The organism is Rhizobium sp. WYCCWR 11146 (genome assembly GCF_013591995.1).
Taxonomy (GTDB): Bacteria; Pseudomonadota; Alphaproteobacteria; order Rhizobiales; family Rhizobiaceae; genus Rhizobium; species Rhizobium indicum.
Genome location: NZ_JACCEY010000023.1, coordinates 334049 through 391203 on the forward strand (window position 1 = coordinate 334049; position 57155 = coordinate 391203).

53 protein-coding genes are annotated in these 57155 nt (G+C 61.7%); 22 read left to right on the top strand and 31 right to left on the bottom strand.

Translation table 11 applies throughout. From position 1 onward, the window contains the following. On the bottom strand, positions 1-1774 hold a 1774-nt coding region (locus HX899_RS19140; protein WP_181293081.1), incomplete at its 3' end, for an APC family permease. Between the two features lie 250 nt (positions 1775-2024). On the opposite strand from HX899_RS19140, the gene HX899_RS19145 reads away from it, so the two are divergent. The 4 genes from HX899_RS19145 to HX899_RS19160 all read left to right on the top strand — a co-directional run bounded on the left by HX899_RS19145 (position 2025) and on the right by HX899_RS19160 (position 5755). Next, on the top strand, positions 2025-4394 hold the full coding sequence (locus tag HX899_RS19145; protein ID WP_181293082.1) for a DUF1989 domain-containing protein: 2370 nt from the start codon (positions 2025-2027) through the stop codon (positions 4392-4394). A gap of 282 nt (positions 4395-4676) precedes the next feature. Further along, the gene (locus HX899_RS19150) at positions 4677-4886 is read left to right on the top strand and encodes a cold-shock protein (RefSeq protein ID WP_003548109.1); all 210 of its coding nucleotides are present in this window, start codon (positions 4677-4679) and stop codon (positions 4884-4886) included. A gap of 128 nt (positions 4887-5014) precedes the next feature. After that, positions 5015-5239 carry a hypothetical protein gene (locus HX899_RS19155; protein WP_062940231.1) on the top strand — a complete coding sequence of 75 codons (225 nt, stop codon included), beginning with the start codon at positions 5015-5017 and terminating at the stop codon, positions 5237-5239. Between the two features lie 135 nt (positions 5240-5374). Continuing rightward, positions 5375-5755, top strand: a complete 381-nt coding sequence (locus HX899_RS19160; RefSeq protein ID WP_017957701.1) for a DUF6481 family protein — start codon at positions 5375-5377, stop codon at positions 5753-5755. Between the two features lie 41 nt (positions 5756-5796). Here the strand turns inward: HX899_RS19160 and minE are convergent, their stop codons facing one another. From minE to HX899_RS19240, 16 genes are all read right to left on the bottom strand, one after another. Beyond that, positions 5797-6057, bottom strand: a complete 261-nt coding sequence (gene minE / locus HX899_RS19165) for a cell division topological specificity factor MinE (protein ID WP_003574994.1) — start codon at positions 6055-6057, stop codon at positions 5797-5799. Beyond that, a complete protein-coding gene (gene minD, locus HX899_RS19170; protein ID WP_025397600.1) occupies positions 6054-6869 on the bottom strand; it encodes a septum site-determining protein MinD in 816 nt (271 codons plus the stop codon). The genes minE and minD overlap by 4 nt, the downstream gene beginning before the upstream one ends. A gap of 85 nt (positions 6870-6954) precedes the next feature. Continuing rightward, positions 6955-7674: a septum site-determining protein MinC gene (minC, locus tag HX899_RS19175; RefSeq protein WP_025397601.1), complete on the bottom strand. Its 720-nt coding sequence runs from the start codon at positions 7672-7674 to the stop codon at positions 6955-6957. Between the two features lie 209 nt (positions 7675-7883). Next, positions 7884-8486 (bottom strand): PAS domain-containing protein, encoded by a 603-nt coding sequence (locus HX899_RS19180; protein WP_138389590.1) that lies wholly within the window; start codon positions 8484-8486, stop codon positions 7884-7886. A gap of 102 nt (positions 8487-8588) precedes the next feature. Next, a complete protein-coding gene (locus tag HX899_RS19185) occupies positions 8589-9926 on the bottom strand; it encodes an NAD(P)-binding domain-containing protein (RefSeq protein WP_181293083.1) in 1338 nt (445 codons plus the stop codon). A gap of 50 nt (positions 9927-9976) precedes the next feature. Then, positions 9977-11017, bottom strand: a complete 1041-nt coding sequence (locus HX899_RS19190) for a DUF3445 domain-containing protein (RefSeq protein ID WP_181293084.1) — start codon at positions 11015-11017, stop codon at positions 9977-9979. Positions 11018-11048: 31 nt separating this feature from the next. Beyond that, positions 11049-12014, bottom strand: coding sequence for a PDR/VanB family oxidoreductase (locus tag HX899_RS19195; protein ID WP_138331467.1), 966 nt, complete (start codon positions 12012-12014; stop codon positions 11049-11051). Beyond that, entirely contained in the window at positions 12011-12616 is a 606-nt protein-coding gene (locus HX899_RS19200; protein ID WP_181293085.1) for a dimethylamine monooxygenase subunit DmmA family protein, read from the bottom strand. The genes HX899_RS19195 and HX899_RS19200 overlap by 4 nt, the downstream gene beginning before the upstream one ends. A gap of 11 nt (positions 12617-12627) precedes the next feature. Next, positions 12628-13761 carry an aminomethyltransferase family protein gene (locus HX899_RS19205; protein WP_181293086.1) on the bottom strand — a complete coding sequence of 378 codons (1134 nt, stop codon included), beginning with the start codon at positions 13759-13761 and terminating at the stop codon, positions 12628-12630. Between the two features lie 174 nt (positions 13762-13935). Then, positions 13936-14820, bottom strand: coding sequence for a formyltetrahydrofolate deformylase (gene purU, locus HX899_RS19210; RefSeq protein WP_173883696.1), 885 nt, complete (start codon positions 14818-14820; stop codon positions 13936-13938). Positions 14821-14919: 99 nt separating this feature from the next. Then, positions 14920-16227 (bottom strand): type III glutamate--ammonia ligase, encoded by a 1308-nt coding sequence (gene glnT / locus HX899_RS19215; protein WP_131628617.1) that lies wholly within the window; start codon positions 16225-16227, stop codon positions 14920-14922. Between the two features lie 83 nt (positions 16228-16310). Continuing rightward, entirely contained in the window at positions 16311-17639 is a 1329-nt protein-coding gene (locus HX899_RS19220) for an FMN-binding glutamate synthase family protein (RefSeq protein ID WP_003548137.1), read from the bottom strand. Between the two features lie 14 nt (positions 17640-17653). Continuing rightward, the gene (locus tag HX899_RS19225) at positions 17654-18340 is read right to left on the bottom strand and encodes a GXGXG domain-containing protein (protein ID WP_003548139.1); all 687 of its coding nucleotides are present in this window, start codon (positions 18338-18340) and stop codon (positions 17654-17656) included. A gap of 38 nt (positions 18341-18378) precedes the next feature. Next, positions 18379-19287: a glutamine amidotransferase family protein gene (locus HX899_RS19230; RefSeq protein WP_011655283.1), complete on the bottom strand. Its 909-nt coding sequence runs from the start codon at positions 19285-19287 to the stop codon at positions 18379-18381. A gap of 88 nt (positions 19288-19375) precedes the next feature. Continuing rightward, positions 19376-20059, bottom strand: coding sequence for a helix-turn-helix domain-containing protein (locus HX899_RS19235; protein ID WP_062944519.1), 684 nt, complete (start codon positions 20057-20059; stop codon positions 19376-19378). An 80-nt stretch (positions 20060-20139) separates the two neighbouring features. Further along, the gene (locus HX899_RS19240) at positions 20140-21099 is read right to left on the bottom strand and encodes a GlxA family transcriptional regulator (RefSeq protein ID WP_181293087.1); all 960 of its coding nucleotides are present in this window, start codon (positions 21097-21099) and stop codon (positions 20140-20142) included. Between the two features lie 87 nt (positions 21100-21186). Here HX899_RS19240 and HX899_RS19245 point away from each other — a divergent pair, with 87 nt between their 5' ends. Genes HX899_RS19245 through HX899_RS19260 form a run of 4 tightly spaced genes read left to right on the top strand, consistent with a single transcriptional unit; the run spans position 21187 to position 26223 of the window. Continuing rightward, positions 21187-22437, top strand: coding sequence for a sarcosine oxidase subunit beta family protein (locus tag HX899_RS19245; RefSeq protein WP_181293088.1), 1251 nt, complete (start codon positions 21187-21189; stop codon positions 22435-22437). A 12-nt stretch (positions 22438-22449) separates the two neighbouring features. Beyond that, on the top strand, positions 22450-22731 hold the full coding sequence (locus tag HX899_RS19250) for a sarcosine oxidase subunit delta (protein WP_181293089.1): 282 nt from the start codon (positions 22450-22452) through the stop codon (positions 22729-22731). After that, positions 22728-25685, top strand: coding sequence for a sarcosine oxidase subunit alpha family protein (locus HX899_RS19255; RefSeq protein WP_181293090.1), 2958 nt, complete (start codon positions 22728-22730; stop codon positions 25683-25685). The genes HX899_RS19250 and HX899_RS19255 overlap by 4 nt, the downstream gene beginning before the upstream one ends. Next, the gene (locus HX899_RS19260) at positions 25678-26223 is read left to right on the top strand and encodes a sarcosine oxidase subunit gamma (protein ID WP_181293091.1); all 546 of its coding nucleotides are present in this window, start codon (positions 25678-25680) and stop codon (positions 26221-26223) included. The genes HX899_RS19255 and HX899_RS19260 overlap by 8 nt, the downstream gene beginning before the upstream one ends. 22 nt (positions 26224-26245) lie before the next feature. Here the strand turns inward: HX899_RS19260 and HX899_RS19265 are convergent, their stop codons facing one another. Both HX899_RS19265 and HX899_RS35455 read right to left on the bottom strand, forming a co-directional pair. Beyond that, a complete protein-coding gene (locus HX899_RS19265) occupies positions 26246-27388 on the bottom strand; it encodes a CpaF family protein (protein ID WP_246697136.1) in 1143 nt (380 codons plus the stop codon). Then, positions 27388-27519, bottom strand: a complete 132-nt coding sequence (locus HX899_RS35455; protein WP_012763633.1) for a hypothetical protein — start codon at positions 27517-27519, stop codon at positions 27388-27390. The genes HX899_RS19265 and HX899_RS35455 overlap by 1 nt, the downstream gene beginning before the upstream one ends. Positions 27520-28027: 508 nt before the next feature. Between HX899_RS35455 and HX899_RS19270 the strand changes: the two genes are divergently transcribed. The 11 genes from HX899_RS19270 (at position 28028) to HX899_RS19320 (ending at position 38415) form a co-directional block, all read left to right on the top strand. After that, positions 28028-28231, top strand: a complete 204-nt coding sequence (locus HX899_RS19270; RefSeq protein ID WP_003548168.1) for a hypothetical protein — start codon at positions 28028-28030, stop codon at positions 28229-28231. Between the two features lie 13 nt (positions 28232-28244). Next, complete coding sequence (locus HX899_RS19275; protein WP_138331480.1) at positions 28245-28808, top strand: prepilin peptidase; 564 nt, start codon at positions 28245-28247, stop codon at positions 28806-28808. Positions 28809-28813: 5 nt separating this feature from the next. Continuing rightward, positions 28814-29611 carry a TadE/TadG family type IV pilus assembly protein gene (locus tag HX899_RS19280; RefSeq protein ID WP_171598221.1) on the top strand — a complete coding sequence of 266 codons (798 nt, stop codon included), beginning with the start codon at positions 28814-28816 and terminating at the stop codon, positions 29609-29611. Then, positions 29608-31245, top strand: coding sequence for a TadE/TadG family type IV pilus assembly protein (locus HX899_RS19285; protein WP_181293093.1), 1638 nt, complete (start codon positions 29608-29610; stop codon positions 31243-31245). Before HX899_RS19280 ends, HX899_RS19285 begins: the two co-directional genes overlap by 4 nt. Then, a complete protein-coding gene (locus HX899_RS19290) occupies positions 31217-31894 on the top strand; it encodes a TadE/TadG family type IV pilus assembly protein (protein ID WP_181293094.1) in 678 nt (225 codons plus the stop codon). Before HX899_RS19285 ends, HX899_RS19290 begins: the two co-directional genes overlap by 29 nt. Before the next feature lies 1 nt (position 31895). Continuing rightward, positions 31896-32822, top strand: a complete 927-nt coding sequence (locus tag HX899_RS19295) for a hypothetical protein (protein WP_181293095.1) — start codon at positions 31896-31898, stop codon at positions 32820-32822. Further along, positions 32819-33757 (top strand): Flp pilus assembly protein CpaB, encoded by a 939-nt coding sequence (locus tag HX899_RS19300; RefSeq protein WP_181293096.1) that lies wholly within the window; start codon positions 32819-32821, stop codon positions 33755-33757. The genes HX899_RS19295 and HX899_RS19300 overlap by 4 nt, the downstream gene beginning before the upstream one ends. Positions 33758-33777: 20 nt before the next feature. Beyond that, positions 33778-35676, top strand: coding sequence for an ATPase, T2SS/T4P/T4SS family (locus HX899_RS19305; protein ID WP_138331486.1), 1899 nt, complete (start codon positions 33778-33780; stop codon positions 35674-35676). A 95-nt stretch (positions 35677-35771) separates the two neighbouring features. After that, the gene (locus HX899_RS19310) at positions 35772-36635 is read left to right on the top strand and encodes a type II secretion system F family protein (protein ID WP_029872054.1); all 864 of its coding nucleotides are present in this window, start codon (positions 35772-35774) and stop codon (positions 36633-36635) included. Further along, positions 36632-37537 carry a type II secretion system F family protein gene (locus tag HX899_RS19315; protein WP_181293097.1) on the top strand — a complete coding sequence of 302 codons (906 nt, stop codon included), beginning with the start codon at positions 36632-36634 and terminating at the stop codon, positions 37535-37537. Before HX899_RS19310 ends, HX899_RS19315 begins: the two co-directional genes overlap by 4 nt. A gap of 2 nt (positions 37538-37539) precedes the next feature. Next, positions 37540-38415, top strand: a complete 876-nt coding sequence (locus HX899_RS19320; protein ID WP_181293098.1) for an FHA domain-containing protein — start codon at positions 37540-37542, stop codon at positions 38413-38415. 201 nt (positions 38416-38616) lie between these two features. Here HX899_RS19320 and HX899_RS19325 read toward each other — a convergent pair whose 3' ends face one another. The 4 genes from HX899_RS19325 to HX899_RS19340 form a co-directional block, all read right to left on the bottom strand. Next, on the bottom strand, positions 38617-38994 hold the full coding sequence (locus tag HX899_RS19325) for a glyoxalase/bleomycin resistance/extradiol dioxygenase family protein (RefSeq protein WP_181293099.1): 378 nt from the start codon (positions 38992-38994) through the stop codon (positions 38617-38619). Positions 38995-39067: 73 nt separating this feature from the next. Next, the gene (locus HX899_RS19330; RefSeq protein WP_181293100.1) at positions 39068-39910 is read right to left on the bottom strand and encodes a dienelactone hydrolase family protein; all 843 of its coding nucleotides are present in this window, start codon (positions 39908-39910) and stop codon (positions 39068-39070) included. A gap of 1076 nt (positions 39911-40986) precedes the next feature. Further along, a complete protein-coding gene (locus tag HX899_RS19335) occupies positions 40987-41358 on the bottom strand; it encodes a hypothetical protein (protein ID WP_181293101.1) in 372 nt (123 codons plus the stop codon). A gap of 120 nt (positions 41359-41478) precedes the next feature. After that, positions 41479-42363 carry a LysR family transcriptional regulator gene (locus tag HX899_RS19340; protein WP_181293102.1) on the bottom strand — a complete coding sequence of 295 codons (885 nt, stop codon included), beginning with the start codon at positions 42361-42363 and terminating at the stop codon, positions 41479-41481. Between the two features lie 125 nt (positions 42364-42488). On the opposite strand from HX899_RS19340, the gene HX899_RS19345 reads away from it, so the two are divergent. Then, positions 42489-42674 carry a 4-oxalocrotonate tautomerase gene (locus tag HX899_RS19345; RefSeq protein ID WP_130653853.1) on the top strand — a complete coding sequence of 62 codons (186 nt, stop codon included), beginning with the start codon at positions 42489-42491 and terminating at the stop codon, positions 42672-42674. A gap of 401 nt (positions 42675-43075) precedes the next feature. Here HX899_RS19345 and HX899_RS19350 read toward each other — a convergent pair whose 3' ends face one another. From HX899_RS19350 to HX899_RS19360, 3 genes are all read right to left on the bottom strand, one after another. Beyond that, entirely contained in the window at positions 43076-44044 is a 969-nt protein-coding gene (locus tag HX899_RS19350) for a DMT family transporter (RefSeq protein WP_181293103.1), read from the bottom strand. A gap of 375 nt (positions 44045-44419) precedes the next feature. Further along, a complete protein-coding gene (locus tag HX899_RS19355; RefSeq protein WP_181293104.1) occupies positions 44420-44839 on the bottom strand; it encodes a hypothetical protein in 420 nt (139 codons plus the stop codon). Between the two features lie 86 nt (positions 44840-44925). Beyond that, positions 44926-45237, bottom strand: coding sequence for a DUF982 domain-containing protein (locus HX899_RS19360; protein ID WP_018482221.1), 312 nt, complete (start codon positions 45235-45237; stop codon positions 44926-44928). Between the two features lie 802 nt (positions 45238-46039). Here HX899_RS19360 and HX899_RS19365 point away from each other — a divergent pair. Together HX899_RS19365 and HX899_RS19370 are read left to right on the top strand one after the other, a co-directional pair. Beyond that, on the top strand, positions 46040-46663 hold the full coding sequence (locus HX899_RS19365; protein ID WP_246697137.1) for an HAD family phosphatase: 624 nt from the start codon (positions 46040-46042) through the stop codon (positions 46661-46663). Between the two features lie 239 nt (positions 46664-46902). After that, positions 46903-47382, top strand: a complete 480-nt coding sequence (locus HX899_RS19370; RefSeq protein WP_181293105.1) for a GNAT family N-acetyltransferase — start codon at positions 46903-46905, stop codon at positions 47380-47382. 244 nt (positions 47383-47626) lie between these two features. Here the strand turns inward: HX899_RS19370 and HX899_RS19375 are convergent, their stop codons facing one another. From HX899_RS19375 to HX899_RS19395, 5 genes are all read right to left on the bottom strand, one after another. Beyond that, positions 47627-50032, bottom strand: a complete 2406-nt coding sequence (locus HX899_RS19375; RefSeq protein ID WP_181293106.1) for a protein kinase domain-containing protein — start codon at positions 50030-50032, stop codon at positions 47627-47629. Positions 50033-50074: 42 nt separating this feature from the next. Then, positions 50075-51259: a serpin family protein gene (locus tag HX899_RS19380; protein ID WP_181293107.1), complete on the bottom strand. Its 1185-nt coding sequence runs from the start codon at positions 51257-51259 to the stop codon at positions 50075-50077. Between the two features lie 13 nt (positions 51260-51272). Continuing rightward, positions 51273-53804, bottom strand: a complete 2532-nt coding sequence (locus HX899_RS19385) for a trypsin-like serine protease (protein ID WP_181293108.1) — start codon at positions 53802-53804, stop codon at positions 51273-51275. Next, positions 53801-55417: a caspase family protein gene (locus HX899_RS19390; protein ID WP_181293109.1), complete on the bottom strand. Its 1617-nt coding sequence runs from the start codon at positions 55415-55417 to the stop codon at positions 53801-53803. The genes HX899_RS19385 and HX899_RS19390 overlap by 4 nt, the downstream gene beginning before the upstream one ends. 22 nt (positions 55418-55439) lie before the next feature. Continuing rightward, positions 55440-57155: OmpA family protein (locus HX899_RS19395; protein WP_246697138.1), on the bottom strand; the 1716-nt coding region annotated here is incomplete at its 5' end.

Genomic DNA, 57155 nt, shown 5'->3' on the forward strand with positions numbered 1-57155 from the left:
GTTGGAAGATCACGTTGGCGATCAGGACGATCGCCAGGCCGCCAGCGAGCGCGAGATAGGGCAGGATGCCGGCTTTCCTGACGCCGAGATCCTGGCCGACGAGGCCGAGATCCTCCATCGCGCCGGCCGGGAATTTGCCGCCGTCGCGCACATAGTGGCGATAGGCGAAGACCGGCAGGATCAGGGCGGCGAAGATGAAGCCGACCCAGAGCGCATTGGAATAACCCCAGACCTTGGCACCGGCGCCGAGAAACAGCGCGTTGACGAAGGCCAGCACGGTGTTGAGGCCGATCAGCCAGGTCGGCGCCTTCCAGGGACGTTCGATATGGCCGGAATCCATCCGGTGGATCCAGCCGGAATTGAGGTTCAGGAAGTTGAAGATGATGTAGCCGACATTCGAAACGGCGAGCACGAAGAAGTAGCCGCCGACATCCGAGGCGATCGCCAGCAGGAAGAGATTGAAGGCGAAATCGGTCCACATCGCCCTGGTTGGCGCGCCGTGTTCGTTGACGTGGTCGAGATATTTCGGCAGCCAGCCGTCCTTCGAGCCCTGGTAGAGCGTGCGCGAGGAACCGGCCATCGCCGTCATGATGGCGAGGAAGAGCGCCATGATCATCAACACGACGAGCAACTGGGTAACGACGCGGCCGGCGCCGATCAGGCCGCCGAGCGCTTCGGCAACACCGGTGCCATCGACGATGCCGGGGGCCAGCATGCCTGCATGGCCGAGAACGCCCTGGAAGGCGAAGGGCACGAGGAAGAAAAACAGGCAGCAGGCAAGGCCTGAATAGAAGATCGCCTTGAAGGTGTCGGTCTTCGGGTTCTTGAGTTCGCGGGTGTAGCAGACCGCCGTCTCGAAGCCGTAGGTCGACCAGGCGGCGATATAGAGGCCGCCGAGGAAGAGCGTCCAGCCGCCGTTGCTCCAGGTGCCGTCGGCCGCGGCATAGGCGGCTGTCGGCGGCACGAGGCCGGTGACGTTGGTGGCAAGGATCTGGCCGCTGACGATCGGGTAAAGGCCGATGATGAGCAGCGGCACCAGCACGATGATGGCCAGCCATTTCTGCACGCTTGCCGTCTCCGAAATGCCGCGATGCTGGATCGCGAAGATGATCAGCATCAGCATGCCGCCGATGAAGAAGGTGGCGTTGATATTGGCGGTGGCGAGGAAGGGAATGTTGAAGCTCAAGAGCGACCAGCTGCGGATCGCCGGCGTCAGAGCGGCGATCCCGTCGGTGCCGAGCAACGCCTTGACGGCGTCATCCGGCGTGGTGCCGGCATGGGCTGCGATATATTCGGCGACGCGGGGGCTGTCGGCCGTGACGGAAGCGGCATGCGCTGAGATCCAGTCGAGGACCATTTGCGAATCCGCCGCCGGAATTGGGTAGAAAGCGTTGAGGATATAACCGGCGGCGATGGCGCAGCCGAGCGACAGCACCGGCGACCAGGCAAACCAGTTGCACCAGACGGACAGCGGCGCGATGAATTTCGAGTAACGCAGCCAGGCAGTGGCGCCGTAGACTGAAGCGCCGCCGGATTTGTTGGCGAACATGCCGGCGATTTCGGCATAGGTGAAGGATTGCAGGAAACCCATCACCATCGAGATGATCCAGACGACGAAGGCGAGCTTGCCCGTCGTGCCTGCGATGCCGCCAATGGAGAAAAGAACGAGCGGCGGCACGCCCGCAGCCACCCAGAATGCGCCCTTCCAGTCGAGCGCGCGTACAAGCTTACCTTCGGTGCCGGATGCAATCCCGGCCTCCACAACGTCTGTCATCGGTGAAATTCCCCATTCTATTTGTTCCGGACGTATCTTCGTACGTCTCCCTGAACGTGTCTCCCTGACAGTCTCAAGCCCGCCCGGATGATTTTGGCGATCCGTGTTCCCGACGGATTCCCCGAGTCTCAACTCTTTATGCATAGTGAAGATATTTTCTTTTTAGTCAACATCACTTTACTTTCCCCGGGCATTTTGTAACCTGCATGGGTGGGTGTCCGAGGACGCCCGATCCTCCCATGAGGGCAGTATGCGAGAACTTCATCCTGCTATGACAGGCCTGCGGCCGGCCGCTCCGAGCGTCGTGCATTATCCCGGCATTCCCACCCTGCCGGAGGGAACGGAGCGCTACAGGGCAAAGGGCGGCGGATCGGTCGTTATGCGCGTCGAGCCGGGCGACCGGGTCAGCGTCATCGACAGCGAGGGCGGCCAGGTCTGCGAGATCTCCTTCCTCGACGAGAAAGGGCGCTTCCTGGCGGCCGGTCTCGGAACGGCATTCAGCAATTCAGCCGAGGGTTTGAAGGCCATTCTTCAAGCGGAGGATGAGAGTGCTGCCCGCACGCGTGCAGCGCTTCAGCGTCGCGGCGCCGATCTTGCAACGGCCGGCGCACTCAGCATTTTCGGGGCGGGATCGATGCTTGGCAGCCGGGCGGATTTCACGATTTCCCTGAAGGGCCTGCTGATCGTCGCGGCACCCGCCAGCGCCATGTCGCCGGAGGCGCAGGATACGGCGACGCCGATCGAGATCAGGATCATGCGCAGCCTGCTGATCCGCGATTACGCTTCCGCTTTGCCGGAACCGGCCGCCGATCCCGTCGAGGATATCCGCATCCGGGCGGCGACCGCCGCGGCCTATTTCGTGCGGGCCGGCGAATTCATCCAGATCATCGACGTCTATGGACGCCAGTGCACCGATTTCCAGGCCTTCGCCGCCCGCAAGGTTGACAAGGGTCTCGACCTCGCGCTCGATTCCACCGTCACCCGCACTCTGCTCGGCCGCAGCTATCCGATGCCGGGTCTCCCCTCCAAGGCCTTCGACCGCGACTTCGAGCCACTGGTCGAAATCGTCCAGGATACGGTCGGGCGCCACGATGCTTTCGCGACCGCCTGCAACTCGCGTTATTACGACGACATGGGTTATCCCGGCCACGTCAATTGCACGGATAATTTCAATGCGGTGCTGGCGCCTTACGGCATTGCCGGCCGCAAGGGCTGGGAAGCGCTGAACTATTTCTACAACACCAATATCGACCACAACAACCAGCTCTATCTCGACGAGCCCTGGTCGCGTCCCGGCGATTACGTGCTGATGCGGGCGCTGACCGATCTCGTCTGTGTCTCCTCGTCCTGCCCTGACGATATCGACGCTGCGAACGGTTGGGATCCGACGGATATCCACGTCCGCACCTTTTCCGGAAAAGAGAAATTCTCACGAGCGGTGGCCTATCGCATGACCCCAGATGCAGACGCCGAACTGACGCGCGAAACCGCCTTCCATCCCCGCCTCTCCGCCTTGACGCGGGACTACACCGAATATCGCGGCTACTGGCTGCCGAACCGCTTTTCCAGCGAAGGGCCGGTCGAGGAATACTGGGCCTGCCGCGAGCGCGCCGCCGTCATCGACCTCTCGCCCTTGCGGAAATTCGAGGTGACGGGGCCGGATGCCGAGGAGCTGCTGCAATATTGCCTGACGCGCGACGTGCGCAAACTGTCGACCGGCCAGGTCGTCTATTCCGCCATGTGCTACGAAAACGGTGGCATGATCGACGATGGCACGCTGTTCCGGCTCGGTGACAGGAACTTCCGCTGGATCGGCGGCGATGATTTCAGCGGCATCTGGTTGCGTCAGCAGGCCGAGAAAAAGGGCTTCAAGGCCTGGGTCCGCTCTTCGACCGATCAGATGCACAACATTGCCCTGCAGGGGCCGAAAAGCCGCGATATCCTCAAGGAGATCATCTGGACGGCGCCGCGCCAGCCTGATATCGGCGAGCTCGAATGGTTCCGCTTCACCGTCGGCCGTATCGGCGGCTTCGAGGGTGCCCCAATCGTCGTCTCGCGCACGGGTTATACGGGTGAGCTCGGTTACGAGATCTTCTGTCATCCGAAGGATGCGCTGACGGTGTTCGACGCCGTCTGGGAGGCGGGCCAGCCGCACGGGTTGAAGCCGATGGGGCTGGAGGCGCTCGATATGGTTCGCATCGAGGCGGGCCTGATCTTTGCCCATCACGAATTCACCGACCAGACGGACCCGTTCGAGGCCGGGATCGGCTTCACGGTGCCGCTGAAATCCAAGCAGGACGAATTCATCGGCCGCGAGGCGCTGATCCGGCGCAAGGAGCATCCGCGCCATCTGCTCGTCGGCCTCGACATCAAGGCCAACGAGGCCGTCGGCCATGGCGATTGCATCCATATCGGCCGGGGCCAGGTGGGCGTTATCACCAGCGCCACGCGCTCGCCGATCCTCGGCAAGACGATCGCGCTCGCCCGCATCGACGTGATGCATGCAAGCCCCGGCACCGAGGTCGAGATCGGTAAGCTCGACGGCCACCAGAAGCGCCTGCCGGCGACGATCGTGCCGCTTTCGCACTACGACCCGCAGAAGACGCGGCCGCGCTCGTAAAGCCTGCTTTCGAGGTCGGGAGACGGCGATCGGCAGTTGATATTGCCGCCGACGCGCACGACCAGCGAGATGCAATCTAATGGCGAATTGGCGAGTCAAAAAAACTAAAAGTTGACATATCCGGCTTTGATGATTATATCTCGGTGGTCGATATTGCTTGTTTGACTTTTGTTATCGCACGCTGGCAACGTGCCCTGGACGAACTTCCCTCTTCAAAATCGAGATCATCATCCGTCGTGCTTCCGCACGTGCGGTCGTTCAATTGCTATGAAAGGGTTTGTTATGACCACTGGCACAGTTAAATGGTTCAATTCCACCAAGGGCTTCGGCTTCATTCAGCCTGATGACGGCGGCGCTGACGCCTTCGTCCACATCTCTGCCGTCGAACGCGCCGGCATGCGCGAAATCGTCGAAGGCCAGAAGATCGGCTACGAGCTTGAGCGCGATAACAAGTCGGGCAAAATGTCCGCTTGCAATCTCCAAGCTGCTTAAACTGAAATCTGCTTTCCTTTGACCGCGGATGTACCGGCACTGTCGAAAGTATGATACTATCAAGGTCAGGCAAGTTGCCTGGCCTTTTTGCTGCTTTCGCCAAGCGGGCTCACAAATCCAGGATTAATATGACAGAGTCACACAGCAAATCACGCAAGCAGGCGGAGATTGCCTTTGGAAACGCGCAATCGCAATTCCTGGCGCGAAGCCGCGCGGTCGAAGAGATCGATTCGACCGTACGTGCCCGCGAGGAAAAAACCTTGCGGTTACGCGAAGCGCGTGAAGCCAAGGAATTGCAGGATCGCTTGACAGGGGTTACTGCTCCCAGCGCGAAGCGAAAAAAGAAAATCTGACCCTACGGCATAATTCCTTAAATCGGTCCGATTTCGGGATAAAGCGATGCAGCAGTTCAAGGTATTACAGCGCCCTTTGCGCGTCTTAAGACGTGCGGCGCCGTAGGGTCGAAGTCAAACAGTCAGGAAACAGATTTGAAAAACGCCAAAAACAACGAGCTTTCCGATCGCCGCAGCGCCGCTGCCGAAGCCAAGGCAGCTCTCCTCAATGCGTATCGTAGCGCCAAGGATTCAGCCGAACCGACAAGGCTGGCAAAGCAGGCGGAGCGTCAAGCCATTGCCGCGGCCAGGGAAGAACGTCGCGCTCAGCGGGAACGGGTCAAGCTCGAGGAGCTGGAGCGGGCTCAGGCGGCCGAGGCCGAACGTCAGGCTGCCGCCGAGGCCGCAGCACGCGCCGATGCCGACGCGCGCGAAGCGGCTGACAAAGACCGGATCGCCCGCGTGATTGCCGACGAAGCTGCCCGAAAGGCCGAACGCGACCTGCGTTACGCCAATCGCAAAGCCAGGAAGTCCTGATCGTCAGCGCCGCCTGTTGTCGCAACAGGCAGCGCTCTTTTTCAAGCGGCCTGCACGGCTGCATTCAGCGGGATTTCGACGTCGATTTCGAGCGTCGAAACGTATTCGTTGCGATCGATCGTCACCTGCACCTTGTCGTGGTCGAGCTGCACATGCTTTGCGATCACCGCAAGGATTTCCTCGCGCAGCAGGGAGACCAGGTCCGACCCCGCCGAGGAACGTTCATGGGCGAGAAGGACCTGCAGCCGTTCGCGGGCGGCCGGTGCGGTTCTCTGCTTGTTGAAAAGACGGAAAATATTCATGCCGCCCTCCGTCCGAAGATCTTACCGAAAATATTCCTCTTTTCCTCTGGGATGGCGATCGGCACAACTTCGCCGGCGAGCCGGCGAGCAGCGTCGAAATAGGCCATCGCAGCCGCGCTGCGGCTGTCTGCCAGCGTGACCGGCGCACCGATGTTGGATGCACGCAGAACATCCATGCTTTCGGGTATGATGCCGAGCAGCGGGATGGACAGGATTTCCAGGACGTCGTCGACCTTGAGCATGTCGCCGCGTTCGGCGCGGTTGGCGTCGTAGCGGGTGAGCAGCAAGTGCTTTTCCATCCGTTCGCCGCGTTCGGCCTTGGCGGTCTTGGCATCCAGCAGGCCGATGATGCGATCGGAATCGCGCACCGACGAGACCTCGGGATTGGTGACGACCACTGCAACATCGGCGTGGCGCATGGCGAGCGTTGCGCCGCGCTCGATCCCGGCGGGGCTGTCGCAGATGATCCAGTCGAAATAGCGCTTCAGGTCGTTGATGACGCGCTCGACGCCCTCGGCCGTCAGATTGTCCTTGTCGCGCGTCTGCGAGGCCGGCAGCAGGAACAGCGTTTCCAGCCGCTTGTCGCGGATCAGCGCCTGGGTGAGCTTGGCGTCGCCTTGGATGACATTGATCAGGTCGTAGACGACCCTGCGTTCGGCGCCCATGACGAGGTCTAGATTGCGCAGGCCGACATCGAAATCGACGACGACGACTTTTTCATTGCGTTGCGCCAGTGCCGCTCCCAATGCGGCGGTCGAGGTCGTCTTGCCAACCCCGCCCTTGCCTGACGTGACGACGATCACTTTCCCCATCATTGTCTCTCCTTTGCCGTGGCCCCAGTAATTCAAAGTGTTGCAGCATTCGTTGCGCCTCTCGAAGAGACGCGCGGCGCTGTCGTCAGATCAGTTTCTCTGCCATGATCGCGTCGTCTTCGAGCCAGAGTTGAACAGCCTGTCCGCGAAGATTGGGCGCCATGTCTTCCGCCATTTTGTAGATGCCGTCGATTGCAACCAGCTCGGCCTCGAGCTTGCGGCAAAAGATCCGCGCCGATGCGTTTCCGATGGATCCCGCCATGGCTCGGCCACGCAAGGCGCCATAGATATGGACGGACCCACCGGCGATGACCTCGGCACCCGAGGCAACCGATCCGATGACGGTGACGTCGCCTTCCGGAAAGATCACCGATTGCCCCGAGCGCACCGGCTCCCTGATGACGATCGATTGCATAGCCGGGCGGGTCTCTGCCACTGCCGGTTTGCCGGGCGGATCGGCAGGCTCCTTTGCCTGAACCTCGATATCGGAAACCGAACGACCGCCTTTGAGTGCTGGCGGCATGCCGGATCCGAGGATCGAAGGCCGCGCGCCCTCGATGCCCATGATGCTGACATTGCGCTTGGCAAGTTCGGCAATCAGGTCCTTCAGCTGCGGCCGGTCGATTTGCAGGTCCGTCAGATCGAGCACGACAGGCCGTCCGAGGAAGAAGCCGGCCGAACGCGCGGCCAGATCGTCCAGCCTGATCAACCAATCATCGATTGGAAGATCCGGGGACAGCATGACCGCGAGGAAAGAGCGGCCCTTGATGCGGATAGAGCGAGCGTCTGTTAGCACTTTGGTCATCTATGTGAAGAAATCGTTGACCATGTCTACCGCTGCTATGGTTAACAAAAAGTTAACGCAGCCTTAACATTAGCCATAATCACAGCAGATTCTTCAAGCGCAGGATTACCGCAAGTCATTGGAAAAGCGTTGCAATCTCTGGAAGCACTGAACGGTTAATAATGCGGCTTTCAACGTGAGCCGCAAATCTGCCGCTGCTTGGGCAACGCTCAGCCTTCCGCCTTGCGTTGTGCGTTGGAAATGGCGCGTGCGGCCTCTTCCGAGGAGTTGGCAAGCGTGCGCATCTCGGCGGCCAGTACGGCAAAGCCTGACCCGGCCGTGCCGGCGCGGGCGGCCTCGATGCCGGCATTGACAGCGAGCAGCTTGAGGTAACGCAGCGATTGCAGGATCTCATTGGTCTTCGAGGCGGTGACGCGCATATCGGCGGTCTGATCATCGATTCGCTGATAGAGTGATTCGATGTTGATGATGCTGCCTTCGAGATAGAGAAGCTCACCCTTTTCGTCCCAGATACCGCCGCCGGTCTCGGTGACCCAGACGAGATGTCCCATGGCGTGGCGGATGCGGTATTCCATCGTCCAGTCGGTGCGCCTTTCGAGCGCCCGTCCGACGATCTCGTCCATCAGAGGCACATCTTCCTCGTACATGATCGAGGTGAAGGTCCGCGTGCGGTTGCCGATGATCTCGTCGGCCGGATAACCGAAGATGCGCTCGATGCCGTTGGTCATCTCCAGCATCGTATAGTTTTCATCGGCGCGGCAGCGATAGAGAAAACCGCTCATGCGCCCGAGAATGCTCGTTTGAAAATCCATGAAGGCCACATCCGAAGAGAAGAGTTGCAGATGGATTTATGTCGTCTCGTTTCCGGAGGAGAGTGCCCGAACAGCCTCCTCCGGCAATGCAGGCCCGCCTCATCAGTTGCGCAGATATTCCTCCATGGAATCGTCGAGCGCCTCGACCCAGGGCGTGTGGTGCGTCGGCGACATGTTGCCGGTCATCAGCGATCGGTAGGCATGGTCGCGGAAGCCCATGATGTTGTGGGCCTTGTGATGTTCCCATTCCATGAAAGTCCGGTTGGTGCCCTCGATGTCGAAGCTGGGATAATCGGTTTCGGCAAGCAGTTCCTTCACATAGTCGCCCTGATACCAGATCATCTGCTCGGCATCTTCGAGCGTCTCCTCGCGGGCGCGCCACATGTCGAAATTCGCCTTCAACTCCTCTTCCGGCGGCAGGGTGATGCGGCCCATCATCACGTCGCGCGCCCACCAGGCCTGCACGTCGAACATGTTGAAGGTGTAGAACTGGTCCTGCATACCGATATAGAAAAGCTGCGGGTTCTTGTCGAAGATCACCCCCTTGTAGAGGCTGTCGGCCCAGAGGCGGTTGGCGGTCTTCAGCCGGAGATCGTCCGGGAGGAAGGGAAAGTGGTGCTGGTATCCGGTGCAGAGGATCACCGCATCGACCTCCTTGGTCGAGCCGTCGAGGAAATGCGCCGTGCGGTTTTCGAGCTTGGTCAGAAGCGGCCGCTCCTCGAAATTCTCCGGCCATTTGAAGCCCATCGGTTTTGAGCGATAGCTCGTCGTCACCGATTTCGCGCCGTATTTCCAGCATTGCGAGCCGATGTCTTCGGCCGAATAGCTTCGGCCGACGAGCAGGATATCCTTGCCCTTGAACTCCAGCGCGTCGCGGAAGTCGTGGGCGTGCAGCACGCGGCCGTTGAAGGTCTTCACACCCTCGAAATAGGGCACGTTCGGCGTCGAGAAATGACCGCTGGCGACGACGACATAGTCGAATTCCTCGTCATACATCCGGTCCTCGATGCGGTTATGCGCCGTCACGGTGAACTTCTTCGTCTCATCGTCGAAGCGGACCATGCGCACGGGCGTGCTGAAGCGCACCCAGTGACGGACGTTCGCCTTCTCGACGCGGCCCTTGATGTAATCCCAGAGCACGGCGCGCGGCGGATAGGAGGCGATCGGCTTGCCGAAATGCTCCTCGAAGGAATAGTCGGCGAATTCGAGGCATTCCTTCGGGCCGTTCGACCAGAGGTAGCGATACATGCTGCCATGGACCGGCTCGCCATATTCGTCGAGGCCGGTGCGCCAGGTATAGTTCCAGAGCCCGCCCCAATCCGACTGCTTTTCGAAGCAGACGATCTCCGGGATCTCGGCGCCCTTCTGGGCCGCCGATTGAAAGGCGCGCAGCTGCGCCAGCCCGGAAGGACCGGCACCGATGACGGCTACTCTTGTCATGAAGCATTCCCCTCTTGATTATATCGCTTTGTCTGGTGCATCGCCGCACCTCAGTCCGGATAGATGCCGGGGCTGGTCGGCGCCCCGTCGTCATATTTGGAAAGCCAGTCGATCGTCGTCTCGCGGAAGCGGGTGAGGCCCTTGTAGTCGATGAGCTCCGGCGGCAGCGTTTTCAGCACGCGCGGAAAGCGGCGCGCCCATTTCGGCACGGTGACGAGCTCTTCCATGTTCATCAGGTAGCAGCGGATGACGAAGAGGATGGCGTTCGAGCGCGGCAGGCGCCAGAGGCTCTGCAGCTCGACGCGCAGATGCACCTTCTCGCCGACATTGTCTGGCGTCACCGTCGTGCGGTCAGGACCCCATTTGTGATAATTCTCCGGGCTGGTGTCGAGCCGCGGATTGATCGTCATCGTCCAGTTGAAGCGTCGTGTCGGCTTGCCCTGCTGCAGGTTCAGCAGGAATTTCAGTGCCCTGTCGAAGACGCCGATCTGGTGGGCGAGCGGCACCGGTCCGTGCCATTCCATGAAGTTCATGCCGATATCGAAATCGAGCGACCAGTCAGCCTGCGTCGTCACCATGCCGGCATCCATCCAGAGATTGCTGTCGCGCTGGTCGACGATGCAGAAGTCGCCCTGGGCCTGGCGGGTGACATATTCGAAGGGCTCATAGGGCAGCGTCGAGGCATCGCCGAAGGTGAAGCTGTCGTCGATGCCGAGTGGGCGGTTGATCCAGCGCCACTGGTCGCCGTTGCGGATCAGCGTGAAATGGTCGGGGTAACCCGCCGCCTGCTCTTCCATCAACAGTTCAAGCGTATCCCATTGCGCGCTCATCATGTGCGGCAGCGCCTGGTAGCGCAGCGGGTCTTCTTTTAGGACGAGGGCCCGGTCGTGCATCTCGGCAACGTAATGCTCGTCGACGTCGATCAGGCTTTCGTAGACGGTTCCCGCCCGGCCATGCACATGCGGCTCCATATTGACCGAATACATGTATTCGTCGCGGTCGAAGGGAAACGGGAAACGCCGAATGTTCTCGGGGCTGTTCCGATAGCTGAAATCGTTCCGGAAGGTTTCCTGCTTGAAGACGATTGCCATGTCCGGTCTCCTTGTTCCGCTTCCGATGCCGCTAGAGATCAAGATGCAGCGTGTTTCCCTCGAAGCGGGAAACGCAGATCATCACCTTGCGGCCGGATGCTTTTTCTTCGCTCGTCAGATAGACGTCATGGTGCAGCAGCTTGCCGTCGCAGGTGACGACCCCGGTCTCGCATTGACCGCAGGCGCCGCCGCGACAGAGGAAGGGCGCGTCGACGCCCGCCGCCTCGATCGCCTCCAGCATGCTTTCGTGATGGCCGACCTTCACGGTCTTGCCGGATCGCAGGAGCTCGATCGCGAAGGGCTTGCCTGGTAGAGACGACAGGAACCGTTCCGAATGCAGGTTCTGTTCCGGCCAGCCGGCGTTGAGGCCGGTTTTCAACACGCCGTCGATCATGCCGGACGGGCCGCAGACATAGAGATGCGTTCCGAGCGGCTGGCTGTCGAGCAGGCGCGTCAGGGGGATGGCGCCGCCTTCGGCATCGCAATAGATCTTGATGCGATGTCCGCCGTAACGCTCCTGGAGTTCCCGCCAATAGGCGCCGCGGTCGCGTGTGCGGATGGCATAATGCAGCTCGAAATTGGCGCCCTCGCGGGAAAACTGCTCCATCATCGCGATGAAGGGGGTAATGCCGATGCCGCCGGCGATCAGAAGATGCTTGCGTCCGCGCCAGTCCGGCTGGAACAGGTTGACGGGATAGCTGACCTTCAGCTCGTCGCCTTCGCGGACCTTCTCATGCATGAAGGTGGAGCCGCCGCGTGAATCCTCGACGTGCAGCACGCTGATTTCATAGGCTGCGCAATCATGCGGCGGCGACATCAGCGAATAGGCATTGCGGCGCATATGGCCGCCATCGTTCATCAAAACGATGACGTGGGCTCCGCCGGAGAAATAAGGCATCGGCTTGCCGTCAAGGCGCTCGAAACGAAAGCGCTTGACGCGCTCGGCGATCGGGGTGATCCGCGCCACGCGGACAGGAATTTCAGTGCCACCGCTCAAAGGAACAACTCCTCCGGATCAGGCGCGCTGCCCGGTTCTTCCGCATCGATATTGACGCCCTGGAAGGCGGCGAGCCGGCGCGAATAATGGTCGCGCACCAGAAGCGGCAGCCCGCAATGGCTGCAGGCAAACGGGCTGGTGGTGACGTCGTCGGTGATGCCCTTGCAATGGACGCATTGCACGCGCCGGGCCAGCGAGCCGCGATGCTCGGTGATGACGGAGGCATGGTCCATGCCGTAATCGAGCGCCACGAGCATTGCCTGGCCGATGAAGCCTTCCGTGCCCGAAAGATAAAGCCGCGTGCCCATATGGGCGGTGGCAAGCGAACCCTTCAATCGGAAGAGCAGCGTTGCGATCGTCGGCGCCGTGAAGAACATGTCGGCGCCGAGGCGGCGCAGCGTCTCGTCCAGGCCGGATCCTTGCGAGCCGCGGGCGACATAGAGGATCTCGCTGCGGGAAAGAGCTGTTTCGTCAAGCGCCGGCAGCTGATCGAGCAGAGCCCTGGCACCCTCCCCTTCGAGCGCGAAAATGTGCCGCCGGGCGTTGGGCTGGATGGTCAGGCCCGTGTAGACTGGTCGGCTCTTGATGCCTGCAACGAGCATTCGCGTGCTCCTTAACCTACGGCAGTCCTCTTCTTCTTCTCCGGATCGTCGAAAGGAAGCGTATGGGCGGTGGCGCTTGCCTTCACGGTCTTGCCGCGGACTTCGAGTTTCGTCCCATGCACCGCCTTGTCAACGTCCAGACGGGCAATCGCCATGGATTTCTTCGTCAGCGCGGAATAGCTCGGGCAGGTGATGACGCCGACTTTTTTGCCGTCGGCAAAGACGTCGTCGCCGAGATCGGCCGGTCCGTCGGCATCGATCAACATGCCGAAGATCTTGAAGCGTTCCTTGCCCTTGAGGCGGGCATGTTCCTCCGCGCCACGGAAACCCGTCTTGCCGGGGCTGACGGTGAAGTCGAGGCCGAGTTCCCAGAGGCTGTCGCCGGGCGGCTGGTCGGCGAAGGGGTACATCTGCGAATTGTCGTAGGGGTAGAACAGCAGGTAGCTTTCGACCCGCAGCATGTCGAGAACGGAGAAGCAGCAGGGGATGATGCCCATCTCCTTGCCTTCCTCGACGATCCGGTCCCAGACCATGACGGCGTCTTGGCCGCGCACGAAGATTTCGTAGCCGCGTTCGCCGGTATAGCCGGTGCGCGAGATCATCACCGGCGCGCCGAACAGCGTCGTCTGCATATGGTGGAAATATTTGAGGTCGCGGATGCCGGGCACATATTTGGCGAGGTAATCGACCGCGAGCGGGCCCTGCAGCGACAGGTCGTGCAGGTCGTCGTCGAAGAGCACGGCGCAATTGCGGCCCGCAGCCTGCTTGACGAGTTCCTCGTGGCCGGAGCCGGAGCCATGCACCAGCATCCAGGAATTCGGGCCGGTGCGATAGACGATGCAGTCGTCGGTGAAATGGCCGCGCTCGTTCAGCATGGTCGCGTAGACCGAGCGGCCGGGATAGATCTTCGTCAGGTCGCGGCTGGTAATGTAGTCGAGCACGGCGATGGCGTGCGGGCCGACCAGATGCACCTTCTTCAGGCCCGAGACATCCATGATCCCGGCCTTGGTGCGGACGGCGACATGTTCTTCCGACATGTCCTTGTCGTAGGTCCAGGCGGTTCCCATGCCGCTCCAGTCCTCGAGCTTCGATCCCAGAGCGCGATGCCGATCCGCCAAGACGGAGAAACGCCATGATAAAGCCATTGTCCGTTCCCTTTTATTTCCTCTACGGAATATTTATTTCCTGACTATATTCGTCTTTCGCGCCGTGGCAAGCCCGCCCGGCATGCATTTCCCAAAACTTTTGGCGCCCCTGCTGCATCCCTCACCAAATGAATGAGGGATGCGGCTGCGCTTTTGCCGTCCCCCAAACCGTCTCTAACCCATGCGTTCGGAGGCGTAGCTGCCGGGGCTTGCCGGGAAGACCACGGTGCGGTTGCCGTTGATGAAGGTGCGGTGATGAATATGGGCGTGGATGGCACGCGCCAGCACCTGGCTTTCGACATCGCGGCCGATCGAGACATAGTCGTCGGGCGACTGCGCATGGGTGATGCGCGCCGTGTCCTGCTCGATGATCGGGCCTTCGTCGAGATCGGCGGTGACGTAATGCGCCGTCGCCCCGATCAGCTTCACGCCGCGGCCGTAGGCCTGCTTGTAAGGATTGGCGCCCTTGAAGCTCGGCAGGAAGGAATGGTGGATGTTGATGATCCGGCCAGACATTTTCTGGCACATCTCGTCCGACAGGATCTGCATGTAGCGGGCGAGCACGATCAGCTCCGTGCCGGTCTGCTCGGCCACTTCCATGATATGGGCCTCGGCCTGCGCCTTGTTGGCCTTGGTGACCGGAATATGGTGGAAGGGAATGTCGTGGTTGACCACGACCTTCTGGTAGTCGAAATGGTTGGAGACGACGCCGACGATATCGATCGGCAGGGCGCCGATCTTCCAGCGGTAGAGCAGGTCGTTCAGGCAATGGCCGAAACGCGACACCATCAGCAGCACCTTCATGCGCTTCTCGCTGTCGTGAAAATCGTAATCCATCGCGAAGGGCGCGGCGACGGCCGCGAAACCGGCGTCGATATCGGCGCCCGAAAGCCCCTCTTCCGAAATGAAGCTGACGCGCATGAAGAACTTGCCGGTATCGAGATCGTCGAACTGCGAGCTGTCGATGATGTTGCAGCCCCTGTCCGCCAGATAGCTCGAAATCGCCGCGACGATGCCGCGCGTCGACTTGCAGGATACGGTGAGTACGAAGTTCTTCATGCCGTCACTTTCTTCGCCATATCAAGTGCAGGGGTCTCGATCACGCCGGAGCTTGTTCGCCCCGGCGCGTTTGCCTGTCATTGGACGCGTCCAGGCCACTCAGATATCGAGCGTGCTGTCGCGTTCCCACTGGGTGAAATGCGAGCAGAAAGCATTCCATTCCTGATGCTTGAGCTTGAGATAGGCGGCGGAAAACTCGGCCCCGATCGCCTGCTTCAAGCCCTCGTCGGCATCATAGGCGCGCAGCGCGTCGAGCAGATTGAGCGGCAGGCGCGGCGCGTCCTTCACCAGATACCCCTCGGCATACATGTCGATATCGTAGTGCCGGCCGGGATCGGCTTGGCTGCGGATGCCGTCGAGGCCGGCGGCGATGATGATCGCCTGCAGCAGGTACGGATTGACCGCACCATCAGGCAGGCGCAGCTCGAAGCGGCCCGGTCCCGGCACGCGCACCATGTGGGTGCGGTTGTTGCCCGTCCAGGTCACGGTGTTCGGCGCCCAGGTCGCGCCCGATGTGGTGCGCGGCGCGTTGATGCGCTTGTAGGAATTGACCGTCGGATTGGTGATCGCGGCAAGTGCGGAGGCGTGCTTCATGATGCCGCCGAGGAAGGTTTTCCCCTGAGCGGAGAGCCCAAATGGCATTTCCTTGTCCGCGAAGGCGTTGACCTTGCCATCGATGTCCCAGACCGAGATGTGGGCATGGCACCCGTTGCCGGTCAGGCCTTTGAAGGGCTTCGGCATGAACGTGGCGCGAAGGCCGTGCTTTTCGGCGACAGACTTGACCATGAACTTGAAGAAGGAGTGCTTGTCGGCCGTCTGAAGAGCGTCGTCATACTCCCAGTTCATCTCGAACTGGCCGTTCGCGTCCTCGTGGTCGTTCTGATAGGGCTTCCAGCCGAGCTCGAGCATGTAATCGCAAATCTCGGCGATGACATCATAGCGACGCATCACGGCCTGCTGATCGTAGCAAGGCTTTTCGGCTGTATCGAACTGGTCTGAAATCACCGAGCCGTCGGCGGAGATGAGAAAGAACTCGGGCTCCACGCCGGTTTTCACCCGGAGCCCCTCCTTCGCAGCTTCAGCGACCAGTCTTTTCAGCACCACACGCGGTGCCTGTTCGACAGGCTGATCGTCCATGACGCAGTCGGCGGCAACCCATGCGACGTCTTTCTTCCAGGGTAGCTGGATCACGGAGGAAGCATCGGGAAGCGCGAACAGGTCGGGATGGGCAGGCGTCAAATCGAGCCAGGTCGCGAAACCCGCGAAGCCGGCGCCATCTTTCTGCATATCGGCGATGGCTTCTGCCGGGACCAGCTTGGCGCGTTGGCCGCCGAACAGGTCGGTATAGCTGATCATGAAATATTTGATGCCTTTGTCTTTGGCAAAAGCAGCAAGGTCCAGTGTCATTCTCGTTCCCCTTTGGATTTCTTGGAGACACTTTGGTTATGGATGCGAGACGGCCGGGACGTTTGCCCGGCCGGTAGTAGAAATCAGTAGCCTCCCTTGCCGGGATACCAGTTTGTGCCGGCGAGCGGGATCTGGGCCATGGCGGCCGCTTCCATCGTCAGCGCGCAAAGATCTTCCGGTTCCAGGTTGTGCAGGTGGTTCTTGCCGCAGGCGCGCGCGATGGTCTGGGCTTCCAGCGTCATGACCTTCAGATAGTTGGCGAGACGGCGGCCAGCGGCGATTGGATCAAGGCGCTTCATCAGTTCCGGGTCCTGCGTCGTGATGCCGGCCGGGTCCTTGCCTTCGTGCCAGTCGTCATAGGCGCCGGCCGTCGTGCCGAGCTTCTGGTATTCTTCTTCCCAATGCGGATCGTTGTCGCCGATCGCAACGAGTGCTGCCGTGCCGATGGCAACGGCATCGGCACCCAGCGCCAGTGCCTTGGCCACGTCGGCGCCCGAACGGATGCCGCCCGAGATGATCAGTTGCACCTTGCGATGCATGCCGAGATCCTGCAGCGCCTGGACGGCGGGGCGGATGCAGGCGAGCGTCGGCATGCCGACATTCTCGATGAAGACATCCTGCGTCGCTGCGGTGCCGCCCTGCATGCCATCGAGCACCACCACGTCGGCACCAGCCTTCACGGCAAGCGCCGTATCGTAATAGGGACGCGCGCCGCCGACCTTCACATAGATCGGCTTTTCCCAGTCGGTAATCTCGCGCAGCTCCAGGATCTTGATTTCGAGGTCGTCCGGGCCGGTCCAATCCGGATGGCGGCAGGCCGAGCGCTGGTCGATGCCCTTCGGCAGATTGCGCATGTTGGCGACGCGATCGGAGATCTTCTGGCCGAGCAGCATGCCGCCGCCGCCGGGCTTGGCGCCTTGACCGACGACCACTTCGATCGCGTCGGCGCGACGCAGGTCCTTGGGATTCATGCCGTATCGCGACGGCAGATACTGGTAGACCAACGTTTGTGAGTGGCCGCGCTCTTCATCGGTCATCCCGCCGTCGCCTGTCGTGGTGGAGGTTCCGGCAATCGTCGCGCCGCGTCCGAGCGCCTCCTTGGCATTGCCGGAGAGCGCGCCGAAGCTCATGCCGGCAATGGTGATCGGCGTCTTCAGGTGAATGGGCTTCTTGGCGAAGCGCGCGCCGAGGACGACCGACGTGTCGCACTTCTCGCGGTAACCTTCGAGCGGATAGCGCGAGATCGATGCGCCGAGAAACAGCAGGTCGTCGAAATGCGGAACCTTCCGTTTGGTGCCGGCGCCGCGGATGTCGTAAATGCCGGTCGCCGCAGCGCGGCGGATTTCCGCCAGCGTGTAATCGTCGAAGGTCGCGGACTTGCGCGGCGGGGTATAGGGGTTGTGATAGCTCATGATGGTCCCTCGCCTTAATATGCGTCAGCGTTGTCGATATTGAAATTGTAAAGCTTGCGGGCGGAGCCGTAACGCTTGAATTCCTCGGGCCTCACTTCGGTCACGCCCGCCTTTTCGAGAAGTTCGGCCAGCTTCGTCAGATGCTCGGGACGCAGCTCCTTTTCGATGCAATCGGCACCCAGGCTCTTGACCGAACCGCGCACGAAGAGCTTCGCCTCGTAGAGCGAATCCCCAAGCGCATCGCCGGCATCGCCGAGCACCACGAGGTGGCCCGACTGGCCCATGAAGGCGGACATGTGGCCGATATTGCCATGAACGACAATGTCGATGCCCTTCATCGAGATGCCGCAGCGCGATGCCGCATTGCCCTTGATGACAAGCAGGCCGCCGCGGCCGGTGGCACCGGCATACTGGCTGGCATCGCCCTCGATGACGACGGTTCCAGACATCATGTTTTCCGCAACACCCGGACCTGCCGAACCGTGAACGGTGACGGTTCCGCCATCGTTCATCCCGGCGCAGTAATAGCCGACGGATCCCTTCACATCGACCGTGACCGGCGCATCGATGCCGACGGCGACCGAATGGCTGCCGCGCGGATTGACGACTTCGAAGGAAAGATCGTTCGAACCGTTCTGGATGTTGTGCAGGGCGCTGTTGAGTTCACGCAACGGCGTAGTGGCAAGATCAATGACAGGCATGTTTCAATAACCCTCGGAGAATACGCATGAGGCGCCGGTCAAGCGACCTTCTGGTGATCCCAGAAATAGACGGTTGCAGGCTCCGGCTCCCAGACCCGGGCATTCTCGATGCCGGGCAGATTGACGAGCGCCCGGTATTCCGAACCGAAGGCGACATACTGGTCCGTTTCGGCCATGACAGCGGGCTTGCAGGCGATCGCATCGCGCACGACGCCGAAGCCGGATTTCGTGCCGACGACGAAGGTGAAGAAGCCGTCGAGGTCATCGACCGCGCCTTCCAGCGCCTGGCCGAGATTCTTGCCCTTGGCCATCTCTGCCGTCAGATAGGCGGCGGCGACCTCGGTGTCGTTTTCCGTTTCGAAGGTCATACCTTCGCGCTTCAGCTCGCGGCGGAGATTGTTGTGGTTGGACAGCGAGCCATTATGCACCAGGCATTGGTCGGAGCCGGTGGAAAAAGGATGGGCGCCGAGCGTCGTGACGGCCGATTCCGTCGCCATGCGGGTATGGCCGATGCCGTGGGTGCCGGCCATTGAATTGACCGCGAAGCGGGAGACGACATCCTTCGGTAGGCCGGTTTCCTTGTAGATCTCGATGGCGTCGCCGCTGCTCATGATGCGGATGTTTGGACGCAATTCGGCAACGGCTGCCTTGCCGGCGTCGAGCAGATCCTTCGCAAGGGTGATGACGGCATGCGTGCTCTTCACCTGGATGGCGACCGATGCGCCAACCGCCTGGCCGAGCTCAGCCTCGAGGCCGGCGAAATCCTTCTTCGGATTGGCCGACTGGATGGTGATCTTGGCATTGTTGCCGCTGGCGTCGCCATAGATCGCGATACCGGCGCTGTCCGGCCCTCGATCCGTCATCGTCACCAGCATCGAGGACAGCAGTGCCCCGAGCTCAGGTTCGAGACTTTTATCCTTGAGGAAGAGACCCACAATTCCGCACATGACCAGACCTCCGTTCGTGTTGAGAAAGGACTAGCAGGTCTGTTTTGGGTTTTCAACTCGGAAGAAAGATTTTTTCTTTTAAGGCAAGTCAGCTTTTCGAGCTCTGCTGTGGATAGCTGATGATCGAGAGGTATTTGCTCGGCAGCTTCACCAGCTGCTCCGGCCCATGCGGCGCATCGGCGTCGAAGAACAGGCTGTCGCCCGGCTGCATCTGGAAAAGCTGGTCGCCGTGGCGGTAAACGACTTCCCCCTCGAGCATGTAGAGAAATTCCATCCCCTCGTGCTGGAAGGTCGGGAAGATGTCGGAGTCGGTCGTCAGGGTGATGAGGTAAGGCTCGACGATGACGCCGCTGGTATTGTTGTCGATATGACCGAGAACATTATACTGGTGACCGGCGCGCGTGCCGCGCCGTTCGAGCTCGATGCCCTGGCCTGCCTTGACGAAGACGGCGTTGCGCGGTTCCTCGAAACGACGGAAGAAGGCCGTCAGCGGCACACCGAGCGCCCGCGACAGCGATTGCAGCGTCGTCAGCGACGGCGAGATGTTGCCGTTCTCGATCTTCGACAGCATGCCGAGCGAAATGCCGGTCGCCGCCGCCAGATCGGTGACCGTGATGCCGAGTTTCTTGCGGTAGGCGCGCACCTCATGGCCGATCGCCATTTCGAGGTTGTTTTCTTTCGGCTCGCGGACGGCGTGCGGGTCCTGGGAAAAGGGAGCGCGTCCACTATGCGCCTGTTCCGGTTGCTCTGCCGCTGCACGCTTGGATTTCATGGATTTTCCCCTGCCGCCTTCTCTTTTGTCCAAAGGCAACCCTATCGTCATAGTGAAAATTTCTCAACCGTGAAGAAAACCTATTCCCGCCGCGCCGCGCGCGGGGCGATGCCGTAGACGGCACGGAACATGCGGGAAAAATGGCTCAGGCTGGAAAAACCGGTGGCCACCGCGATTTCCGAGACGGAAAGCGGGCTCTGCTTCAGCAGGCGATGGGCATGCTGCAGCCTGATCCTTCGGTACTGATCAAGGTAGGTGGTGCCGAGATGCGCCGAAAAGAGCCGGTCGAGATGGCGAGTGGTGACGCCGGCAATGCGCGCCATGGCGGCACGCTCGAGCGGCATCTCGATCGTCTCTTCCATCCGTTCGAGAACGCTGAGCAGGCCGGAATGATGGACGCCATAACGCTGCGCCAGCGAAGCGCGCTGGGGTGCAGCGGGTTCGTTGACCTCTGTATGAAGATACCAGTCGCTGACCCGGCGGGCGAAATCCGGCCCCATGCGCTCGGCGATCAGCACATGCATCATGTCGAGCGGTGCGATGCCGCCGCCGCAGGTAATCCTGTTGCCGTCGATCATGAAGCGTGCCTGGCGCGGCGTGAGGTCAGGGAAGGCTTCGAGAAGGGCTGCGGCATGTTCCCAGTGGATGGTGAAGTCGCGGCCGCCGAGCAGTCCGGCGGCGGCCATCAGATAGGGACCGCCCGAGATGCCGCCGATCCTCACCCCTTCGCGCGACAGCTGCCTCAAGCAGGAAAGCACACCTGGATATCGCCAGTCGCGGGGCGACCCGCCGGCGCAGACGAAGGCCGTTCCGAGCCCCGCGCCCCTGACGGGCAGAGGTTCGGCGGGGACGCTGACGCCCGAGGAGGAGAGCGCCGGTGCGCCATCCGGCGAGAAGATCTGCAGCCGATAGATCTCGCGTCCGGCCAGAAGATTTGCCGCCCGCAGCGGTTCGGTCGCCGAGGCATAGGACATCAGCGCAAATCCCGGGATAAGGATGAAGCCGATCGTCTGGACATTTCTGCTATCAAGCGAGGACATGTCTCTTTCTTAGCGATTTATGTCCCTAACGTGCAAGTCTGTCCGCTTCTTTCTGACATCATGCAGCTGTTCATTTCGGATTGACCCATGCGCTATTCCGCTCTTTCGATTTTCCTGAACGGCCTTCGCGGCAACAAAGGCTGGGCGCCGGCCTGGCGCGATCCGGCGCCGAAGCCACATTACGACGTCATCATCGTCGGTGGCGGCGGTCATGGTCTTGCCACCGCCTATTATCTTGCCAAGGAATTCGGCGTCACCAATGTCGCCGTCCTCGAAAAGGGCTATCTCGGCTCCGGCAATATCGGCAGGAACACGACGATCATCCGTTCGAACTACCTGCTGCCGGGTAATAATCCTTTCTACGAGCTGTCGATGAAACTCTGGGAGGGGCTGGAGCAGGACTTCAACTTCAACGCCATGGTCTCGCAGCGCGGCGTGCTCAACCTCTTCCATTCCGACGCGCAGCGCGACGCCTATACGCGGCGCGGCAACGCCATGCGGCTGCACGGCGTCGACGCCGAGCTTCTCGACCGCCAGGCGGTGCGCCAGAAATTGCCCTTCCTCGATTTCGATAATGCCCGGTTCCCGATCCTGGGCGGGTTGTTCCAGCCGCGCGGCGGCACGGTGCGCCATGATGCGGTCGCCTGGGGTTATGCGCGCGGCGCAGACAGCCGCGGCGTCGACATCATCACCCAGTGCGAGGTGACCGGCATCCGCCGCGAAAACGGTGAGGTGACCGGCGTCGAGACCAGCAAGGGCTTCATCGGCTGCGGCAAGCTGGCGCTTGCTGCGGCCGGCAATTCCACCGTCGTCGCCGATATGGCCGGCCTTCGCCTGCCGATCGAAAGCCATGTGCTGCAGGCCTTCGTTTCGGAAGGGCTGAAACCGTTCATCGACACAGTCGTCACCTTCGGCGCCGGGCATTTCTACGCGTCCCAGTCGGATAAGGGCGGCCTCGTCTTCGGCGGTGACATCGACGGCTATAATTCCTATGCCCAGCGCGGCAATCTCGCTTCGGTCGAGCATGTCGCCGAAGCCGGGTTGGCGCTGATTCCGTCGCTGTCGCGCGTGCGGTATCTGCGCTCCTGGGGCGGCGTCATGGATATGAGCATGGACGGCTCGCCGATCATCGACCGCACCCATATCGACAATCTCTATCTCAACACTGGCTGGTGTTACGGCGGCTTCAAGGCCACGCCCGCCTCCGGCTTCTGCTACGCCCATCTGATCGCCCGCAATACGCCGCATCAGACCGCCCGTGCGTTCCGGCTCGACCGTTTCGCGCGCGGCTATCCGATCGACGAAAAAGGCGTTGGCGCCCAGCCCAATCTGCACTGAGGACATTCGACGATGGCAAGCCTGATTTCCTGTCCGCATTGCGGCGCCCGGCCCAAGGAGGAATTCTCGATCCGCGGCGATGCCGGTCTTGTCAGGCCGGCGCCGGATGCCGGCTCGGATGCCTGGTTCGATTATGTCTATCTGCGCGACAACCCGCGCGGCCGGCACAGCGAATTCTGGCACCATTCCTCGGGATGCCGCCGCTGGCTGATCGTCGAGCGCGATACCGTCACCCATGCGGTCCACGGCGTCAGGGATGCCGCCCTTTCCAAGCTCGGCGGAGAACCGGCATGACGAGCTTCCGTCTTTCCTCCGGCGGCCGCATTGACCGCACCACGACGCTCGGCTTCACCTTCGACGGCAGGCCCCTCGAAGGCCATCCGGGCGACACTCTCGCCTCAGCGCTGCTTGCCAACGGCGTCCAGCTCGTCGGCCGCAGCTTCAAATATCACCGCCCGCGCGGCATCCTGACGGCGGGGGCTGCCGAACCGAACGCGCTGGTGACGACAGGCAGCGGCGGGCGCATCGAACCGAATACGCGCGCGACGATGATCGAGCTTTACCAGGGGCTGGCGGCAAGAAGCCAGAACCGCTGGCCCTCGCTCGGCTTCGATGTCGGCGCGGTCAACGGGCTGCTGTCGCCCTTCCTCAGCGCCGGCTTCTACTACAAGACCTTCATGTGGCCGGCGGCGCTTTGGGAAAAGCTCTACGAGCCGGTGATCCGCAAGGCGGCGGGTCTCGGCAGGGCCTCCTACGAGGCCGATCCCGACACTTACGAGAAATGCTGGGCGCATTGCGATCTGCTGGTGATCGGCGCCGGCCCTGCCGGTCTTGCCGCGGCGCTGACCGCCGGCCGCGCCGGCGCGCGCGTCATCCTCGCCGACGAGGGATCCGTACTCGGCGGCAGCCTGCTTTCCGACAGCGGCACCATTGACGGCAAGCCGGCGGATGCGCTTCTCAGCGAGCTGGTTGCCGAACTGGCGAGCCTGGAGAACGTGCGCCGCCTGCCGCGCATGACCGTGTTCGGCTGGTACGACGACAATGTCTTCGGCGCCGTCGAACGCGTGCAGAAGCATGTGGCGATGCCGGATCCGGAGCGCCCCGTGGAACGGTTGTGGCGCATCGTCGCCCGCCAGGCGATCCTTGCGACCGGCGCCGAAGAGCGGCCGCTCGTCTTCGGCGGCAACGATATTCCCGGTGTGATGATGGCGGGCGCCATGCGCAGCTATCTCAATCGACAAGCGGTCGCGCCAGGCAGAAGCACGGTCATCTTCACCACCAACGATGCCGGATATCGCACCGCTGCCGATCTTGAAGCCGCCGGCCTCGCGGTCGCGGCGATCGTCGACAGCCGCGGGGATGGGGCCGCGAGGTGGCAGGGCCGCGCCGAAGTGCTGAAGGGCGCCAGGGTCATCGATGCGTTTGGCGGCAAGCGCCTGCGCGGTGTCAGCGTCGAAACCGCAACTGGCGCCCGCCGGATCGAAGCGGATGCGCTTGCCATGTCGGGCGGCTGGAGCCCGATCATTCATCTTGCCTGCCATCGCGGCGCGAAACCGCAATGGTCGGACGAGGCCTCGGCGTTTCTGGCGCCTGTCCAGCAGGAAGGTCTGACCGTTGCCGGCTCGGCTGCCGGCCTTGTGCAAACCGCGACCTGCCTCGGGGATGGCGCTGCAAAGGCAGCTGCCGCGTTGAAGGCGATCGGTTTCGCAGCGGCGGAACCGGCTTTTACTGTGGCCTCCGAGACGGCTGCACAGGCAAAGCCGCTCTGGTCGGTCAAGGGCTCGAAGGGCAAGGCTTTCGTCGACTACCAGAACGACGTGCATCTCAAGGACCTCGGCCTCGCCGTCCGCGAAGGCTACGGCCATGTCGAGCTCGCCAAGCGTTACACCACATCAGGCATGGCGACCGATCAGGGCAAACTTTCCAATATCAACGCCATCGGCATCCTTGCCGAGGCGCGCGGTGTGTCGCCCGCCGAGGTGGGAACGACGACCTTCCGGCCCTTCTATACGCCGGTCTCCTTCGGCGCTTTGACCGGGACATCGCGCGGTAAACATTTCCAGCCGGCGCGCAAATCGCCGCTGCATGGCTGGGCCGAGAAGAACGGGGCGGTCTTCGTCGAAACCGGCCTCTGGTACCGTTCCTCCTGGTTTCCGCGCGCCGGTGAGGCGACGTGGCGCGACAGCGTTGACCGCGAGGTGCTGAACATCCGGAAGAGTGCCGGCCTCTGCGACGTCTCGACCCTCGGCAAGATCGAAATATCAGGCAAGGATGCCGCGACCTTCCTCGATCGCATCTACTGCAACGGCTTCGCCAAGCTTGCCGTGGGCAAGGCGCGTTACGGCATCATGCTGCGTGAGGACGGCTTCATCTATGATGACGGCACCACCAGCCGATTCAGTGACGACCATTTCTTCATGACGACGACGACGGCGCTTGCCGCCGGCGTGCTGACCCATCTCGAATTCTGCGCCCAGACGCTCTGGCCGGAACTCGACGTCTGCTTCGCCTCCTCGACCGATCAATGGGCGCAGATGGCCGTCGCCGGGCCGAAGTCGCGCGCCATTCTTCAGGAGATCGTCGACGAGGATTTGTCGGATGCGGCTTTCCCCTTCATGAGCGCCCGCAAGGTCTCTCTCTTCGGTGGCCGCCTCAAGGGCCGGCTCTTCCGGATTTCCTTCTCCGGTGAACTCGCCTACGAGCTGGCAATACCGGCCGGCTACGGCGAAGGCGTTGCCGATGCGGTCATGGCGGCGGGCGAGAGACATGGCATCTGCGCCTATGGCGCCGAAGCGCTCGGCGTCATGCGCATCGAAAAGGGTCATGTCACTCATGCCGAAATCAACGGCACGGTAACGCCCGGCGATCTCGGTTTCGGCCGCATGGTTTCATCAACCAAGCCGGATTTCATCGGCAAGGCAATGCTGGCGCGCGAAGGGCTGCAGGATCCCGACCGGCCGCGCCTCGTCGGCGTCAAGCCGCTTAATCCGGCAACCGGCTTCCGCACCGGCTCGCATATTCTTCCCGACGGCGTTGCGGCGACACTCGAAAACGACCAGGGCTACGTGACATCAAGCGCCTTCTCGCCGACACTCGGCCATACGATCGGCCTGGCGCTCGTCCGGCGCGGGCCGGAACGTATCGGCGAAAAAGTGACGGTCTGGAACGGCCTGCGCAACGAATTCACCGATGCGGTGCTCTGCCATCCCGTCTTCATCGATCCCGAAAACGAGAAGCTCCATGCGTGATCTTCCGCACCACAGACCGGTTCTGGCCGGCATGGCATATCACGGCATCTCAGGGTCGGGCGTCCGGCTGGAGGCCTTGCCGGAGGGCCATCTCCTGCATGTGCTCGGCGCAATCGAGCCAACCGCGCTCGCCGCGGAATTGGTGAAAGCAGGCTTTGCGAAAAGTTCGATCCGTAAGGCGGGTTTCCGGCAATGGTTCGTTGCCGGCGATGAGCCGCTGGTGCCCGCCAGCATTGATTCTCTCGTGGCAGCGCTTGTGGGAAAGGCCTTCGTCATGGACCAGAGCCATGGGCGTGTGCGTATCGGCGTTTCCGGCCGTTCTTCGCGGGCGCTTCTCTCAAGGGGGACTGCCGTCGATCTCGATCTTTTCGTCTTTCCGGAAGGCCATTCGGCGATGACGATGGTCGGTCATCTCTCGGTGCAAATCGTCCGCACCGGCGATGACAGCTTCGAACTCACGGTCCTGCGCAGTTTTGCCGAAAGCCTCTGGGACGATCTCGCGCATATGGCGGCGAGCGCCGAAAAGGATAGCGCCTGATAGAGGCGGGTTTCGATCGTTTTCATGCTGTATGCAGCGCGGCGGCGCCGACCCATTCGGGGCGCTCGGCGCCTTGCAGCTCTTGCACTGCATCGGCGGCAAAGCTCGGCACGACGCCGGTCCACAGCAGTGCGCCGTCCGGATTGGAATGGCCGTCCCCCTCGAGCTTGTAGATGCTTTCGACGATATACTGGCCGTCATTGTTCAGGCCCTTGATCTCGGAAATCTCGATCACCCGGCGCCGGCCGGTGCGCTTGAAGCGGGCGATCTGCACGACGACGTCGACCGCCGAGGCGATCTGGGCGCGCAGCGGCCGAAGCGGCATGTCGATATCGGACATCAGCGCCAGCGTTTCCAGCCGGTGCAGGGAGTCATAGGGCGTGTTCGCGTGGACCGTCGAAAGGCTGCCGCTGTGGCCTGATGTCATCGCCTGGATCATATCGAGCGCCTCGCCGCCGCGGCATTCGCCGACGATGACCCGATCGGGCCGCATGCGCAGCGACGAGCGGAACAGGTCGCGAATGCTGGCGCCGCCGCGGCCGAAACGGTCGGGCTTGGTTACTTCGAGATAGACCACGTGTTCCTTGCGGATCTGCAGTTCGGACGTGTCCTCGATGACGATGATGCGCTCGTGGTCGGCAAAGGCTTCCGACAGCGCGTTCAGCATCGTCGTCTTGCCGGTGCCGGTGCCGCCGGAGATGATGACGTTCTTCTGCAGCCCGACGGCCGTCTGCAGCAATGACAGCGATTGCTCGGTCAGGCTGCCCTGGGTGACGAGATCGTGGATGCTGCGATGTTCTTTCAGAAAGCGGCGGATGGAGATGCAAAGCCCGGTGCGGGACGCGGGCGGCTGGATCATCTGCACGCGCGAACCATCCGGTAGCCGCGCCTCGACGCTCGGTTCCTCCGGCGTCAGCCGCTTGCCTGAGAACTGTGCGATGCTGCGCGCGGCCGATTCCAAATCCTCACGACTGGCGAAACGCGTATCGGCGCGTTCGAGCTTGCCTCGCCTTTCGACGAAGATGTCGGATGTGCCGTTGATCAGGATTTCGGACACGCTCGGATCATCGAGGAGAAAACGGATCGGCCCGAGCAGCTTGTCCAGCGCCCGGGTCAGGACCTGGAAGGTCGCCTGTTCGGCAGCGTCGTCGGAAACGGCCTTCATTAGAGCGGCATCCCGACCAGGACCGTGCTCATGCCGAACAGCGTCGCCATCATCTGAACCGCGGTCGGAAAGAACATCATCAATGGAATGAGGACCAATCCAAGTATTAAGATGCTGCTCATCGTTTCCATCGTTCTCTCTCCGGATCGACTGGCGGGCGATACCCACCATTTGACGAAAGCTTAATCCAGATCGCCAAATAACGCCATGGCCGGCCCCCGCGGAGGCAGTCATTATGATCGCCACACGCCGTTTCTTCTATCGCTTTGAAAGAATTGACCAATTATGGAGCAGTAGACGAGGCCTCGCTGGGTCGTCAAAAACTTCCTATCCGCAGGTAAAAATGCAGCCGCTTCAAAAGCTTAGTTAAAATAATTGGGCGTCAACTGCGACTTTGCAGCCGATGCCTCCAAGACAATTGGAACCCTTCGTTTCGTTTGCTTGACGGAGGGCTGGCCTTAGGCGCACTCTTGGGTCTTAATGGTGTTGCTCAACAAACGTTGGCCGCCGGGGAAGAAAAGCTGAAGCAGAAAATATCATTGGATCGAGCAACATGCTCGTTCGGATCGATAGCGTATGCTTGGTTCATCTTCACCACGGCTTCGAACCGAAACAAACCTGGGAATGAGGAGTAATCACATGTTTGGTAAACTCAAGACTCTCGCAATTGCACTTCACAAGGACGAACGCGGCGACATGGCCCAGATCGTCCTGGCCGTCGCCCTGATCGTCATTCCGCTGATGCTGATCCTGCTCGCATTCGGCAAACAGATCGGCGAATGGTTCAACGAAAAGAACACGGCGCTCTCGGATGCCGAGAGAATTCCTGAGCCGGGTCAATAAGCGGGTCGGGATCATGGATACGACCTATGATCTGACCCTGATGCCTGCGGCGGCGGCTCTTGCCGTCGCCTGCACCATGACCGCGGCGGTGCTCGACCATCGCCACGGTCATATCCCGAACGCCGTCACCTATCCCTGCCTGCTTGGCGGGTTCATGTTGGCGGCAGTCAGCGGCGGTCTCGCAGGGATAGGGCTTGCCTTCGCAGGCCTCCTTGCAGCCGGCCTGATCTTCATCATCGCCTTCGCAGCCGGAAGCTGCGGCGGCGGCGACGTCAAGCTGATGGCGGCGCTCGGCGCCATTCTTGGCCTCTGGCCCGCCATCGACGTCACACTTGCATCGCTGATGGCCGGCGGCGTGATCGCCGTTTTCTCCATGGCGCGGCGTGTTCAGTGGGGCGTGCTGGCCCGAACGGTCGGACTGTTTGCGCTTCTCCTGCCTGCCGGTTTCCGCGATGCCGCTTCGGTGCTGAAGCCGCGTGAAACCCATCATACCGTCCGCTTCGGCGTTGCGGCTGCTCTCGGACTTCTCTGGTGCCTTTTCATGCCCGATTTCACCCCTCTTTCACTCGTGAGGTAACGGCAATGCGCGCGGAACTCGAACGCCCCATCTTCGACGGTGCCTTCTGGAGTTCGATCCTGCATTCGCGGACCTTCTGGGTCCCTCAGGATCACGGCGCGCTCCTCGGTACCTTTACGATCGCCATGATGCTGCTTGCCTCGATGCTGCTACTGCCGCGGCTTTCCGCCCGCCGGCGCCGGATATCGGAGCTGCACGGCGATATCTCCGGGAGCACGACGATGATGGATTTCGTGCTTGTGACACCGGTCTTCGTCTTCTTCATGTTCGTGGTCTTCCAGTTCACGATCCTGGCCAAGAACCACCTCTTCACCCATTATGCCGCCTATGCGGCGGCCCGCAGCGCCCGCGTCTATTTCTGCCCGGCTTTTCCGATCACGCTTAGAAGCATCATCGACGTCAAGACCTGCGATGACGACGCTGCCGCCGGCAAGGCCGATCTTGCCGCCCGCCTGGCGCTGATCCCGGCTGCCCCTTACGACCAGCTGAGATGCGTCGGCGCCTGCCAGCCGCCCGAAGACGCGCTGAAGAGCCTTGCCGATGCCTCGGGCCTTTCGAAGAACTGGCGGGCGATGCGCAACCAGGCCCGCTATATGTTCGATCCGCAGAACGTCACGGTGACCGTCGACCGCGCGCCGATGGCGCTCTATGCCGCCATCAACCGCTCGCCGCATGTGCCGGTCACCGCCAAGGTGGAAGCGCGCTTCCTGCTGCTTGAATATGCCGGCTGGGTCTTTGCCCGCGGCCAGAGGAAGGACGGCCGCTACTACACGATCTCGACGGCGGAGGTGAACCTGCTATGACACCGACCCTTATCAAGCGCCTGCACCGCGACGAACGCGGCTTCCTGTCACCGATCATTCTCTACATGACGATCGCGCTCGCCCTGATGATCGTCTGGATCCTGAATACGGGACAGATGATCTACGACAAGCAGCGCACGCAAGACACGGCCGACGCTGCTGCTCTCGTCCATGCCGACTGGGAAGCCCGCTATCTCAACATCATGGCGATGAACAACGTCGCCTCGTCGCAGGCAACGGTCGTCATGGCGACGTCAGTCGCCTTCCAGCTGACGACGGCGGAGCTGGCCCTGCGCTCTACCGCCATTCTGGCAAAACTCGCCCAATATTCTTTCACCGAAGGCTTGGGCCCGGCGTCGCTGCTGCCGCCGATGCCGCCGATGCCCCATTGCCCGGGCTGGCAGAAGGTCCCGATCGTCGGCGGCATCATCTACGGTGCTTGCCTGGCGTTCCAGGGGGTCCGGGCGATAGGAGCCACCAAAGCGCTTGCGTATACGGTAAAAGCACAGCTCGATTATGATCCATGGGGCCTTATCGAAAAGTCCAGCGACATCATCGACGCGATGAACGACCTCAACGACTACCTTGTCGAGAGCTTTCCGCAGCGGGTCGGCAACGAAGCCCTGCATCTGGTGCGCCTGAACAAGTCGGATCATGTCGTCTTCCATCCGCCGTGCGAGTCCTGCAACAACGCCGGAGAGGGCGCCGGGGGCAACCTGCCGGTCGATCGCGACGGCATCAATCCCGCCTCGGCCTATGCTGAAATGTGCCTCGCCATGACCTATGGCACCCAGGGGCAGGACCCGTTCCTCATGCGCGGCGAGTTTGCCAATCGCGGCTTCCCCAACGGCAAAGGTCCGTTGACCGCAGGTGGGGTCGACGGCAGCCATATCCGCGACTGGGTCAATCACGAGAGCGGCATCGACGATGCTTTAGTGGACTTCTACATCTTTTATGAAGCCTTCGGCCCGGCCTATCTGAGCAAGATCCCGTTCAAGGCGATCATCGAGCAATTTGGCGATCTCAGCTGGTGGCAGGAACTGCTGCTCGATGGCAGCTTCTTTATCGCCGAGGAATTCTTCGGCATCGAATTCGGCATCGTGAACCCCTTTCAGCTGCCGATCGACAAGCCACCGCGCTATTCCGACAAGCAGACAAAGGACGAGAACGATTTCACCCGCAAGTTCGACACGATCTGGAATGGGGTCTGCAGCCCGGCGGGCGCTGCGATTTCGATGGCAGGCGCACTGCCCGTCGTCTCCTTCCCGAAGCCTTACTGGCTGAAGGGACGCACACCTTTCAACTTCACGCCCTTTGGCGGCGAGCAACTCGACGACTACCAGACGCTGGCGATCGTTTCGCGGGCCCCGCGCGCCCGGCTGCAGATCCGCATCTTCAAGGACAAGACGCCGTCCGCCTATGCGCTCGCGCAGAGCTGGGTCCACAATTACACGGCCTTCGACCTCTACACGCAGGACTGGCTCGCATCGCTTGCGCCCGCCACGCTTGCCGACGATATCGGCGAGGTTTCGAACACCATCAAGCAGAGCCCGGCGGCCGACAGTTTTACCGGCTTGACGCGCGTCTTCGATCAAGGAGGAGCCAATGCCTGGGCTGCCGTCAACACACACTGAGCCTATGAGCGGTCCTCCCGGCCGCGGGCTTCTGATGCGGCTGCACCGCGACAAGCGCGGCCTCGCCTCGATCGAATTCGTGCTCGCCGCGCCGGTCATCCTGCTGATCGTGATTTTCGTCATCCACGCGAACAAGATTTCCACCAAGAAGGTCGGAACCATGGTGGCGATGCGCAACGCCGCCTTCGCTGAGGCGAATGGGCTGGACTGCACGTCGGATTTCTCGAACGCCTTCCCGATCCCGGCTTTGCCGGCACTGCCCGGACGCGACGCCATGAGCTGCTCGCGCACGCCATCGCATGAAGGCGGCGGCGACCCTCAGCGCACCTTTGTCTGGGACGACGTACAGAATACCTTAAAGAACGGCCGCGATTTCGGCGATATGGTCGGCGACCTCGCCAATGAAAAGCCGCAGCTCGTCACCGCGACGGCCGACCGGGTCTACAAGTTCAGGGATTCCGACGATCTCGATACGATCAGGAGCCTCCGCTGGAAGGACGCGTTCACGGTCGACGACTCGACGCTGTTTGCCTCCCACAACAACGATACCACGAGCCGCGGCTACGATCCGACGCTGCGCCGGGAAATCCGCGATGTGGCCGACGATTCCGGCGATCTGTTCGACGGCGTCTTTCCGGGAGCGAAATAAGATGAGACAGGGCTCGCGCATTTCCTTTCGTCTCGCCGGCCATATCACTGGTTTACTGTTCGTCATCGGGCTCGCCGCCGCCATGGCCACACCTGTTCGCGCCGAAATCTACAAGGATTTCAAAGTGACGCTGAATTCGATGCTGGCCGGCATCCTCGGTGCGCCGGAACGCGCGCCGCGTGATCTTGTCATCAACGGCCAGCCCCTAGAGTTCACGCCCTACCAGAGTGATCGCAGCATTTCCGATATTACCGACGAGTGGCTGCGGGTGCTGGCCGTTAATACAAGGCCTGCCCTGCCGAAAAGCAACGACAAGGAAGAGCTGACTGCGGTGATCGCCGCCAACATGCTGATCGTCCCGAAGACGAGCCGCATCCGCGACGATCTCGCCGTGGTGGTGCGGTTCTTCGATGGCGACGGCGAGGCTGCCCTCGATTATCTCCGCCGGCAGGATCCGGCCAATCCTTCGGCGAGAGCGCCGATCCCGGGCGTCACGATCATGATCCGCAGGCCCGCCGATGCGCCGAGGACCGAGGTGCTGATGAGCCGCTTCGAGGATGTCGCCTCGACGCTGCCGGCCTTCGCGGCTCCGGCCGATATCAGCAAGCTGCCGATGTCGCTGCGTCCGCCGGCCGGTGTCGAGGTGCTGAGCGATATCGGCGATCGCGACAAGGGCCACACGTCGCGCACGGTCGTGTCGAAAGGCACGCTGTCGGCCTCGCGCTGGTCCGATCAGCGCGCCGATCTGCTTGCCCGCGACGGCTTCACCATCGAGACGCCGCCGGCGCAGCGCGGTGGGGTGACTGCCTTTTACGGCCGGCGCGGCAGCGTCGAGGCCAATGTTCTCTACACACGCAGCAAGACCGACGGCCGGACCGTCGAAGTCATTCAAATCAGGCAACCCTTCGTAGGGGGAATAACACCATGAACTGGAAGCTCATCGCGGCTGTCATCGTCGGGCTCATCACCGGCGTTCTGCTCTATTTCTGGACCGAGAGCGTCAAGAACGAGCAGACGGCCTATGCCTTCATGCGGCTCCAGCCCGACAGGAAGGTTACACGAGGACAGGCGATTACGCCCGACATGCTCGCCGAACCGGTGATGCTGCCGGAAAGCTTCGGGGCGCTCGCCAAGCTCGCGGTTCCCGCTGCCAGCGCCTATCAGGAATGGCTGAAGGACAGGACGGCTGCGAGCGATATTCCGGCCGGCTCGGTGCTGCTCTTCCAGTATTTCGACGATACCGACGGCGGACGCCTGACGACGATGATCGCGCCCGGCAAGCGAGCGCTGACCCTTCCCGTCAACGCGGCCGCGGCCGTCGGCCATTTCGTCGAGCCGGGCAGCTATGTCGATATCCTCGGCACGGTCGACGAACCTGTCGAGCCCGTGGCGCCGGCCGCCGCGACCCAGCCGGGAGCGCCCGGCCAGCCCGCTGCCGTGCCGGGCCAGCCTCCCGCCGTCCCGGGTCAGGCGCCGGCCACAGCCCAGCCGCAGTCGCCGGTCGAGCAGATGCTGAAGAACTATCTCACCCAGTATCCGGGCGCCGACGAGAACGATGTCAACGCCTACCGCAAACAGGCGCAGGATTATAAACTCGGCATAAGCTCGCGCACCCGCGTCGTCACCCGCACTTTCCTGCAGAATGTCAAGGTTCTGGCCGTCGGTGCGGCGACGACGGCGGAGGGTGCGGTCACCAAGGCCAACAGCACCTACAACAATGTGACCGTCGAAGTGACGCCGTCGGAAGCCGAAATGCTGATTTTTGCCATGGGCCAGTCGAACGGCAGCCTGAACCTCGTGCTGCGCAATCCGGCCGACAATACCGTCGAGGACCTGCCGAGCATCAACTGGACGCGCATGTGACCGCCGCGGGGGAATGAGCCATGCTGTTGAAGATTTCCTATGAGGACGGCAGCGGTCGGGAGGTCATCCCGCTCTCGGCGAACGAGACCTATTTCGTTGGCGAAAGCAGCACGCTGACGCTGCCCGCCGGCGCGGGCGTCGTGCGCCTGCGCGGCAGCCACGTCTCGTCGCCGCAATTCGTGCTGCGAAAGTCCGGCCAGGGGTGGTCGGTGCAGCATCACGGACGCAACCCGACGCGGGTCGACGATCAGCCGCTTCGAGCCGGCACGCCGGTTGCGGTCTCGGCCGGCATGTCGATCTGGGTGCCGAACGTCACCATTGAGCTTGTTGAACCAGCCGCGGCCGCCGAAGTGGTCACGCAATTTCCCGATCAGGAACGTGTGCTCGCCCTGCAGATGGAAATTCACGAACGCCTGCTGAAGGACACGCAATATGACCGGCTGGTGAAATCCGCCGATTTCGGCCGCGAGGAGACGCGCGGCCGCATCCGCGAACGCCTCGACATGTTCATTAAGGAGGCGCTCGACGCTGCACCGCAGGATCTCGTCATCCTTGTCATCAAGAACGCCGTCTATCGGTGGCTGGCCAAACGCATTGCCCGCACGGGGCGGCGCGACGCCTCGTCGAATGCCGCAAGCCTGTCGCGCGAGGAGCAGGACAATCGCCGCCTCTTCGACGTCGGCAAGGCGCTGATTTCGGCGCTGCAGCTCAAGCTGAACTTCGAGTCCACCCGCTCGGACTTCGCCCAACTCGACACCCGTTTCAGCGCCGCCTTCCAGTCCCGGCAGGCTCTTTTCAACGCCGGCGACCGCTATGAGATCGCCCATATGCACCTGCGCTCCAGCATCGAGGAGCTGATGTATCGCTGGGGGACGATCTCCGAGCTGATGGATCTCGACGTCATCTCGGAAATCATGGTGACGCGCTATGACGAGATCTACGTCGAAAAATTCGGCCTGCTGGAGCGTTATCCCTTTGCCTTCGCCAATGAACGGCAGCTGATGAAGGTGATCGAGCGCATCGCCGTCGATTCCAACCGCTCGATCAACGAGAGCGAGGCGATGGCCGACTTCCGCATGCCGGATGGTTCGCGCGTCAACGCCGTCATTCCGCCGCTGGCGGTCAAGGGCGCCTGCCTGACCATCCGCAAGTTCGGCGGCAAGTCGCGGCTCGACATCAGCAAGCTGGTCACCGCCGGCGCGCTCAGCGAGCCGATGCGCGCCTTCCTCGAGGCGGCCGTCCGCTCCCGCAAGAACATCGTCGTCTCCGGCGGCACCGGCTCCGGCAAGACGACGCTTTTGAACAGCCTGTCGCAATTCATCCCGATCGGCGAGCGCGTCGTTGCCGTCGAGGACACGTCGGAACTGCAGCTTGACGGCATCCATGTCGTCTATCTGCAATCGCGGCCGAAGACGGCGGAATCCGAGACCAGCGTCACCATCCGCGACCTCGTGCGCAACGCGCTGCGCATGCGTCCCGACCGCATCATCGTCGGCGAGTGCCGCGGCGCCGAGGCGATCGACATGCTGCAGGCGATGAACACCGGCCATGCCGGCTCGATGACGACGGCTCATGCCAACACGCCGCAGGACATGATGACCCGCCTGGAAGTGATGGTGCTGCAGGGGCAGAGTTCGCTGCCTGTCATGGCGATCCGCCAGCAGATCGTTGCCGCCGTCGAACTCGTCGTGCAGTTGAACCGCCTGGCGAACGGGCGGCGCGCCGTGACCGAAATATCGGAGGTGATCGGCATCGATCCGGATACCGGCCTCATCATCGTCGAGCCGATCTTCAATCTCGTCGGCCGCGCCGGTGGCCAGGCCGTGCATGCCTTCACCGGCTACCTGCCGAGCTTCGTCGCCGAGCTCGTCGAGTTCAACGACGACGGCGAGATCGAGAAACTGGACATGTTCGTCTAGAGCGGTTCCAGAACCGCTCTAAGCTTTTGTTTTTACGCAATTCCGGACGGAAAACCGCTTCGCACTTTTCCTGGAATTGCTCTGAGGGGGAAGCCATGGATATCAGCATTCTGCAGATCTTTACGGTCGCCCTCGGCGCCGTAACAGCGGGACTGCTCGTCTGGGGCGCGCCGGTGCGCTGGCCGGCGCCGCTGCTGCGCGCCACCGAACGCGACATTGCGCTCGCCAGCGAGGCGGCGCAGGTCTTCGGGCGCGATGCCGTTCCGCCCTATACGATGATCCTCGCCTACGGCATCACGGCGATCGTCGTCTTCATCGTGATCTCGCTGATCTTCGGGCCGATCTTCGGCTTCGTCGTCGCCATCCCGGTCGCCTTCTTCCTGCCCAAGGGCTTGATCCGTTATTTCCTGCAGCGGCGCTGGCTGCAGATCGAATCGCAGCTTCCCTATGCCGTCGACCAGATCGTCTCGGCGGTGCGCACCGGCAAGCCGCTTGCCGTCGCCGTCAATGCGGTGGCCGATACCGGTCAGATGCCGGCCTCGCGCGAATTCGAGCGCATCGCCCGCGAACAGAAGCTTGGCATCGGCCTGGTCGAAGCGCTCGACCGCCACGGCCGCACTGTGCCGAGCCTGCACTTCAAGATGGTCGATGCGGCCCTCGGTCTCTTTGCCCGCCAGGGCGGCGACATTTCCGAGCCGCTGACGGAAATGTCGAAATCCTTCAAGGAAATCTGGAAGCTCGACCAGAAGATCACCACCTCGTCGTCGCAGGCGCGGATGAATTTCCGCGTCGTCAATGGCGGCGCGCTGTTCATGATCCTGCTGATCTTCTTCGGCCAGCCGGAACTGATCGACAAGGTGTTCGGCAACGCCATCGGCATCGTCATCGCGATCGTCGGCGCCATTCTCTATGCCACCGGTTTCTTCTGGATGCGCTCGATGATGAAGGTGTCGGTATGATGTCTCAGATACCTCTCGCCCCGATCGCCGTCGTCCTTGCCGGCATCACCGCTGCGCTGTTCGTCTGGTGGATCGGCGATCTGCTCGGCAGCATTCAGGTGGTGCGCCGGTCCGCAGGCGGCGATGGTCCGCCCCCGAATATTGTCGACAGCATCGGCATGCGCACGCCGGTCGAATTCGTGCTGACGCATTTCGAGCCGCTTCTGGCCGATTACGGCGCGCAACTCGAGCAGAAGCTGATCTATGCCGGCCGGCCCTTCGGCGGCGTGACGGGACGGGAATATATCGCCCTTCTCGTCGTTCTGAGCCTGTTCGGCTTCGTTGTGCTCGGCCTGCTGTTCGGCATTGCCAGCGGGAGCGTGATCGGCGGGCTCGTGGCCGGGCTGATCCTCGGCCTCATCCCCGCCATCTATTTCTGGGTGGTCGCTGACGACAAGGCGCAGGACCGCAAGGAGCGCATTTCGCGCGAATTTCCCTACTTTCTCGATCTCGTCGTCATGACGCAGCAGGCGCAGGCGACCCTGCCGGAAAGCCTGAGGCTTTATGCCGAGGCGGCACCCGGCACTGTTATGAGCGAGGAGATCGAACAGACGCTGAAGGACGTGGCGCTCGGCACCGGCATGATCGAGGCGTTGCAGCGTCTGGAGCGCCGCATGACCGCCGAGGAGGTCATCCGCGTCATCCGCGCCGTGATCCAGGGCGAAGTCGAGGGCAGCAACCGCGTGGAGCTGTTGCGCGAACATGCGCGCGACCTGCGCTTCCGCCGCTGGGAAAAGGCCGATAGAGCCAGTGAAAAGCTGAAGGCCAAGATCGTCATGCCGGCGATGATGATCGTCGTATCGATCCTTCTTCTGGTGCTGGCGCCTGCAATTGTCGAGATGATGTCGAGTGGGATGTTCTGATCATGGTCTTTTCCTTCTTTCGCGGAAACAAGCCTAGCCTTCTGCAGACCGGTCCCGGCGGCCAGAGCCGCAGTCATGTGCTCGACCGGCCGGAAATGTCGATCGGCCGGGCTGGCAATGCCGATATCGTCGTCGACGATCCGTTCCTGGCGCCGATCCATGCGCGCATCGAGCGCCAAAGCGACGGCGGCTTCATCATTCGCCGCATGGGGCTGAACCCGATCATGCTGCGCGGCGAAGCGCTGTTGCAGACGGCCTCGCTGAAAGCCGGCGACAGCTTCCGTCTCGGCAAGGACGTAGAATTCCAGTTCGTCGTCAAGGCCGCGGCCAAGGAAGCGCCGAAGAAGGAGGCTTCCAAGACAGGTGACGACAAGCCGAAAAAATCGCTCCTCAAGCAGCCGGCCTTCCTCGCAGGCATGGGGGTCGCCTATCTCGCCATCGTCGGCATCATCGGCTACGTGATCCTCTCCGACAGCGGCAGCGCGGAAAGTGGCCCGACGGCAGAACGCATCAATGCGGAAGCCGCCCGCATTCCGACATGCATCAAGAATGCCCGGCGCATGCGCCAGGTTTCGGAGGCCAGCTTCAACGGGGCCGTCGGCGGCCGTGTCGGCAGGGATGGCGACGCAACCTATGCCGCCCTTTCGCTTGCCGCCGAGCCATCGGACGACGCCGCGCTGGCAAAGGCCGCCGAGCCGATCGTCGAGGCTTACAAACGCACGGCGCTTGCCGCCCTTGCCTCGGAAAACCGCGGCAACAATACGCTGGCGCAGACCCTCTACCAACAGACCTACGACCTCGTTCCCGACGTCAACTGCTCGGCCGCGCGTTTCGCGCTGCAGCGGCGGGCCGCGGTGAAGCCGCCGGCGCGGCGCTGATCGCCGGTTCTGCACCGCTGTTCGATGAATACAAATGTGGCTTGTTCATCATCGAGGCCGCGCGAGCCGGGTAGCGATGTCAAGGACTTGCCGGAATATTGGCGATGACCTTTATCTCAAAGTCGGAGCCGACCGTGTGTTTAGACTGTCGAAGAAAATTGGAGCCGCCGATGGATGAACCACTGTTCAAACGCCTGGACATCAGCTCGGATGACGGCTGGTCACTCTGACATAATAGCCGTCAGGATCGATAAGGCGAAAGTCACGCAGCCCCCAAGGCTGTAGAGCAAGATCGGAGACCGTCCAGCCACTCTCTTTTGCCGCGCGATAGGCACCCTCGACGTCAGCGACCTTCAAGACGATTTCGACGCCGAGGCCAGCTCTCTGCCCGGTATAGATCCGTAGCGGATGATCGGTCGAAAGGACGCTACGCGAATTGATCGCGATCACCGCGTTACCGTTTTTCAACATCGTGTATTCGATGCTTGGCGAGCCCTGGACTTCAAAGCACAGAACCCGCCGATAGAAATCAAGCGATTTTTCAGGGCTCTCGACAAATAGCTCCAAACTCAGTTGCAACTGGTGTCTCCTTTTTTTGCTCAGAATGAATGCTGTTGCCAGAAGGGGCAGACGAGCCTGACGCTGGCGGGCTTCATTTGGAGAGGTACTTGTTCAGGAATGCTCGAACGCTGCTAAACGACTGCTCGGCCGCCGTCGCATTATATTCTTCCCGATGACCGAATGCCGTCTTTGCCACCGCGACGTACGGAGAATCGAAATCATGGTATGCACCCGGATAGACGTTGAGTTCGATTGGCGGACCTTTGCCACTCAGGTGAGAAACCCTCTGCCGACACCTTTCGGCGGGGCTCCAATCGTCCAATTCGCCATTTAGGATCAAAGTTGGCACCGTCGCATCGCCCTCATGGGGAGCGCAAACTGGATAATACCCGACGGCAGCCTTGAACTTTCGATCCATGAACTGCTCGTTGCCCTCGGCTTTCGTGGCTTCCAGCGTTGCGATTCCACCAGCCGAGAAGCCCATCAACCCTACACGTCGGGCATCAACGAAGGTGTATGTCGATAGGAAATCGAGAGCCCCGTAGGCATCGAATACCCGGTCGGGAAGATAGCGTTCACAGGTGTTGTCAATGTTGCGGGTCGTGAAGCTGTCGACCACCAGCACGACATATCCCCATGAGGTCAATCGCTGCGGCCAGTAAGTTTTGGTGTTCGGCTGAATACCTCCGCAACCGTGCATGACGACGACGGCCGGAAAGGGACCATCTCCCTCTGGTCGGCTCAGATATCCCAGCAAGTGCGTAGCTTGGGCCTGCGGGAGACTGATACCTTGTTCCTTCGCCTTGCGTTCCAGGAATGGACTTGGCTTTGCGACCGCGCTGTCGAATCGCACCAATTCGTCAGCGCGAGCCGCACGGTTAGGCTGCACGATAGCGATGAGCAAAAGTCCGAAAACAAGCTTTGTGATTTGCATTGCGTTGTTCCGCTGGGCGACAGGCAGTTGATCAAACGCTACCCACAACCGATCATCATCTAGATCCGGAAACCTCGGCGTCGATAGGCTAAAAAGGGGCGTGTCAAATAGCCGCCCCCAATGAGTATCTGACCGCTTTTTATGCCGATGGCGGATTTATTTTAGCGGCTGGTGTATGCACTTTCGCTTGCGGCCGAACCATCAGACGACGCGGCGCTGGCAGCGAGCCTAATCACCGGCGCGAACCTGCTGGTGGACGGTGGATGGTCCGTCGCCTGAGGCCGAGGTCACATCGCCGGTAAGGGCGATCCGATGCGACTTATGCCGCGCTTTCGCTGGCAGCTGAACCCGCCTATGCTCGGCCGCGCGTTTTGCGCTGCATAGCCGTGTCGTCACGACCTCGCGGGCGCGGCGTTGATCGTCGGTTCTGCCACCCGTCTCCACAACTTATAGTGTCGCCATGACCCCTTTGCGGACAATTGACGAATGGGCGCCTATACGCGGCCCAAAGAGCCGGCAGCTCGTTAGCGGGACCTGGGTCCTGCGGCTCAATGCCTCACGCGATTGACGCTTTTAGAGGCCATCGGTACGCATACTCATCAGCAACAGGGGACCAATGATGCGAACTTTGGCTGCAACAATTTCCGCTCTCCTACTTCCAGTACTGACGAGTTGTACGACGACCTCGGGTGGCATTACCACGGAGAACAAGAACCTTACTGCAGTCAGCGCTGAGCGGACGCGACTGGCGCAGACTTGGCACCTCAAAGCCGATTGCTCACAATTAAGCCGTCCGAACGTTCGGACAGTCTCTCCGCCAGCTCATGGGAAACTCGAAATCGTACCGGAAGACATACTCGCGAATTCGAAGAAGTTTCCCAAATGCGCTGGTGTGAAAACCGCGGGCATGGTTGTTTACTACGTTTCTGCAGCCGGATATGTCGGCCCTGACAAAGCAACGTTCAGGGAGTCCTATGGTGACGGGGTTGTTCGCGACGTGACTTTCGACCTCAACGTAGTCAAATAGACCACGCGGGGACGGCTCAAATAGCTGAATGGTCTCTATGGCTTAGCAATCATCCAGCGATCGTCGACGCACAGTAGGTGAAATAGCTCCCATACAAATCACCCATACCGTTTCCGATCGACCAATCCGTTACGCTGACGTGAGTCCGCCCAGCTCCCGTTTGGACAACATCGATGATGGTCTGCATTTTGTGTGGCGGGAGGGAAATAAATCTCACTTGTTTCGCATCATCATGGTTTTCGCGAAGCCAAAAATTGCTGGGCAGATACTTCGTTGCGCAGCTGGCTATCGCTTTATAGTCGCCGTTCAACTCAAAATCGGCGAAATGTTGAAGCATAGGGTCGCAGCCGCATAGCGAGATGACGACCAAAAGTGTCGCCAAGCGCTTGCGACAGTTTACGAGAATTACTGGTTTTACCATATATATTGTTTCCGCGCTGAGCCTGAACCCGGTAATTCGTCAAACCTCGATGACGTATGCTTGGATAGCAACCACATGGATTAGCAGACAACCCCTTAGCCATGTCTGCCTCGATCGACTTTAGCCAAACCGGTCCACCAGGAAATCTATCACTGTCCGCAACATCGCTGTCGGCCGCCGGTTCGGCGCATAGATGAGGTACATCGGTACAGGCTTGTAGGACCATTCCTGCAGCACCTGCTCAAGCCGTCCTTCAGCGATATCGGTGGCGAGCAGCAGTTCCGGCTGAAGCACAATTCCCGCGCCGCTGAGCGCTGCCATGCGAAGTGCTGCCCCCTGGTTGGTCGAGAATTTTCCGGAAGTCAACACATCGCGCATTTCGCCGCCCGGCCCGACCAGGTGCCAGTGATCCTGCGTGCGCCAATAGGAGTGGCCGAGGCAGAGATGGTTCGTCAGAGCCTCCGGCGAGGTCGGCCGGCCATGGCGGGCAAGATAGTCCGGCGAGGCAGCGAGAATCCGCCGGTAGGGCGTGAGCGGGCGGGCGACGAGGCTGCTGTCCGAGAGCGGGCCGATGTGAATACCGAGCTCGAACCCCTCGCCGACGAGGTCATGGACATTGTTGTCGAGCGATAGCTCGATGCTGACGTCGGGATAGGCGTTCTGGTAATCGATCAGCGCGGGCACCAGGATCTGCGTCCCGAAGCTGACGGGTGCCACCAACCGAAGGCGGCCGCGCGGCGCCGATTGCAGCTCGCTCGCCGAAGCCTCGGCCAGCGCCACTTCGGAAAGCGCGCGCTTGCAGCGCTCGTAATAGAGCTGGCCAACCTCTGTCAGCTGATGGCGTCGCGTGGTCCGATGGATCAGCGTCGCCCCGAGCCGGGTCTCAATCGTCTTGATGTGCTTGGCAACCATGGCAGGCGACACTTGCGCGATCTCCGCGGCCGCCGCGAAACTGCCATTGTCGATGACCCTGACGAACATCGCCATGCCGGCCAGCTTGTCCACGATTGCCTACCTGTTGGTTTTGAATGACGATACCGGGAGCTTATTTATCAACCAAGGAATTTACAACATGGTCGTCATGCCCGCGCCAAGACGACGGACATTACCAACCTGACCAAGGAGACACCATGCCCATTCTTCACCTGCAGATGCATCCCGGCCGCACCGACGATCAGAAACGCGCCTTCGCGCGCGAAGTAACCAAAGCCGCCGTCGAAACCCTGGCGTGCCCGCCGGAATCGCTGGAAATCCTGATAACGGAGATCGCCAAGGATTCCTGGGCGGTCGGTGGCAAGCTGAAATCCGAAGCCTGAGAGACGACCCGCAGTGTCGAAGGCTCGAGCTGCGGGACGCCGCCGCCATGATATTGGACAGGGAGCCGGCACGCGGCTCCCATGCTGACCGCGGCGGGCGACTGGTTGACTTTACTGGCTGCGGCAACTCCACCGCTAGCAAGCCTGTGGCAGCCGACTTCGCCGGGGAATTTGCCTTTTGGTGCATTGAACGGAGTTCGGCGCTAAGCGGACTTTTTCGTTGCCTGAGGATAAGGCTGTTTTGCGCCTTCATTTCAGTCGTAGAGCCAGCCAAACGGCGGCTTGAAAGCGGACAACGCATTGGACTGGCGAGGCGGCATGTTTGCGTCAAAAGCGGATTTACGTTGAACTTGCTTGCATCTCCGATGCCTGAGCCTGTTTTCGGTACTGTGTCCAGCGGGTCACTCGTTCGCAAGCACTGTCTTTCCAGATGCAAATTGGCGATCATAGAAAATCCGAACCGACAGAACGACGCCGGCGATCAGGACAACAACCCCGGCGACTTCGATCGGCGTTGGCCAGCGCGCATGCACGACAAGTCCGGCGATCACGCCGAAGACAGTCTCGGAGACGATCAATTGCGCGGCCAGGGCAACCGGCAGGGTCCTTGACGCAATACTCCAGGCCCAGACGCCGCCTACGGTGGCCAGCAGCGCGAGAGATGTGCCCCAGACATACAGGTTGCCGGCAGCGCTCCAGCCGAATCCCAATGTAGGAAGCCGGAAGAGGTCCATCGCGGCACCGATGGGATAGAAGGCCAGCATCAATACGCCGCCGCCAACCAGTATCAGCGCCGACCACACGCCGGAGGGCATGTCCGGCCGTGCGGCGAGTGCTGCCTGATTGGAAAGCGCGAACCAGACCCAAAGGCCCACGGCAGCAAGCGCCAGCGGCACGCCAATCCACAATGATTGCACAGAGTCCAGTCCTTCGGCCGTGAATGCCGTGCCATTGACGAGAACAAGGCCGACCAGCACCAGTGCCAGAGGCACCACGAGGGATCGCCATGGCAATGATGCCTGACGCTGATTGCCAATGACCATCAATACGATTGGTACCAGCCCGAGAAAGGCCGGAGCGATGACTGGGCCGGCAAACAGGGCCGCTCCCGTCACTGTCAGGAAGTAGCCGACATAGCCGACGAGGGCGAGCCAGATGGCATGCAGGCAGTTTCGAAGCGTGAGGTGGCGCATGACACCCTTCTCGGAAAACAGAATGCAAAGCCCGACGAGTGCCGAGACGACGTGACGGATGAGGGCAAAATCAAAGGTGGAATAGTCACCGATGATGAAGGGCACGACGAAGTTGAGCGAAAAGGCAAAGGCCGCAAAGAGAGCGGCCGACACGCCAACATAGAAAAGTCTGTCCATAATGTTCACCCCTTTGAAGTTGCGTCACCGAGCCCTGGTCTCCGCGACGCCGAGTGTGCCGTTTGGCAATCAAGCGAAATGCTTGATCGAATGGGGAAAATTTACCGGCCACGCGCTCTGGTCGGTAGCCGGCGAAAATGAGAACCAGCCTCTCGATACGCATCACCCGGATCGTGAAACAGTGCTGTATCGCGGGGGCCGCGATGCGGCTCCCACTTTGACCGGGGCGGGCGACTGGTTGACTCTGCTGGCTGCCGCAACTCCACCGCCCGCAAGCCTATGGCAGCCGACTTCGCCGGTGGATTTGCCTTTTGGTGCATCTGAGCCATGGCGGAGTTCGGCCCGAAGCGGTCGTTGGTGAGGAGTTTAGTTACTTCACTCGGGGCTGAGATTAGGTGGAATACAAAGTACGCTCACACCATTGCGAGCTCGAAAACTCAACGATTTTTCCACTAAGCTGATTTCGATCCTCGACGCTTTGTCTAGTATGAGCGTCTCGGGGGCTCCGTCACTCCCGGAACAGGCCCTGCGGAATACCTTGATGACAGGGCCGTAGAAGACCAGATAGCGGCCAAGGTCGACGCAATTGGGGTCTCCTGTAGTAATCGTATTGCCGCTAGCATCACATCTCTCAGCATAAGGGAAGTTTTTTGCTATCATCGAAAGCCGAATGAGGGCGGCGCTTTGGCTGAACATTTCCCAGAAAATATATAGGACGATAACGACAGAGGCGAAGAGGCCACTGAGTCTGAAAAGACCAAGGGACAAACTAGGGCCGGCTTCATCATCCTGCATTTTGTGCTTTTCTAGCTTTGGGACTGATGTCCGCGGCTGCTGGCGCAAACGTGACGTCGAAAGGCGAGTAGCCCCCGAAATTCCGACTATCTTTGCGCGCTTGACGGCAGGTCCGGCCGTCGCTCTCCAACTCCCTGCCGGACGAGCGATAGAGTGGCGATACCCGCCTCATCGGCCGCACGCAGAAGCGCTTCCCGGAATTGTTCCGGGGCAATCTTCCCGCTCAATGCGTCGACGCAGGCTTTTACGGCAGCCACATATTCCTCGCCGTCATCGCAAGGCCAGTCGTTGATCAGGAGACGCGCCGCGTCGCCCAGCGTCCATACGATCTTGCGAGATGCCGGGCCTCGCAAAGCAAAGCCAACCGGCGTGAATGCTGATGATGTGTTCCAGCACATTGTCCTCGACCCCTCAAGGCACGGATACTGCAGTCCCCACGTTCAATATACGCGCGTATTCTGTAATTTGGAATTGAAAAGTGTAGAGGTGTACGGCTTGAGCGCGAGTTGCCGGATGAAGAAGAAAGGGCGCTCTAGAACCTTATGTCGGAGCGCCCTGCTGCGTCGACAAGTGTTGCACTGATGGACGCATTCCGGGTTCGCAGCAGATTACGCCGCCCCGGTGTCAGCGGGCGCACGCTCCCCTATTCGGTCTCACGTTTCGCCGCGCTCACCGCAATTCGGCGGTGACGCGGAAGATGCCGCCGGCGGGGCGAAGCGACCCTGCACATCACCCTGATGATCGAGCGGTGGGTTATTTTGTGTTTTTAACGACTTTGGTGACGAAACTAAAAACAGCCTTCCTGTAAGCTTGCGGCTTTGGAGCTGTGTGATTGATCACAACACGTCACTTCACCTATGCGGTAGTTCTGCTCTGCCTCTTTGCAGGCTTGGCCGGGACTTATTCGCTAAGCAATCTGCCGCTCGAAGGAATGGATCGGAGCCGCTTCACCTATGAGTTTAGGAAGTGCTACTATCCAAACTGTGACCGTATGATCGTGCATGACAGGTGGCTCGACGAAGCTCTAGCAAAAGCACAGCGACGCAGTCATTGATGATCGGGCGGGGGCAATCCGCTTTGTGTTTTCATGGCGCAGTCACGGCAAGGCAGTATACAGTCAAGCGGATCCCTACTGTCGAAAGCCATACATGCAGCGCCTGCCCCGTGCTCCCAAAGCCGTCCTGTTCGACATGGACGGTTTTGTTCGATACCGAAGCTCTGTATCGCGATGCCACGATCACGGCTGCACGGAATGCAGGCTTCGAATTGCCTCTGCCGGCCTATCTTGAAACCATTGGTTTGCCGGCTTCCAGTGTCCGCGAACTTTTGTTGGCCCGGTTCGGCAAGGATGCCCCTCTGGAGGATCTCTGGAGGCAAGCTTCGGAACTCTTCACGCAGATGGTGCAAACGGATTTGCGAACGAAAGCAGGCTTGCCGGAAATTCTATCCTTCCTCGAAGAGGCGCGGATCCCTTCGGCCATCGTAACCTCATCGGATCGGACGGCCGTCGAGGGCCATCTTTCCGCAACCGGGCTGCAAGACCGGTTCCAAACCATTGTTGCCTATGGTGATTACGGGGTGGGAAAACCGCATCCCCCTCCATACCTGCTGGCCGCCGAGCGGCTCAACTTGCCCATTTCAGAATGCGTTGCCCTGGAAGACTCCCGAAATGGGGTTCTCTCCGCATCAGGCGCCGGAGCGATGACCATCATGGTGCCGGATCTGGTTCAGCCGGCTCCAGATCTTCTTGGTCGCTGCGCTTGCGTCTTGGCGGATCTTCACGCCGTTCGGGACTTGATCGCAATCTCGAGTGGGCACGAGTAGGTGGCATTGAGGCGGGCGAGACGGAGCAGGAAATCGTCAATTTTCTGCCGGTGGCTTGAGAGCCAAGCCAAGGCATTTCAATCGAAAGCTACACCGCCTTGACGTGAATCGAACCGCAGAGCCGCCGTGGAGCAGTGAGGGAACAAAACTGCAGGCCTACAGATGCACTTTGCACTTCATACAGTTGACAGGCCGGGGCGGTTCTTTTCATCTGAAGCGCCAGATCAGGAGCCTCTCACATGACCCTTACCGTACGCCCCGCGACGCCTTTAGACGCGGCAACGATCCTGCGATTCGTCCGCGAATTGGCCGACTATGAAAAGGCGATCCACGAGGTCGAGGCGACCGAGGAGAGCACGCGTGCGGCGATCTTCGGCGACGGTTCGGTCACGCATGCGCTGATCTGCGAACGCGAAGGCCAAGCGATCGGCATGGCGGTCTATTTCTTCAGCTATTCGACTTGGCAGGCGAGGAACGGCCTTTATCTGGAAGATCTCTACGTAACACCGGACGCGCGCGGCTCGGGGGCCGGCAAGGCGCTGCTGCGGCGCCTAGCACAGATCGCGCTAGAGAAGAGCTGCGGCCGCTTTGAATGGAGTGTGCTCGACTGGAACGAACCTTCGATCCGCGTCTATGAGGCGATCGGCGCGGAGCCGCAGAAGGAATGGATCCGCTATCGGATGGCGGGAGAGAAGCTGGCGGCGTTTGCCCGCGGCTAGAACTCTCTCTTTTTCCTGGCGACGGCCTCGATTTTCGGAGCCTTTTCCAGCTCTGGCCGCGTCAGCAGTGCGTCCGCCTATATCCGCAATCAGGCATTGGACAGACCGCTCAGGGATGCCGTCCGGCGATACTCGGTCTGTTCGAGACGGCCCCGGCTCTGGTCGTACTTGGCCTTCACCGCATTGAGATTGGCTAGTAATCGGCACACAGCTCCCGCTTTCCGATCTCCACCCTTCTGATCCCTTACCGCAATTCAGCAGTAACCCGGAATATCCCGCCGGCCGAGGCGTCGGAGCAGACGACGAAGGTCGAGCCCTCCTGCGCCATGAAGGCGACATTGCCGCCGGCTTCGCAGGGTGTGGCGCTCCATTGCAGGATGATATCGCCGTTGTCGGGCAGTTTTTCCTGCGTGATCTTCGCCGCGCTCGCCATCCATTCCGTCGCCGACGGCAGGTGGACGGGCGCGTTCAGCTGCTTCGACAGCCAGGCCGTATAGTTCTGCGCCACGGCAAGCGGCACGTCGTCGGCCGGCTGCTGCGGATTGTCGGCATAGGCCTGGGCCGCGGCGGGATCGGAATTGGCGGTGTAATATTCCGCCATCTCTGCCCGGGTGACGGCCTTCGTCTGCATGCAGAAGGACTTGTCGATCTTCACTGCATCATTGGCAACGCCGAGCATGCCGCCGAGCTCCTTCATCGAGGAGGTCATCAGCCGGACATTCTCCAGCGAATAACTTCCCGCCGGGACGGTCTCGAAGGCGAGAGTCTGCGAAACCGGGCAGAATCCACGCGCCGACAGCGCTTCGAGATCGGCAAGGATCGGCTGGTAGGCAACGATGGCGAGCTTATAGGCTTCCGCAGTGTAGCGGCCGTCGGCCTCGCCGATCTTCGGGGCGAGTGCCGCAAGCGTCGGATCGGCAGCACCGGCGCGGGTTGCAATGGAGGCGCTGAGATCGGTGACTTTCTGCTTCAGCGCCGTTGCCTCGTCCTTCGCCGCCATGACATCGGCGATTACGGCGTCGAACAGTTTGGCGGCGTCGCCATAACCCGACGTCGCTGCCGGCATCTGCCATTGTTCGGCCTTGGCCTTGGCCTCGGTCATCAGCCCGCTCGCCTTGGCGACGTCGGGGCTATCGCCGGCGCCGATGCGATTGACCGTTTCGCGCTTTGCCGCTGCGTCCTTTTCGGCTGCCGCGAGCGCGGTGAGCGCCTTGGCGAGATCGTCAAACGTCGTTTTCGACTCGTCGTAGGCGCCGACCGCAGCATGCATCTGCTTTGCGGTGGCGGCATCGGCAGCAGTCTTCATCTTGGCGTCGGCCTCGGCAAAACCTGGCGCCTTGTCGCCGCCTGCGGCCGAAGCGGCAGCCTTCGCCTTCTCGGCATTCTCCTTCGAGATGCCGATCAGCGCATTGCCGAGGTTGATGGCTGCCGTCTGGAAGCCCGGAAGGGCCTTTTCGTAATCTTCGTCCTTGAGCAGGGCATCGGCCGATGTCAGCGCCGCAGCACCCGTGTCATAGTAGAGTTTCGCCTGGTCACTGGCCGGGCGTTCCGGCGCCTTGGCGGCGATCGCCTTCTGCTTGCGGCTTTCGGCCTCCTTCTTCCAGGTTCCGACGTCGGCGACGAGCTTCGGATCCGGGCGGAGCAGCTTCGGGATGGTGATGGCACCGATGCCGATGCAGATCAGCAGCAATGCTGCGATCATGGAGATTTTGACGGGCGTCCATTTTTTCGGTTTAGGGGTGTCCTGCTGCTGCGGCATGCCGCCGCGCGGATCCCACGACATCGGTTGAATGCCTGTCGTCACGCGCGCGAATTCGCCCAGCGCGTCGGCGCCCGTGCGCGGTCGCGCGCTCGGGTCGCGGCTCAGCATCCTTTCCACCAGGCTTGCAAGACCTTCTGGAAAGCCGGGGATCAGCACGTCGAGGCGGGGAAAGATGTTGGAAGGGTCGAGATGGATGTTCTTCCAGCTCTGCTCGCGCTGGTGCTCGTCTTCCCAGACCATGACGCTGTCAAAGACGCTGGCATAGGTCTGCCGTGGCAGGAAAAGTTTGTAGGCGATCATGCCCATGGCGTAGATGTCGAGCGCGGCGGAGGCGGAAAAAGTGCCGCTGGCATAGATCTCCGGCGCGCCGAATTCCGGCACATAGGGCGGGATGATGTGCTCGCCGATCTTCGAGATCAGATGCAGGTTGCCGATCCGGACCGAAAGGCCGGAATAATCCTCGGAGACATAGATGCACTGGTCCGTCAGGGCATTGTGAGCGTAACCGGCGCCGTGCAGCGTCGCCAGGCCCTCGAGGATGTGGCGGCCGATCTCGGCGGCGCGCTCGTAAGCCACCATCTCCGTTTCGTCGAGATATTGGTGCAGCGTTTTCGACGGCCGCTTCTCGACGATATAGAAATTGTCGTCTTCCGGCGACGGCGGGATGAGATCCTCGATCTCGACGAAGCGCCGCGCCGTCAGCGATTTGGCCTCGTTGATGGAGGTCCAGACCCGCTCGAAACGAGCCTTGTCCAGTTTCAGCGCCATATCGGGCGCGACGATGAAGACCGCATGGTCCATCCGCTTGTCCTGGGCCGGATAAACGATGAACTCGTTCTCATAGACCGGCTCGCCGATCGTGTAGCGGGCGATCAGATCACTTCTCATGCACTTGTCCCCCTGCATTCATTGCATTCATGAAACCGAACTCTATTCGCCTGCCAGTAATGGATCGCCGATCAGGCCTGCGGCGAGCAACAGGCCGGTCTTGGTATCGCGAAGCGCAAAGGCAAAACGGGCATCGGCCACGACGCGAACAAGCTTCGGATCGATGCTGCGTTCTGTGATAACAGCCGTGGCTGCTGCCGCCTCCGTGCCGTTTTCGTCAACCTTGATCATCGTCTTCTGAAGGACGCGCGCCAGGCTGATGTTTTCCTTGGTGAAACCCGGAAAACCCGCATCCTTGGCCTTCTCGGGCGCCACTCCCATCGCATTGAGTATCGGCATCAAATCACGCCCGTCGTTCAGGGAAAAGCGGGGGAGGAAGATTTCGCCCTTGGCGGCTTCGAATTTTTCGCCTTGCAGCCAGGAAGCGAGCGCCTTCAGGTCCGATCCGCCCACCCCCTTGCCGGAGCGCGCCGCCACCACGACCATGCTGTAGCTCTCGCCGGCATAGGCAAGGTCGACGGCGGTGAATTTCTCGTCGAAGCGGAATTTCTGGCCATCGCCGGCAAGATGCATCATCGGCACCGAAATCGTCGACCCGTCCGGCCGCTGAAAGGGGCTTGCCGGGCTTTCCCTATCGAAGGAGGTTTTCCAACGCGCCTTGAACGAGAGTGCGCCGAGGCTGACGAAGCCGCCGCCGGGGGGTGCGTCCAGAATGACAGGAATGGCGCCCCGTGTTGCCTGTTTGACCCAGCCGTTGATGTGCTCGACCGATTTCGGTCCGTCGAGATCCTCGATAGAAGGCTTGATCCGGTGGCCGGCGAGCATGGAGAGCGCATCGGGGACGAGCACCAGCTTGTCGTCGAAGACGATCGCAACCGCCGTCGTCAAAGGCGCATCCGCCGCTGCCGGCTTCTCGGGGGTCATGGCGTCAAGCGCCGTCTCCGGTCCCTTCACCTCGCCGCCGAAGCCGAGACCCTTGGCGATCGAGGCCTTGCCTTGGTCGGAGGCGCCGAGGCTTGCAAGACCGAGTGCTGCGGCAAGGCTTGCCGGCGACACCATGATATTGGCAGCACCCTCCTTTGCCAGCGTACGGTCGATGAGTTCGGCCGCAAGTCCTGCCTGCGCTGCAAGCATCGCCTTGCTGTCGCCGGAGTTGCCGGCATGGGCGGCCGGGGCAAGCGCCATCAGGGAAGCGGCAAGACCCGCCAGCAGAGTGGATTTCGGCATGGTTCGCTCCTGTTCAGCGGATGCGATAGAATTTGGAATCGAACGACCATTTGCCTTGGGCGCCGGTCTCGTCGTCGCCGACGATCCTGAGGCTTCGGGCGAGATCGTAGACATAGTTGAATGCGGCGCGCTGGCCGACGAGAGGCGTCGGCACATCGGGCAGGTCGAGCACTTCGATCGGCTTGTCGCTGAGGATGGCAACGACCATGCCGACGCCGGCCGGTCCCTCCACCACATATTCGAAGCCGATATAGGGATTGCGCGCATCGGGCACGACGACCGGCCGGGCCGGATCGAGCCGGTTGTCGCCGCTTTTGGCGGTGGGCTTCAGGCCCATGGAACGCTTGTTCGGGTAAAGCTGCGTCAGCTTGCCGGAGGCGTCGATATCGACCAGGATCAGGTAGCCGGACTTTTTGGTGGAGACACGCATCGCCACCTTGTCGCCAATGCTGACCGCGGTGCCGGGCAGCACGTCGACGGCGACGCCGGCCTCGTTGTCGCTCTTCAGCGTGTTTTCGACGGCGGCGAGCGGCGTCTTCGCCTCCTCGCCGGTGATGACATCCCGGCCGAGCGCATCCGGCTGGCCATAAAATTGCGGCACCGGGGTGAAGCGGCAGTCTCCCGCATGCGTTCGGCAATATTCGTCGGATTTGCGCCGGACATAGTCGAGAAGCGCGGCATTGCTGACATTCGGCTTGTCGGCTGCGCGCGCCACGCCATCCTGCACGCCTTCGATGAAGTGGCGGGTGAAGACGCCGAGCGCCGGCTTGGCCTCGCGGTCGACGAGGGCCCACTGCCCCGCGTTGACGGCCGACCAGACCATGGCGTTTTCGCCGCCGAAGGAGAATTTGGCTTCCTTGCCTGACTTGTTTGGCGGTTCGAGCGCTGCCAGCGCCGGGCCGAGGCAACGCACGGTGCCGGAGGGTGCTGCCACCGCGCTGCGGCTGCCGGGGCCGACATGGCAGGCATCGATCAGCAGCGTGACGCGGCGGTCCTTGAGGCTGTTCAGCCGTGCAGCGATCTCGGTTTCGCGGATCTGGTTGGTAACCGTTACCTTGCCGCCCTCGCGCACCAGCTTGGCATCGGCTGCCACCAGCGTCGGGCTGGTCGTCGCCTCCGCACCCATTTCTTCCGAGCCCTGGCCGCTGAAATAGAGGAAGACGCGGCTTCCGGGGGTCGACTGGCGCACCAGCCAGTCGTCGATCTCGGCAAGGATCGCCTCGCGGGTCGCCTTGCGGTTGGTCAGCGTATGGATCTGTTCCGGGCGGTAGGCGAGCGTCTTGGCAAGGAAGAGCTGCATCGCCTTCACATCGGTGGCCGAACCGGTCAGTTTCGCCTCGCGCATCTCGTAATCGTCGATGCCGATCAGCAGCGCGCGGTCGCCGGGCGAGCTTTCGATCACCGGCGTCTGGACGACGGGCGGCTGAACGGCGGGTTCGTCGGCGACGGGCTTGTCAGCCGGCGAGGTATCGCCGGCGGGCGTGTCGGCAGCAGGCGTTTCGGTCGGGCCAGCCGGCGCCGTATCGGTGGCGGGCGGGGTGGTGATGGCGAGATTGGCCTCTTCCTGCCCGGACTGCTGCTGCTTCGTCCCGCCACCGGTGGTGGTGGACGCGACCTGATCGCCAGCGGCAGGTCCTTCAACGTTCGGCACGTCGCCGTCGGTCTTTGCAGCGATCCAGTCGCGGAAGGCGGCAACACGGGTATAGACGCCGTAATGTTCGGCTTCGGCGCAGCCGGCGCCCCAGCTGACGACGCCGAGTTGGATCCAGCGCTTGTCGGGACGCTGGGCAACCAGCGGTCCGCCACTGTCGCCCTGGCAGGCGTCCTTGCCGCCTTCGGCATAACCGGCGCAGACATTGCGCTCGTCGATCGGGTTCATGCGCATCGAACTGTCGCGATAGGCGGCGCGGCAGTCCTCGCGCGGGACGATCGGCAGTTCCACTTCCTGCAGCTCGGTCGGCAGGTATTTGTCGTCCCAGCCGTGGTCGGCCTTGGTGTAGCCCCAGCCGGTGACGACGGCCGGGTGGCCGGCGGCCTCCACCTCGTCATCGGCGGCCGAGGCAAGGATCGCCGGCTTCGATTTAGCCGGCTCGGCGAGCTTGATGAGGGCGATATCGTTGGCAAAGACCTTGCGGTCGAAATCCTCATGGATGATCACGTCTTCCACGGCAAGGCCCGGCTTGTCGGGCCCGTCGACCGCGATCACCTTGTCGATCTTCGACTTGCCCTCGACGATCAGCAGGTCGCGGGCAAAGAGATCCTGCTTGCCGGAGCGGCCGCTGGTGACGCAATGGGCGGCGGTCAATATCCAGCGGGGCGCGATCAGCGAGCCACCGCAATGGCCGCCGAAGCGGCCGCGCTGTTCGGGGTCGGGCGCCAGGATCTTCACCTGCCAGGGCCATTCGCCCTTCTTGGCTGCCTGGCCGCCGATGACACGCCCGCCATCCTCACCGGCGAAATCGGTGTCCTGCTGCGCCAGCACGGGAGTAGCCAGAAGCAGCATGACGGACGCAATATTGAGGACCTTGCTGATCGACGTACTCATAGCTTGGCTCCGGCGGAGGTATAGAGGACCGTAAATCCGACGCGCGCGCCCTCGGGCAGGAATTCGCCGAGGCGCTTGGCGATATTGCCGGCGGTACGGCGCCTGTCGTTCTGCTTCAGGAATTCAATAAGTTCGGGCATCGGGGTTTCAGAGGTGACGGCGACGAGCAGGTCCGTGCCGAAAGGTGCGACCACGGAAAGATCGAGATCGAAGGTCGCGGACATCTCGGCATTCACCTCCTTCTCGCCGGGATAGAGGAACTGCACGGTTCCATCGCCGGTGACGTCGAAGAGTGCGAGCTTGCGGCCTGATATATCGGACACCGTGACGCCGACGCGTTCACCTTCGCGATGGACGGTGTCGGAAGGCGTCACACGCACGGTCTGCGGGTTTGTCTCCGACAGCCGCTTCAGCGCATCGAGCGCGGCCATCCGGTCGACGACGAAGGGCATGTCGCCGGCGCCGACGCCGGAGGCGACGACATCGCCGCCGGCAATCGCTTCGTGTTTTTCGGGATCGAAGACAAGTTCGGCATCAGCACCCTCCATCAGCTTGAACGGCGTGACCGCGGGGTCGATCCCCTGCAGCACCGGCTCGGAGCCGAGGGCGGCAATGCTGATCGGCGCGGGCTCGGCGGGCAGCGGAGCGTTTGATTTCTCCGCCGCCGCCTGGGCCCCCGCCCCTTCGTAATGATAGACGACTGCGCGATCGAGATCGGTTCCGGGCGGGCTTTCGGTAAAGATGTTCTGCCGCTGGTTGGTGAACTGGTAGACCGCCTGGCGCACATATTCGAAGAGTTCGCGGCGGCTGACGGCGCCGTCGCCGTTCCGGTCCGCGGCGCCTTCGAAGGCGCGGGCGGTGGCATAGCTCAGCGCGCCGCGTTTCTGCGGAATGCCGGGAATTGATATCTCGGGCGACTTGGTGTTTTCGTCGACGGCGGCGAGAAAGGTCAGCCGCTTGAAATCGAAGCCGGTGGACAGCGCATCCGCCGTCGTCGAAATCGGGGCGAGATCGTCTTCCTCGATCGTATAGGACGGCGCCTGACGCCAGGTGATCTCGGCGCCGCGCGGATCGACGTCGCGGGTCATGCCGCCGGCATGGCAGGTATCGGCGATGAAGACGACATCGGCGCCCTTGGTCTCGATATTGCGGATCAGCGCCTTGAATTCGTCGCCGAAGATGCGCTCGCGCGATCCCGGCAGCCGGGTGTCGAAACCTGCGAGGATATAGACCTCGTCGCGGCCGCTCGGTTTGGAACCCTTGACGCGCTCGGGCTCACTCGAGCCGTGGCCGGCGATGCCGAGCACGATCAGGTCGCCAGGCCCTGCCCTCTCCGCCACGGCCTCGATCGCATGGAAGATGCCCTCGCGGTCGGCAGTACCATTCTTCAGCAGCGTCATGTCCTCGACGCCGACCGAGCGCAGTGAAAGCGAAAGGTCCTCGGCATCGGCGACGGCGCCGTGCAGCGGCGGAACGTTGCGGTAGAGGTCGATGCCGATCAGCACGGCCCTGACCACACCACGCTCGGGCGCCTCGATCACCTTTGCCAGGCTGTCGGTGGCCGCCATGGTGAGGAGGGCAAGTGCTGCGGCCATGGAAACGAATGCGGTCATGGCCAGTCCCCCCTCGCCCGGTCTATTCGCGGCGCCATTCGACGCGGCGGTTCAGCGCATCGACATCGTCTTCGGTGAGGTTTGCGGTCGCGGTGACGTCGACCGGCTCGGAAGCTCCGCGGCCTTCGGCGTCGATTGTCGCATCGAGGCCGTTGCTCTTCAGGAAGTCGGCGACGGCCTGGGCGCGGCGTTCGGACAGCTTCTGATTATAGTCGTCGCCGCCGCGCCGGTCGGTATGGCCGACGAGGATGATGCGGCCGGGCTTCTGTTCCTTCAGCGCCTCCAGCAGCTCCTCAGCGGCTTCGGTGCCGATCGAGGTGAAGCTCGACTTGTTGAAGTCGAAGGTGATCGGAACCGGAATGGAGACCGGCACGATGCCACGCACATTCTCGGAATAGATGCCGCCGAGCACGCCGCTGCGATGATCCTTCTCGGCCGGCACGAAGCTGCCTTCAGGATTGTCGCTCGTCGGGTTGGCGGCAAGAATGCGGGCCTGGGCGGCGCGCTGGATGAGATCGGAGATCGTCTCGGCAGGCGGCGCCTTCGGCGTGCGGGTTTCGTTCTTGATGATCTCGATCGCCTGCTGGTAATCGGCGGCGGCATCGGCGAAGCGGCGTGCGGAGAAATAGATCTCGCCGAGCGTGGCGGATGCCTGCCAGAGCACCTGCGGGCTGTCGGCAGCAACGAGCAGCGGCTCGTAATCGGCGACCGGCTGGTTGGCGGCCATCATCTCCTGGGCAGCGGAAAGCCTGAGGGCCGCGACGCGGCGCTGGGCGTTCACCTGGAACTGGCCGCAATCGGCGCTGACGGCGATCGCATCGGCCTCAGCCGCTGCAGCACCGATATCCTTGGCGGCAACGGCGGTGTTCAGCTTGTCGAGAAGGGCAGCGCAAACAGGCGTATCGGCGTTTGCTACCTCGATCGCCTCGCCGGCTTGATCAGGTTCGGCGGAACGGCCGAGGTTTAGCTGCGGCATCTTGATGCTGAAACCGCCGGGAAGCTTGAATTGCGGCATCTTGATCTGCGGCATCGGCAGTTTCGGCATCTTCGTCTGCGAAGACTGGCTCGGCTGCTTGTACTGCGTGGGCTGTTTATATTGGGTCGGCCGGGTGGATGAGGTGGTGTCGGCTGGACCGATCAGCTCCAGTTCGTCGGCGGCAAGCTCCTGGCCGGGCGCCAGGTTGGTGACGATCTTGTATTTCTTCGGCGGCTGTTGCGTTGCCTGCTCGACAGGCTTCGGCGCGACCTTTTTCGGGGCAGCCGGCTTTGGTTTTTCCACCACCGTTTCCGGCTTCTTGGCGACTTCCTGTTTCGTCACCGGTTTCGGCTTCGGAGCGGCGGCCGGTTTCGGCGCAACGGGCGGCTTTGCAGCCTGCTCGACCGGTGCGGGTTTTGCTGCGGGGGCGGCTGCGACGGGCGGGATGGCAGCCGGACTATCGACCGTTGTCAGCATCAGCGTCTTGCTGCTGATCTTGGTGCCGAGGCTGCGGGCTTCTTCAAGGCTGCGGGAAACGGCATCCATGCCGCCGTCGATCGAGCGGAACATGCCGCTGCCGCTGCCGCCGAGATCGGCGAAGATGTTGAGCGGCTTGGAGGAATAGAAGACTTTGATCTGCTCCTGGCCGACCGGGCCTGAAACCTGCAGCTTGGCGCCGCTTGCCGGATCCGGCACCTGCACGCGCTTGCCGGCGCCGACAAGCGCGTCGGTCTGGTATTTGTTCGGGAAAAGCTTCACGAC

Coding starts and splice junctions, on each gene's coding strand:
- minE (WP_003574994.1), bottom strand. CDS start 6,057: ATGAATATTTTCCGTCTTTTCAACAAGCAGAGAACCGCACCGGCCGCC.
- HX899_RS19150 (WP_003548109.1), top strand. CDS start 4,677: ATGACCACTGGCACAGTTAAATGGTTCAATTCCACCAAGGGCTTCGGC.
- HX899_RS19190 (WP_181293084.1), bottom strand. CDS start 11,017: ATGGCAATCGTCTTCAAGCAGGAAACCTTCCGGAACGATTTCAGCTAT.
- HX899_RS35455 (WP_012763633.1), bottom strand. CDS start 27,519: ATGGAAACGATGAGCAGCATCTTAATACTTGGATTGGTCCTCATTCCA.
- HX899_RS19370 (WP_181293105.1), top strand. CDS start 46,903: ATGACCCTTACCGTACGCCCCGCGACGCCTTTAGACGCGGCAACGATC.
- purU (WP_173883696.1), bottom strand. CDS start 14,820: ATGAAGAACTTCGTACTCACCGTATCCTGCAAGTCGACGCGCGGCATC.
- glnT (WP_131628617.1), bottom strand. CDS start 16,227: ATGACACTGGACCTTGCTGCTTTTGCCAAAGACAAAGGCATCAAATAT.
- HX899_RS19275 (WP_138331480.1), top strand. CDS start 28,245: ATGGATACGACCTATGATCTGACCCTGATGCCTGCGGCGGCGGCTCTT.
- HX899_RS19290 (WP_181293094.1), top strand. CDS start 31,217: ATGCCTGGGCTGCCGTCAACACACACTGAGCCTATGAGCGGTCCTCCC.
- HX899_RS19200 (WP_181293085.1), bottom strand. CDS start 12,616: ATGCTCGTTGCAGGCATCAAGAGCCGACCAGTCTACACGGGCCTGACC.
- minD (WP_025397600.1), bottom strand. CDS start 6,869: ATGGGGAAAGTGATCGTCGTCACGTCAGGCAAGGGCGGGGTTGGCAAG.
- HX899_RS19385 (WP_181293108.1), bottom strand. CDS start 53,804: ATGAGTACGTCGATCAGCAAGGTCCTCAATATTGCGTCCGTCATGCTG.
- HX899_RS19245 (WP_181293088.1), top strand. CDS start 21,187: ATGCGCTATTCCGCTCTTTCGATTTTCCTGAACGGCCTTCGCGGCAAC.
- HX899_RS19300 (WP_181293096.1), top strand. CDS start 32,819: ATGAACTGGAAGCTCATCGCGGCTGTCATCGTCGGGCTCATCACCGGC.
- HX899_RS19295 (WP_181293095.1), top strand. CDS start 31,896: ATGAGACAGGGCTCGCGCATTTCCTTTCGTCTCGCCGGCCATATCACT.
- HX899_RS19315 (WP_181293097.1), top strand. CDS start 36,632: ATGATGTCTCAGATACCTCTCGCCCCGATCGCCGTCGTCCTTGCCGGC.
- HX899_RS19310 (WP_029872054.1), top strand. CDS start 35,772: ATGGATATCAGCATTCTGCAGATCTTTACGGTCGCCCTCGGCGCCGTA.
- HX899_RS19270 (WP_003548168.1), top strand. CDS start 28,028: ATGTTTGGTAAACTCAAGACTCTCGCAATTGCACTTCACAAGGACGAA.
- HX899_RS19380 (WP_181293107.1), bottom strand. CDS start 51,259: ATGCCGAAATCCACTCTGCTGGCGGGTCTTGCCGCTTCCCTGATGGCG.
- HX899_RS19225 (WP_003548139.1), bottom strand. CDS start 18,340: ATGCCTGTCATTGATCTTGCCACTACGCCGTTGCGTGAACTCAACAGC.
- HX899_RS19390 (WP_181293109.1), bottom strand. CDS start 55,417: ATGACCGCATTCGTTTCCATGGCCGCAGCACTTGCCCTCCTCACCATG.
- HX899_RS19205 (WP_181293086.1), bottom strand. CDS start 13,761: ATGGCTTTATCATGGCGTTTCTCCGTCTTGGCGGATCGGCATCGCGCT.
- HX899_RS19335 (WP_181293101.1), bottom strand. CDS start 41,358: ATGGTAAAACCAGTAATTCTCGTAAACTGTCGCAAGCGCTTGGCGACA.
- HX899_RS19350 (WP_181293103.1), bottom strand. CDS start 44,044: ATGGACAGACTTTTCTATGTTGGCGTGTCGGCCGCTCTCTTTGCGGCC.
- HX899_RS19305 (WP_138331486.1), top strand. CDS start 33,778: ATGCTGTTGAAGATTTCCTATGAGGACGGCAGCGGTCGGGAGGTCATC.
- HX899_RS19235 (WP_062944519.1), bottom strand. CDS start 20,059: ATGAAATCCAAGCGTGCAGCGGCAGAGCAACCGGAACAGGCGCATAGT.
- HX899_RS19345 (WP_130653853.1), top strand. CDS start 42,489: ATGCCCATTCTTCACCTGCAGATGCATCCCGGCCGCACCGACGATCAG.
- minC (WP_025397601.1), bottom strand. CDS start 7,674: ATGACCAAAGTGCTAACAGACGCTCGCTCTATCCGCATCAAGGGCCGC.
- HX899_RS19320 (WP_181293098.1), top strand. CDS start 37,540: ATGGTCTTTTCCTTCTTTCGCGGAAACAAGCCTAGCCTTCTGCAGACC.
- HX899_RS19155 (WP_062940231.1), top strand. CDS start 5,015: ATGACAGAGTCACACAGCAAATCACGCAAGCAGGCGGAGATTGCCTTT.
- HX899_RS19180 (WP_138389590.1), bottom strand. CDS start 8,486: ATGGATTTTCAAACGAGCATTCTCGGGCGCATGAGCGGTTTTCTCTAT.
- HX899_RS19330 (WP_181293100.1), bottom strand. CDS start 39,910: ATGCAAATCACAAAGCTTGTTTTCGGACTTTTGCTCATCGCTATCGTG.
- HX899_RS19240 (WP_181293087.1), bottom strand. CDS start 21,099: ATGTCCTCGCTTGATAGCAGAAATGTCCAGACGATCGGCTTCATCCTT.
- HX899_RS19265 (WP_246697136.1), bottom strand. CDS start 27,388: ATGAAGGCCGTTTCCGACGACGCTGCCGAACAGGCGACCTTCCAGGTC.
- HX899_RS19230 (WP_011655283.1), bottom strand. CDS start 19,287: ATGTGCGGAATTGTGGGTCTCTTCCTCAAGGATAAAAGTCTCGAACCT.
- HX899_RS19145 (WP_181293082.1), top strand. CDS start 2,025: ATGCGAGAACTTCATCCTGCTATGACAGGCCTGCGGCCGGCCGCTCCG.
- HX899_RS19185 (WP_181293083.1), bottom strand. CDS start 9,926: ATGACAAGAGTAGCCGTCATCGGTGCCGGTCCTTCCGGGCTGGCGCAG.
- HX899_RS19360 (WP_018482221.1), bottom strand. CDS start 45,237: ATGTGCTGGAACACATCATCAGCATTCACGCCGGTTGGCTTTGCTTTG.
- HX899_RS19255 (WP_181293090.1), top strand. CDS start 22,728: ATGACGAGCTTCCGTCTTTCCTCCGGCGGCCGCATTGACCGCACCACG.
- HX899_RS19375 (WP_181293106.1), bottom strand. CDS start 50,032: ATGAGAAGTGATCTGATCGCCCGCTACACGATCGGCGAGCCGGTCTAT.
- HX899_RS19250 (WP_181293089.1), top strand. CDS start 22,450: ATGGCAAGCCTGATTTCCTGTCCGCATTGCGGCGCCCGGCCCAAGGAG.
- HX899_RS19285 (WP_181293093.1), top strand. CDS start 29,608: ATGACACCGACCCTTATCAAGCGCCTGCACCGCGACGAACGCGGCTTC.
- HX899_RS19260 (WP_181293091.1), top strand. CDS start 25,678: ATGCGTGATCTTCCGCACCACAGACCGGTTCTGGCCGGCATGGCATAT.
- HX899_RS19220 (WP_003548137.1), bottom strand. CDS start 17,639: ATGAGCTATCACAACCCCTATACCCCGCCGCGCAAGTCCGCGACCTTC.
- HX899_RS19280 (WP_171598221.1), top strand. CDS start 28,814: ATGCGCGCGGAACTCGAACGCCCCATCTTCGACGGTGCCTTCTGGAGT.
- HX899_RS19355 (WP_181293104.1), bottom strand. CDS start 44,839: ATGCAGGATGATGAAGCCGGCCCTAGTTTGTCCCTTGGTCTTTTCAGA.